The 55469-nt window shown below is 71.7% G+C and carries 53 protein-coding genes (2 of these 53 cut by a window edge); 30 read left to right on the top strand and 23 right to left on the bottom strand.

Annotated elements, in window-relative coordinates; genetic code table 11:
- Positions 1-412, bottom strand: partial view of a bifunctional aminoglycoside phosphotransferase/ATP-binding protein gene (locus tag DMP23_RS19180; protein WP_337821920.1) — the 5' portion only. The gene continues 1046 nt to the left of window position 1, outside the view; 412 of the gene's 1458 nt are visible here — the first part of the coding sequence; its start codon is at positions 410-412; the stop codon falls past the left edge of the window.
- Positions 413-595: 183 nt separating this feature from the next.
- Here DMP23_RS19180 and DMP23_RS19175 point away from each other — a divergent pair, with 183 nt between their 5' ends.
- The 13 genes from DMP23_RS19175 (at position 596) to DMP23_RS19115 (ending at position 12350) form a co-directional block, all read left to right on the top strand.
- Positions 596-1606 carry an Acg family FMN-binding oxidoreductase gene (locus DMP23_RS19175; RefSeq protein WP_337821919.1) on the top strand — a complete coding sequence of 337 codons (1011 nt, stop codon included), beginning with the start codon at positions 596-598 and terminating at the stop codon, positions 1604-1606.
- Positions 1606-2481 carry a universal stress protein gene (locus tag DMP23_RS19170; protein WP_337821918.1) on the top strand — a complete coding sequence of 292 codons (876 nt, stop codon included), beginning with the start codon at positions 1606-1608 and terminating at the stop codon, positions 2479-2481. Before DMP23_RS19175 ends, DMP23_RS19170 begins: the two co-directional genes overlap by 1 nt.
- A 220-nt stretch (positions 2482-2701) precedes the next feature.
- The gene (locus tag DMP23_RS19165) at positions 2702-3340 is read left to right on the top strand and encodes a CBS domain-containing protein (RefSeq protein ID WP_134661420.1); all 639 of its coding nucleotides are present in this window, start codon (positions 2702-2704) and stop codon (positions 3338-3340) included.
- Positions 3341-3370: 30 nt separating this feature from the next.
- The gene (gene ppk2 / locus DMP23_RS19160) at positions 3371-4153 is read left to right on the top strand and encodes a polyphosphate kinase 2 (RefSeq protein WP_337824413.1); all 783 of its coding nucleotides are present in this window, start codon (positions 3371-3373) and stop codon (positions 4151-4153) included.
- Between the two features lie 114 nt (positions 4154-4267).
- Positions 4268-5095, top strand: a complete 828-nt coding sequence (locus DMP23_RS19155) for a universal stress protein (RefSeq protein WP_337821917.1) — start codon at positions 4268-4270, stop codon at positions 5093-5095.
- Positions 5096-5128: 33 nt separating this feature from the next.
- Positions 5129-5707, top strand: a complete 579-nt coding sequence (locus DMP23_RS19150; protein WP_134661417.1) for a CBS domain-containing protein — start codon at positions 5129-5131, stop codon at positions 5705-5707.
- Between the two features lie 15 nt (positions 5708-5722).
- Entirely contained in the window at positions 5723-6004 is a 282-nt protein-coding gene (locus DMP23_RS19145; RefSeq protein WP_134661416.1) for a DUF1918 domain-containing protein, read from the top strand.
- Positions 5991-6881 (top strand): universal stress protein, encoded by an 891-nt coding sequence (locus DMP23_RS19140; RefSeq protein WP_134661415.1) that lies wholly within the window; start codon positions 5991-5993, stop codon positions 6879-6881. The genes DMP23_RS19145 and DMP23_RS19140 overlap by 14 nt, the downstream gene beginning before the upstream one ends.
- A complete protein-coding gene (locus DMP23_RS19135; protein WP_337821916.1) occupies positions 6878-7282 on the top strand; it encodes a hypothetical protein in 405 nt (134 codons plus the stop codon). The genes DMP23_RS19140 and DMP23_RS19135 overlap by 4 nt, the downstream gene beginning before the upstream one ends.
- Positions 7279-8391 carry a CHAD domain-containing protein gene (locus tag DMP23_RS19130; protein WP_337821915.1) on the top strand — a complete coding sequence of 371 codons (1113 nt, stop codon included), beginning with the start codon at positions 7279-7281 and terminating at the stop codon, positions 8389-8391. Before DMP23_RS19135 ends, DMP23_RS19130 begins: the two co-directional genes overlap by 4 nt.
- Positions 8392-8482: 91 nt before the next feature.
- Positions 8483-9097 carry a CBS domain-containing protein gene (locus tag DMP23_RS19125; RefSeq protein ID WP_134661413.1) on the top strand — a complete coding sequence of 205 codons (615 nt, stop codon included), beginning with the start codon at positions 8483-8485 and terminating at the stop codon, positions 9095-9097.
- Positions 9094-9993, top strand: coding sequence for a universal stress protein (locus DMP23_RS19120; protein WP_337821914.1), 900 nt, complete (start codon positions 9094-9096; stop codon positions 9991-9993). Before DMP23_RS19125 ends, DMP23_RS19120 begins: the two co-directional genes overlap by 4 nt.
- The gene (locus DMP23_RS19115; RefSeq protein WP_337821913.1) at positions 9990-12350 is read left to right on the top strand and encodes a phosphoketolase family protein; all 2361 of its coding nucleotides are present in this window, start codon (positions 9990-9992) and stop codon (positions 12348-12350) included. Before DMP23_RS19120 ends, DMP23_RS19115 begins: the two co-directional genes overlap by 4 nt.
- Positions 12351-12441: 91 nt before the next feature.
- Here the strand turns inward: DMP23_RS19115 and DMP23_RS19110 are convergent, their stop codons facing one another.
- Genes DMP23_RS19110 through DMP23_RS19095 form a run of 4 tightly spaced genes read right to left on the bottom strand, consistent with a single transcriptional unit; the run spans position 12442 to position 19200 of the window.
- Positions 12442-13401, bottom strand: coding sequence for a hypothetical protein (locus DMP23_RS19110; protein WP_337821912.1), 960 nt, complete (start codon positions 13399-13401; stop codon positions 12442-12444).
- Between the two features lie 10 nt (positions 13402-13411).
- Positions 13412-16771, bottom strand: coding sequence for a thiol reductant ABC exporter subunit CydD (gene cydD / locus DMP23_RS19105; protein ID WP_337821911.1), 3360 nt, complete (start codon positions 16769-16771; stop codon positions 13412-13414).
- Positions 16771-17787, bottom strand: a complete 1017-nt coding sequence (gene cydB / locus DMP23_RS19100; protein WP_337821910.1) for a cytochrome d ubiquinol oxidase subunit II — start codon at positions 17785-17787, stop codon at positions 16771-16773. The genes cydD and cydB overlap by 1 nt, the downstream gene beginning before the upstream one ends.
- 15 nt (positions 17788-17802) lie before the next feature.
- Positions 17803-19200, bottom strand: coding sequence for a cytochrome ubiquinol oxidase subunit I (locus DMP23_RS19095; RefSeq protein ID WP_337821909.1), 1398 nt, complete (start codon positions 19198-19200; stop codon positions 17803-17805).
- Positions 19201-19387: 187 nt separating this feature from the next.
- On the opposite strand from DMP23_RS19095, the gene DMP23_RS19090 reads away from it, so the two are divergent.
- Complete coding sequence (locus DMP23_RS19090; protein ID WP_337821908.1) at positions 19388-21103, top strand: GAF domain-containing protein; 1716 nt, start codon at positions 19388-19390, stop codon at positions 21101-21103.
- 92 nt (positions 21104-21195) lie between these two features.
- The gene (locus DMP23_RS19085; protein WP_134734399.1) at positions 21196-21837 is read left to right on the top strand and encodes a response regulator transcription factor; all 642 of its coding nucleotides are present in this window, start codon (positions 21196-21198) and stop codon (positions 21835-21837) included.
- A 21-nt stretch (positions 21838-21858) separates the two neighbouring features.
- On the opposite strand, the gene DMP23_RS19080 is transcribed toward DMP23_RS19085, so the two are convergent.
- Positions 21859-22839 carry an Acg family FMN-binding oxidoreductase gene (locus DMP23_RS19080; protein WP_337821907.1) on the bottom strand — a complete coding sequence of 327 codons (981 nt, stop codon included), beginning with the start codon at positions 22837-22839 and terminating at the stop codon, positions 21859-21861.
- A gap of 137 nt (positions 22840-22976) precedes the next feature.
- Here DMP23_RS19080 and DMP23_RS19075 point away from each other — a divergent pair, with 137 nt between their 5' ends.
- A complete protein-coding gene (locus DMP23_RS19075) occupies positions 22977-24698 on the top strand; it encodes a GAF domain-containing sensor histidine kinase (protein WP_337821906.1) in 1722 nt (573 codons plus the stop codon).
- A 12-nt stretch (positions 24699-24710) separates the two neighbouring features.
- On the opposite strand, the gene DMP23_RS19070 is transcribed toward DMP23_RS19075, so the two are convergent.
- On the bottom strand, positions 24711-25178 hold the full coding sequence (locus tag DMP23_RS19070; protein WP_238606326.1) for a universal stress protein: 468 nt from the start codon (positions 25176-25178) through the stop codon (positions 24711-24713).
- A gap of 106 nt (positions 25179-25284) precedes the next feature.
- On the opposite strand from DMP23_RS19070, the gene DMP23_RS19065 reads away from it, so the two are divergent.
- The 4 genes from DMP23_RS19065 to DMP23_RS19050 all read left to right on the top strand — a co-directional run bounded on the left by DMP23_RS19065 (position 25285) and on the right by DMP23_RS19050 (position 29903).
- Positions 25285-26364, top strand: coding sequence for an Acg family FMN-binding oxidoreductase (locus tag DMP23_RS19065; protein ID WP_337821905.1), 1080 nt, complete (start codon positions 25285-25287; stop codon positions 26362-26364).
- Entirely contained in the window at positions 26361-27260 is a 900-nt protein-coding gene (locus tag DMP23_RS19060; RefSeq protein WP_337821904.1) for an ABC transporter ATP-binding protein, read from the top strand. Before DMP23_RS19065 ends, DMP23_RS19060 begins: the two co-directional genes overlap by 4 nt.
- Complete coding sequence (locus tag DMP23_RS19055) at positions 27257-28819, top strand: ABC transporter permease (RefSeq protein WP_337821903.1); 1563 nt, start codon at positions 27257-27259, stop codon at positions 28817-28819. Before DMP23_RS19060 ends, DMP23_RS19055 begins: the two co-directional genes overlap by 4 nt.
- Before the next feature lie 97 nt (positions 28820-28916).
- Entirely contained in the window at positions 28917-29903 is a 987-nt protein-coding gene (locus tag DMP23_RS19050; RefSeq protein ID WP_337821902.1) for an Acg family FMN-binding oxidoreductase, read from the top strand.
- A gap of 27 nt (positions 29904-29930) precedes the next feature.
- Here DMP23_RS19050 and DMP23_RS19045 read toward each other — a convergent pair whose 3' ends face one another.
- Complete coding sequence (locus DMP23_RS19045) at positions 29931-30338, bottom strand: CBS domain-containing protein (RefSeq protein WP_337821901.1); 408 nt, start codon at positions 30336-30338, stop codon at positions 29931-29933.
- Between the two features lie 193 nt (positions 30339-30531).
- On the opposite strand from DMP23_RS19045, the gene DMP23_RS19040 reads away from it, so the two are divergent.
- Positions 30532-31131 (top strand): Rv1733c family protein, encoded by a 600-nt coding sequence (locus tag DMP23_RS19040; RefSeq protein WP_337821900.1) that lies wholly within the window; start codon positions 30532-30534, stop codon positions 31129-31131.
- A gap of 554 nt (positions 31132-31685) precedes the next feature.
- Here the strand turns inward: DMP23_RS19040 and DMP23_RS19035 are convergent.
- Positions 31686-31919 (bottom strand): SHOCT domain-containing protein, encoded by a 234-nt coding sequence (locus DMP23_RS19035; RefSeq protein ID WP_134661400.1) that lies wholly within the window; start codon positions 31917-31919, stop codon positions 31686-31688.
- Between the two features lie 14 nt (positions 31920-31933).
- Complete coding sequence (locus tag DMP23_RS19030) at positions 31934-32941, bottom strand: Acg family FMN-binding oxidoreductase (protein WP_134661399.1); 1008 nt, start codon at positions 32939-32941, stop codon at positions 31934-31936.
- 221 nt (positions 32942-33162) lie between these two features.
- Here DMP23_RS19030 and DMP23_RS19025 point away from each other — a divergent pair, with 221 nt between their 5' ends.
- Positions 33163-33909, top strand: a complete 747-nt coding sequence (locus DMP23_RS19025) for an APC family permease (RefSeq protein WP_337821899.1) — start codon at positions 33163-33165, stop codon at positions 33907-33909.
- 220 nt (positions 33910-34129) lie between these two features.
- Here the strand turns inward: DMP23_RS19025 and DMP23_RS19020 are convergent, their stop codons facing one another.
- Positions 34130-34864 (bottom strand): SAVMC3_10250 family protein, encoded by a 735-nt coding sequence (locus DMP23_RS19020; RefSeq protein WP_337821898.1) that lies wholly within the window; start codon positions 34862-34864, stop codon positions 34130-34132.
- A 400-nt stretch (positions 34865-35264) separates the two neighbouring features.
- Between DMP23_RS19020 and DMP23_RS19015 the strand changes: the two genes are divergently transcribed.
- Positions 35265-35633 (top strand): hypothetical protein, encoded by a 369-nt coding sequence (locus DMP23_RS19015; RefSeq protein WP_337821897.1) that lies wholly within the window; start codon positions 35265-35267, stop codon positions 35631-35633.
- 149 nt (positions 35634-35782) lie between these two features.
- Positions 35783-36118 carry a hypothetical protein gene (locus DMP23_RS19010; protein WP_337821896.1) on the top strand — a complete coding sequence of 112 codons (336 nt, stop codon included), beginning with the start codon at positions 35783-35785 and terminating at the stop codon, positions 36116-36118.
- 929 nt (positions 36119-37047) lie between these two features.
- Here the strand turns inward: DMP23_RS19010 and DMP23_RS19005 are convergent.
- The gene (locus tag DMP23_RS19005) at positions 37048-37662 is read right to left on the bottom strand and encodes an NIPSNAP family protein (protein WP_337821895.1); all 615 of its coding nucleotides are present in this window, start codon (positions 37660-37662) and stop codon (positions 37048-37050) included.
- 37 nt (positions 37663-37699) lie between these two features.
- Between DMP23_RS19005 and DMP23_RS19000 the strand changes: the two genes are divergently transcribed.
- Positions 37700-39055 (top strand): MmgE/PrpD family protein, encoded by a 1356-nt coding sequence (locus DMP23_RS19000; protein ID WP_337821894.1) that lies wholly within the window; start codon positions 37700-37702, stop codon positions 39053-39055.
- Here DMP23_RS19000 and tcuA read toward each other — a convergent pair.
- The 8 genes from tcuA to DMP23_RS18960 are packed head-to-tail and all read right to left on the bottom strand — an operon-like array spanning position 39043 to position 47384.
- A complete protein-coding gene (tcuA, locus tag DMP23_RS18995) occupies positions 39043-40491 on the bottom strand; it encodes an FAD-dependent tricarballylate dehydrogenase TcuA (protein WP_337821893.1) in 1449 nt (482 codons plus the stop codon). The genes DMP23_RS19000 and tcuA overlap by 13 nt on opposite strands.
- 50 nt (positions 40492-40541) lie before the next feature.
- A complete protein-coding gene (locus DMP23_RS18990; protein WP_337821892.1) occupies positions 40542-41471 on the bottom strand; it encodes a pyruvate carboxyltransferase in 930 nt (309 codons plus the stop codon).
- A complete protein-coding gene (locus DMP23_RS18985) occupies positions 41464-43080 on the bottom strand; it encodes an AMP-binding protein (RefSeq protein WP_337821891.1) in 1617 nt (538 codons plus the stop codon). The genes DMP23_RS18990 and DMP23_RS18985 overlap by 8 nt, the downstream gene beginning before the upstream one ends.
- Entirely contained in the window at positions 43077-44099 is a 1023-nt protein-coding gene (locus tag DMP23_RS18980) for an LLM class flavin-dependent oxidoreductase (RefSeq protein ID WP_337821890.1), read from the bottom strand. The genes DMP23_RS18985 and DMP23_RS18980 overlap by 4 nt, the downstream gene beginning before the upstream one ends.
- A 10-nt stretch (positions 44100-44109) precedes the next feature.
- Positions 44110-44583, bottom strand: coding sequence for a PaaI family thioesterase (locus tag DMP23_RS18975; RefSeq protein ID WP_337821889.1), 474 nt, complete (start codon positions 44581-44583; stop codon positions 44110-44112).
- On the bottom strand, positions 44576-45565 hold the full coding sequence (locus DMP23_RS18970) for an Ldh family oxidoreductase (RefSeq protein ID WP_337821888.1): 990 nt from the start codon (positions 45563-45565) through the stop codon (positions 44576-44578). Before DMP23_RS18970 ends, DMP23_RS18975 begins: the two co-directional genes overlap by 8 nt.
- A complete protein-coding gene (locus DMP23_RS18965; RefSeq protein WP_037814413.1) occupies positions 45562-46863 on the bottom strand; it encodes an MFS transporter in 1302 nt (433 codons plus the stop codon). The genes DMP23_RS18970 and DMP23_RS18965 overlap by 4 nt, the downstream gene beginning before the upstream one ends.
- 44 nt (positions 46864-46907) lie before the next feature.
- On the bottom strand, positions 46908-47384 hold the full coding sequence (locus DMP23_RS18960; protein WP_337821887.1) for a flavin reductase family protein: 477 nt from the start codon (positions 47382-47384) through the stop codon (positions 46908-46910).
- Between the two features lie 78 nt (positions 47385-47462).
- Here DMP23_RS18960 and DMP23_RS18955 point away from each other — a divergent pair, with 78 nt between their 5' ends.
- Entirely contained in the window at positions 47463-47984 is a 522-nt protein-coding gene (locus DMP23_RS18955) for a MarR family winged helix-turn-helix transcriptional regulator (RefSeq protein ID WP_337821886.1), read from the top strand.
- A gap of 38 nt (positions 47985-48022) precedes the next feature.
- Entirely contained in the window at positions 48023-49246 is a 1224-nt protein-coding gene (ribA, locus tag DMP23_RS18950) for a GTP cyclohydrolase II (protein ID WP_337821885.1), read from the top strand.
- Between the two features lie 610 nt (positions 49247-49856).
- Here the strand turns inward: ribA and DMP23_RS18945 are convergent.
- Together DMP23_RS18945 and DMP23_RS18940 are read right to left on the bottom strand one after the other, a co-directional pair.
- Positions 49857-50228, bottom strand: coding sequence for a DUF779 domain-containing protein (locus DMP23_RS18945; RefSeq protein WP_051173043.1), 372 nt, complete (start codon positions 50226-50228; stop codon positions 49857-49859).
- Between the two features lie 78 nt (positions 50229-50306).
- A complete protein-coding gene (locus DMP23_RS18940; RefSeq protein ID WP_337821884.1) occupies positions 50307-51560 on the bottom strand; it encodes a GAF domain-containing protein in 1254 nt (417 codons plus the stop codon).
- Positions 51561-51734: 174 nt separating this feature from the next.
- Here DMP23_RS18940 and DMP23_RS18935 point away from each other — a divergent pair, with 174 nt between their 5' ends.
- The 3 genes from DMP23_RS18935 to DMP23_RS18925 are packed head-to-tail and all read left to right on the top strand — an operon-like array spanning position 51735 to position 55028.
- On the top strand, positions 51735-52997 hold the full coding sequence (locus tag DMP23_RS18935) for an iron-containing alcohol dehydrogenase (protein WP_200864500.1): 1263 nt from the start codon (positions 51735-51737) through the stop codon (positions 52995-52997).
- On the top strand, positions 52994-54370 hold the full coding sequence (locus DMP23_RS18930) for a MadS family sensor histidine kinase (protein WP_337821883.1): 1377 nt from the start codon (positions 52994-52996) through the stop codon (positions 54368-54370). Before DMP23_RS18935 ends, DMP23_RS18930 begins: the two co-directional genes overlap by 4 nt.
- Positions 54360-55028, top strand: a complete 669-nt coding sequence (locus DMP23_RS18925; protein WP_037814409.1) for a MadR family response regulator transcription factor — start codon at positions 54360-54362, stop codon at positions 55026-55028. Before DMP23_RS18930 ends, DMP23_RS18925 begins: the two co-directional genes overlap by 11 nt.
- Before the next feature lie 52 nt (positions 55029-55080).
- Here the strand turns inward: DMP23_RS18925 and DMP23_RS18920 are convergent, their stop codons facing one another.
- Positions 55081-55469, bottom strand: the 3' portion of a protein-coding gene (locus tag DMP23_RS18920; RefSeq protein ID WP_238606672.1) for a GPR1/FUN34/YaaH family transporter. It continues 253 nt past the right edge of the window; 389 of the gene's 642 nt are visible here — the last part of the coding sequence; its start codon lies beyond the right edge, outside the window; the stop codon is at positions 55081-55083.

Genomic DNA, 55469 nt, shown 5'->3' with positions numbered 1-55469 from the left:
GGCGCACCGCGTCGCGCGTGCCGTCGGCGTCGATCTCGAGGCCGCGGTGCGCGCCCGCGTGGAAGGCCGCGAGCAGCCGGGCGAGCGAGCGGATGACCGGTCTGAGCGGTTCGCCGCGCCGCACCAGCTCGGAGAGTCTCTGGTCGTCCGGCATCCGGCGCATCGCCACGAGGTGGTCGCAGACCGCGCCGTCCGGGCCGGTCACGGCGGCGACTCCGAGATAGACGTCGGGCGCGAGCCTGCGGTTGAGCTCGACCTCGCGGCGGCACACCCGCTCGCGCACCCCCGGATCGGTGAAATCGAGGAAGCCGAGGTCGACGGGTTTCTTGAGTTTCCACGCCCGGTCTCCGGCGAAGAACACCGCGCCGCTGTGCGTCTCCCGCGCTCCGGCCCACGGTTGGGTTTCGGTCATGCCGCCCACCCTCGTGGCCGCGCGGGCGGGCCGGAAAGGGTGCTTGGTCCTCCCGGAGGTGCCGTTGGGCCCGGGCCGCCCAGCCGGGGACCTTGGTCCCTTGACCCGGTGGCTTGCGGCCGGAGCGCGGAGCGGGCCGGACGGGGTTGGCTCAGGTGGTCCGCTACGACAGGAGTGACCGCCATGGAGAAGACAGCCGCCGCGACCGGCTGCCGGTCCGGCGAGTGGACGCTCGCCGAAGCGGAGGTGCTGGGCCGCTCGGTGCTGCGCGCCCCCTCGGTGCACAACACGCAGCCCTGGCGGGTCGAACTCGTCGACGGCGCGGTTCTGCTGCGGGAGCGCACCGACGTCGCACTCCCGCAGCACGATCCCCTCCGCCGCGACCTGGCGATGTCCTGCGGGACCGCGCTGGCGAACCTCGAGCTGGCCGTGCGGGTGCTCGGCAGGCGGGCGGAAGTCGCCGTGCTGCCAGACCCGGAGCAGCCCGACCTCGTCGCGCGGGTCGAGTCGGCGGAGCCGTTGCCGCCGACGGATCAGGAACTGCAGCGGTACGGGGCGATCATGGTGCGGCGCAGCCACCGCGGGGCGTTCACCGGACTGCCGGTCAGCGCGCAGCAGACCGCGCGGGTCGCCGCGGCCGCCGTGACGACCGGGGTGGAAGCGACGCGACTGGGCGCGATGGAGCGGCTGGCGAAGCTCTTCGAACATGCGGCGCATGCGCTTCAGAACGACGGCGCCTACCAACGCGAACTCGCGCTCTGGACGATCCGGGACGAGACCGCGCACCGGCACGGGGCGGGAATCCGGTTCTCCGCGCTGCCGCCCGGCGAACTCCCGTGGGCCGGGCTGGTGCGGCGGGCGACGGTCGTGCCGGACCCGGTCGTGCTGCGGGAACGGCTCGAGGCCGAGACTCTGCTGCTGTTCACGACCGCCGACGACGCGCGCATCGACCACATCCGCGCCGGGTACGCGCTGGAGCGCTGCTGGCTCGAAGGGGTGACCCTCGGTCTCGCCGGCGCGGTGCTGACCCAACCGTTGCGTGTGCCGGAAGTGCGTTCGTCGCTGTGCGAGGACTACCAGCTCGCGGGTTTCCCGCAGGCGCTGCTGCGGCTGGGACGCACGACCCGGGTAGCGCCGTCGAGCCTGCGCCGCGGCGTGGCTGAAGTCCTCGGACCGAAGTGGCGGGAGCGGTGATGAACACCGACCCGGTTCTGGTCGGCGTCGACGGGAGCGAGTCCGCCGCGGCGGCTGTCCGGTGGGCGGCGCGCGAGGCGGTCTTGCGGCACGTTTCGCTGACCGTGCTCACGGCGTTCGGGTTCGCCGACGGCAGCTTCGCCGGCGGCCGGTATCCGCCGGTGGACTGGCTGGAGGCGAAGGAAGCCGTCGCGGAGGATCTGCTGCGCACCGTCCGGGAGGACCTCGCGGCGGTCGAACCGGGGGTCCGGATCGCGTTCGAGACGAGCCCGGCGGGGCCTGAGGCGGCGCTGCGGGAAGCCTCGGAGAAGGCGCAGCTGCTGGTGCTCGGCGCACCGACCGGAACCCTGTCCGGGCTTCTCGCGGGCTCGCCGGACATCGACCTTGCCGCGCACGCGCACTGCCCGGTCGTGGTGGTTCGCGGCTCGGTCCGCCCGGACGGCCCGGTCGTCGTCGGAGTCGACGGCAGCCCGCTCAGCGACGCGGCGGTTGCCTGTGCTTTCGCGGAGGCCGCGGTGCACGGCGTGCCGCTGGTCGCGGTGCACGCCTGGCTCGACGCCGACCGCACCCGGCTGTTCGGCGACCGCGATTTCCCGTTCGAGGCACGGGAAGCCGAGCATCGCCTGCTGGCGCAACGACTGGCCGGCTACGGCTCGCTCTACCCGGACGTGCGCGTCGAGCAGATCGTCGAGCAGGACCGCCCGCGCGACCGGTTGCTCGAATGGAGCGCCCGGGCCTCGCTCGTGGTGCTGGGCAGCCGCGGCCGGGGCGGGTTCACGGGCATGGTGCTCGGCTCGACGAGCCACGCGCTGCTGCACCACGCCGGATGCCCGGTGCTGGTTGTCCGGTCCTCGGCGGCGCGACGCGGGCGTTGAGATCCCTCGCCGAGAAGGCACCGCCCTGCTCCCGGCTGAGGCGCGCGTGATCGCCTCACGTATCTGAGTCCTGAGAAGCTCGCCCGGACCTGACGCACGGTGCCAAGAGGACATTGGTCCTTCCCTCCGGTGACCCCGGACCGGCGTGCCGAGGCTGCCTCGATGCCTATTTTCGAGGCAGCACAAGACAAGGGCGGGCCGGAAGAACGGCGGAGGAGGGATGAAGACGATCACGACACCGGTTTCCGAGGTGATGACGGCCCGCCCGGTCTGCGCGCGGGCCGAGACGCCGGTGAAAGAAATCGCCGCGATGCTGGCTCGGGAGGGGATCAGCGCGGTCGCGGTGGTCGACCACGCCGGGGCGCTCGTCGGCGTGGTGTCCGAAAAGGACTTGCTGCCGATGGTGCGGGGCGGCCGGTTCCGGTGGTGGCGCCGGAGGGACGCGCGGAAAGCCGGGGCGCGGAGCGCGCGCGAGGTGATGACGAGTCCGGTCGTCACGGTCGCCGCGGACGAGACCGTGTCCGAAGCGGCGGCCAAATTGGACAAGACCGGGCTGCGCCGGTTGTTCGTCGTCGAGGACGGCCGTCCGGCGGGGGTCGTCGCCCGGCGCGACGTGCTGCGCGCGCTGACTCGCCCGGACCCGGAGATCGAGCGCGACGTGGTGACCGGCGTCCTGTACGAGACGCTGCACCTCGGCCCGGACCGGGCGCGCGCCATGGTGCACGCCGGAGTGGTGACCGTCGCCGGCCGGGTGGAGCGGCGCAGCGAGATCGCTCCGGTCACCCGGCTGATCGAAGCCGTCCCCGGCGTGGTCGCGGTCTGCAATGGCCTCGACTACGTCTGGGACGACGTCGCCTGACGCGAGTGGCCGCGAAACGCGACGGCGCGGCTGCCCCGGGCGGTCTACGAGGCGGAGCTGGCGCGCCTGCAGATCGAACTGGTGAAACTGCAGGAATGGGTGCGCCACGAAGGAGCCCGCCTCGTCGTGGTGTTCGAGGGGCGCGACGCGGCGGGCAAGGGCAGCACGATCAAACGCTTCACCGAGCACCTCAACCCTCGTGTGGTGCGGATCGCCGCGCTGCCCCGGCCCACTGACCGGGAGTCCACCCAGTGGTACTTCCAGCGGTACGTCGCGCAGCTGCCCGCGGCCGGGGAAATCGTGCTGTTCGACCGAAGCTGGTACAACCGCGCGGGCGTCGAGCGCGTGCTCGGGTTCTGCACTCCTGAGCAGTACCAGCGATTCTTGCGGCAGTGCCCGATCCTCGAACGCCTGCTGGTCGAGGACGGGCTGCTGCTGCGCAAGTACTGGTTCTCGGTGAGCCGGGACGAACAGGAACGCCGCTTCCGCGCGCGGATCGAGGATCCGCTCCGCCGGTGGAAACTGTCCACTGTGGACCTCGAATCGGTGTCGAGGTGGGACGACTACTCGCGGGCCAAGGACGACATGTTCGTGCACACCGACACCCCCGACTGTCCGTGGTACGTCGTGGACGGCGACGAGAAACGGCGCGGCAGGCTCAACATGATCGCCCACCTCCTGGCCAGCGTGCCGTACCGGGAAATCCCGCCTCCGCCGGTGAAACTGCCGCCCCGTCCGCACGGTTCCGGCTACGCCCGGACCGACCGGCGCTTGCTGCACGAGGTGCCGGACCACGCGGCGACCCTCGGGTGACGACATTCCGCTTTCGTCCCCGTGGGAAGGGACTTCGGGCTCTGACCCGCCCCGGCGCCCCCGCGTGACAGTGGAAGGGGCCGCCGGGACCGGCGGCGGAACGGGAGGCAAGCGGTGACCGCGAACAAGCCCGGCGGCGTAGTGCTCGCCGGGATCGACGAATCGGAGTCGGCTCTGGCCCCGGTCCGCTGGGCGGCCGCGGAAGCGAGGCGGCGGGATTGCCGGCTGGAGCTGTTCCACGCCGGGATCGGCGAAACCGTCGACGTTTCCGGGAAGGTCGCGGAGCAGAAGGCGGACGAGCTGTTCGGCCGCGCTCACCGCTGGCTGACCTGGGCCGCGGAGGCGGCCGAGAACGCGGCGCCGGGAGTGCGGACCCAGGTGGTCGCCCGCGTCGGGTTCGCGGCCGACCTGCTGATCGAACGTTCCCGGTCGGTGTCGCTGGTCGTGCTCGGTTCGCACGGGCTCGGCGGGCTCCGCGGCGCGGCGATCGGCTCGGTTGCCTTGCGCGTCGCGGCGAGCGCGTCCTGTCCGGTGGTCGTCGTGCGCGGGCGAGCGGTTCCCGACGGCGCGGTCGTGGTCGGCGTGGACGGGGACGAGCGCGTTCTCGCATTCGCCTTCGACGCGGCAGCGAGCAGGAAGGCGGAGCTGGTCGCGGTGCGCGCTTGGCACGGGACGCCGTTCGACGAGCCCGGGCGCCCCGAGGCGGAGGAACGCGCGCTGCGCGAGCACATCGCCGCCTGGGCGGAGAAATACCCGTCGGTCGAGGTCCGCACGCTGGCGGTGCGGGAGCGTTCGGCCGCGCGGGCGCTGATGGCCGTCGAGCCCGCGCAGCTGGTCGTGATCGGCAGCCGCGGCCGCGGCCCGGTCGCGGGCGGGCTGCTCGGGTCGACCGGGAACCGGCTGCTGGCGCACTCGGCGTGCCCGGTCGCGGTGGTGCACTGAGCCGCCAGTCCCACGAGGAGCGAGGAGAAAGCCGTGCGAGCACGGGACATCATGACCCGGCCGGTGGTCCGGGTCGGACCGGGAACGCCGGTCCGCGAGGCGATCGCGCTGCTCACCGAGCATTGTGTCGCGGCGCTGCCAGTGGTCGACGAGGGCAACCGGGTCGTCGGCATCTTCACCGAGGCGGACGCGCTGGCCGGCGTGCTGACCGGCGAGCCGGTCGCCCCGGAGCTGCGAGTGGACGCCGTGATGACCAAATCGGTCGAGACCGTCGACCTCGACGCCGACGGGAGCGACATCGCCGCGCGGATGCTGCTCGACCGGTTGCGCAGTGTCCCGGTAGTCGACGACGACGGGCTGGTCGGGATCGTGAGCCGCCGCGACCTGCTGGCGTCGCTGGTCCGCCGCGACGACGCGATCGCGTCCCGGCTGCGCGCGCTGCTGAGCGACTACGCCGGGCACCGGGACCGGTGGGACGTGTCCGTCGCCGGCGGAGCAGTGACCGTCCGCGGTGAGTTCGCCGACGAAGCCGAGCGCCGCTTGGTAACGGCTCTCGCGCGGACCGTCGAAGGCGTGGTGGCAGCAGAGCTTTGCCCGCCGCGGAGAGCGTGAGACCGAGGAGGAGAAATGCACGCACAGCCCGGTGACTGGCTGGTGGTCAAAGGCGTCCGGCTCGATCTGCCGGAGCAGCGCGGCCGGATCGTCGCGACTGGAAAGCCGGACGGCAGCCCGCCGTTCACGGTGCGCTGGCTCGCCGACGACCGGGTCACGACGGTGTTCCCCGGATCGGACGCGGTCGTGCTCACCGAAACCGAGATAGCCGAACAGGACCGGAAGGAACGCAGCCGGTTCGAGCGGCTGCGCGCGCTGCGGCGGGCCAAGAGAGGAGCGCACGATGCGCGGACCTGACGAACGCGTGGTAGTGGCTGGGATCGACGGTTCCGAGTCGGCGCGCAACGCCGCCGTGTGGGCGGCCGGGGAAGCACACCACCGGGGCGCGCCGCTGCGGCTGGTGCAGGCCTACCTGATCCCGTCGCCGGGCATCACCGGTCCGTTCGTGGCCGGAGTGCGCACCGGGTTCCAGGGACAAGGCGAGACCTGGCTCGACGAGGCCGAGGCCGCGATCCGGCGGCAGTGGCCCGCGGTGCGGGTGCAGCGGGTCGTCGCCGAGGGAAACCCGGTCGCTGTGCTGCTGCGGGAAAGCCGCGGCGCGGAGCTCGCGGTGCTGGGTTCGCGCGGGCTCGGCGGATTCACCGGCCTGCTGGTCGGATCGACGGCCGTGGCGCTGGCGGCGCACGCGCTGTGCCCGGTCGTGGTCGTGCGCGGGCGCATGCCGGACGATGTCCCGCCCGCGGCCGGACCGGTCGTGGTCGGACTGGACGGAGCGGCCGACAGCGACGACGCGCTCGGGTTCGCCTGTGCCGAAGCGGCCGCGCGGAAGACGTCGCTCACCGTTGTGCACACCTGGAACGAACTGACCCTGGACGGGTCGCTGCGGGCCATGGAGATCGTGCCGGACGAGATCGAGGCGGGCGAACGCTGCCGGATCGAGGGCCAGCTGGCGCTGTGGCGGGAGAAGTTCCCGGACCTGCGGATCGACGTCGAGATCGTGCGCGGGCGGCCGGTCCGCACCCTGCTGGAGTACGGCGAAGACGCCCAGCTGGTCGTCGTCGGCAGCCGCGGCCGGGGCGGATTCACCGGGATGCTGCTCGGCTCCACCAGCCAGGCCCTGCTCGCCCACTCGACCTGCCCGGTGGCGGTCGTGCGGCCGAGGAGCCTGCCGTGAGCGCGTTGCACGGCCGGGCCGCGCAACGGTTGCTCGCGACCTACGAGACGGTATTCGCGGCGAGTGCGCTGGTCGGCGGAATCTGCCTGATGGCAGGCGCCCCGGGATTCCGGCTGCCGCTGTCGGCCCTCGTGCCGCTCGGGCTGTCCAGCTGGGCGCTGCCCGGGCTGGCGCTCGTGATCGCGATCGGCGGCACGCTCGCCTGGGCCGCGTTCGCGGCGTGGCGCGGGGATCCGGGGGCGCATTGGTTCGGGTACGCCGCGAGCGTCGTGCTCGCCGGCTGGCTGGCGATTCAGTTCGTCGTGCTGGGCTTCCGCGAGCCGGTGCAATGGGTGACGCTCTCCCTGGCCGTGGTGCTGGTCCTGCTGAGCAGGCTCGCGCAGCGGGCGGTGCGGTCGTGACCCGCGCGGCGCGGCCGGTGACGTACTACGACACGACCGGCCTGCGGTTGCGGCGGAACGGAATGGCGATCAGCCGCACGGGCAGCGCGTGGCAGCTCGATCTCGGCGACGGCCGGGGATGCCGGGTCGAGGCTCCCGGCGTGGACCAGGTGCCGCACGAGCTGTCGCGGCTGGTCCGCGCGTACAGCCGGGACCTGGAACTGGTCCCGGTGCCAAGGCAGGACGGCACCGGACCGGGCGTCGGCGAGGAGTCTGGCACGGCTCGGCAGGTGGTGCTCGCCTACCTGGAACGCGAGGTCGGAGCACTCGCGCGCGCCGACCTCGCAGTGCGGCTGGAAGAGCCCGAGGGCGTGCACGACTTGCGAGTGGCTGCCCGGCGGATCCGCGCCACACTAAGGACTTTCGCGCCGGTGCTCGGCGGGAGGCTCGCCGGGAGGTTCGGGTCGGCGTTGCGCTGGCTCGGCGCGAGCGCAGGACCGGCCAGAGACGTCGAGGTGCAACGGGCCCGGTTCTTCGCCGCGTTGGACAAGCTGCCGTCCGATGCGGTCGAGGACGAGGTGCGCGTAGCCGCGGAGCAGGTTTTCACCGCGCAGGCGGAGGAAGCCGCCGCCGAGTGCGCGGTCGTCCTCGACTCGCCGCGGTACCTGCAACTGCTGAACGCACTGGACGTGTTCGTGGTCGTGCTGCGCGAGCAAAGCACTGGTGCGCAAGGGAAACGCGCGCGACGACCGGCAGAGAAGGTGCTTCCGGAACTGGTCTGGAAGGTGGTCGCGGAAACCGATGCGCGCGTCGGCACGGGAGACGTGCACGCAGTACGCAAGAGCGTGAAACGGCTCCGGTACGCCGTCGAGGCGGCGGGCGCGGCGCTGCCGGTCGAGCAGGACCAGGTACTGAAACGCCTGCGGGGACTGCAGGAACTGCTCGGCGAGTACCAGGACGCAGTGGTCGCGCAGGACAGGCTGCGGCCGCTTGTCGAGGCAGGCGAGGGGACGCGGGCCCACGCCCTGGTGCTGGAAGCCGAGATCCGCTGCGCCCAGCAGTGCGCCGAGGCGCTTCCCGCGGCGTGGCGCGAGGTGTACCGGCAACTGGCGCCGTTGCGGCGCGGATGACGTTGGTCCTTCGCACCGGTGACTCCGGACCGGCGTGCCAGACCGGTTTCGTTGCCTATTTTCGAGGCAGCACAAGGAAAGGACGGACCTGATGCGCGCACGCGATCTGATGTCCGCACCGGTCGAGACGGTGCATCCGTGGACTCCCGCCAAGGAGGCGGCCGAAATCCTGTCCGAACACGGCTTCACCGCGCTGCCGGTGGTGGACGACGACGACCGGTTGACCGGCATCGTCACCGAGGCGGATCTGATCCGCGGCCGGATCCCGTCCGATGCGCGGTCGGAGCACCTGCACCCGTACCACCCGGGCGCGATCGACACGACGGTCGGCGCGGTGATGACGTCTCCGGCGACGGCGATGTCGTCCGGCACCGACGTCGCCGACCTGTGCCAGGCGCTGGTGGACGCGCGGATCCGGGCGATGCCGATCGTCGACGGCAGCAGGGTGATCGGCATCGTGACGCGCGGCGACGTCGTGCGCGTGCTCGCCCGGGAAGACCGCGCGATCGCCGCGGACGTGCGGCACCGGCTGGAGATTTACGGCGGCACGGGCCGCTGGGAGGTCGAGGTGCACGACGGGATCGTGCGGATCGCCGACCGCTACGACGACGAAACCGATCGCCACGTCGCGACGTTGCTGGCACTGGCGGTGCCCGGCGTGGTCGGAGCGGACATCGTGTCCGCGGAACAGGAAGTGGGACGATGACTGACCGGACTCGCACGGTGCTCGTAGGGATCGACGGCTCGGAGGGGGCGGCGGAAGCCGTCCGCTGGGCCGCTCGGCTCGCCTCGGGCCGCGATCTCGAACTGGAGCTGGTGCACTGCCTGCAGCTGGCGGGGCTCGTCTACGGCGGCGGTCTCGCCGGCAGCCAGGTGCTCTTCGAGGGCATCCAGCAGGACGGCGACCGCATCGCGGCCGAGGCGCGCGAGCTGGCACTGTCCGTGGACCGCTCGCTCGAGGTCCGCACCGAGGTGTTCACCGATTCCGCGCCGGCCCTGCTGATCGACCGCTCCAAGAAGGCCCGGATGCTCGTGCTCGGCCGCACCGGGACCGGCGGCTTCACCGGCATGCTCGTCGGAGCCACGACCTCGGCGGTGGCAGGCCACGCCGCCTGTCCGGTGGCGGTGATCCGCGGGCGCCACGGCGACGGCCCGGTGCCGCAGGACGGCCCGGTGGTGGTCGGCGTCGACGGCAGCCCGAACAGCGAGGCGGCGATCGCGGTCGCGTTCGAGGAGGCCAGTTTCCGGCAGGTCCCGCTGGTCGCGGTGCACGCCTGGGCCGACGTGGTCTACGACTCGACCGACAGCGCGGCGCGGCTCCTCCCGCAGTGGGAAACCTTGCAGCCCACTGAGGAACGACTGCTGGCGCAGCGGCTCGCGGGCTGGCAGGAGAAGTACCCGGACGTCGAGGTGCGGCGGAAGTTGGTCCGCGACCGGCCGCGGCACGTCCTGCTCGACGAGTCCGACCGGGCGCAGCTGCTGGTCGTCGGCAGCCGCGGGCGCGGCGGGTTCGCCGGGATGCTGCTGGGCTCGACCAGCCAGGCGCTGGTGCACCACTCCTCGTGCCCGGTGCTCGTGGTGCGGCCGGGGCGGAACCGGTGACCGCGGTCGACGCTCCCGCGGCAACGCTCAGCGGACAGGAACTCGCGCAGGTCGACGCCCAGTGGCGCGCCGCGAACTACCTCGCCGCGGGGCAGATCTACCTGATGGGCAACCCGCTGCTGCGGGAACCGCTGGAGCCCGGGCAGGTCAAGCCGCGGCTCCTCGGGCACTGGGGCACCTCGCCCGGCCTGAACTTCGTTTACGCCCACCTCAACCGCGCGATCCTGGCACACGACCTCGACGCGATGTTCGTGACCGGCCCGGGACACGGCGGCCCGGCGCTGCTGGCGAGCACCTGGCTGGAGGGCAGCTATTCGGAGGTGTGGCCGGAGGTCTCGCGCGACGCCGAGGGGATGGACCGGTTGTTCCGCCAGTTCTCGTTCCCCGGCGGGGTGCCGAGCCACGTGTCCCCGCACGTGCCCGGGTCGATCCACGAGGGCGGCGAACTGGGGTACTCGCTCGCGCACGCGTTCGGCGCCGCGTTCGACAACCCGGGCCTGCTCGTCGCGTGCGTCGTCGGCGACGGAGAGGCGGAGACCGGACCGCTGGCGACCAGCTGGCAGGCGAGCCGGTTCCTCGACCCGCGCCGCGACGGCGCGGTGCTGCCGATCCTGCACCTGAACGGCTACAAGATCGCGAATCCGACGGTGCTGTCCCGGATCCCGCCGTCCGAATTGGACTCGCTGCTGCGCGGCGCGGGCTGGGCCCCGGTGTACGTCGAGGGCGACGAGCCGGTGGCGATGCACCAGGCGATGGCCGCCGCGCTCGACGCGGTGGTCGCCGATCTGGCCCTGCTCCGCCGCGGCGGAGCGGGACCGTGGCCGATGATCGTGCTCCGGTCGCCGAAAGGCTGGACCGGACCGGCCACCGTGGACGGTCAGCAGGTCGAAGGGACCTGGCGGGCGCACCAGGTGCCGCTGACGCAGGTTCGGGAGAATCCGACGCACCTGCGGCAGCTGGAAAACTGGCTGCGGTCCTACCGGCCGGAAGAGCTGTTCGACGCCGCCGGCCGCCCGGCCGCTGCGGTCACCGCCCTGATCCCGGCCGGTGCGCGACGGATGGGCGCGAACCCGCACGCGAACGGCGGCGTGCTGCTGCGCCCGCTTTCGCTGCCGTCGGTCGCCGAACACGCCGTGCCGGTCTCGGCCGCGGGGGAGAGCACCTCGGAGCCGACCCGGGTGCTGGGCCGCTTCCTCCGGGAAGTGTTCCGCCGCAACGCCGAACGCGCGAACTTCCGGCTGTTCGGACCGGACGAAACCGCCTCGAACCGGCTCGAGGCGGTGTACGACGTGACCGCGAAAACCTGGGAACTGCCGCCCGGCCCGCCGTCCGACCACCTCGCGCCGGACGGGCGCGTCATGGAGGTGCTCTCGGAACACCTCTGCCAGGGCTGGCTCGAGGGTTACCTGCTCAGCGGCAGGCACGGGCTGTTCTCCTGCTACGAGGCCTTCGCGCACATCGTGGACTCGATGGTGAACCAGCACATCAAATGGCTGCGCATGCACCGCGAAATCCCGTGGCGGCGGCCGGTGGCGTCGCTGAACTACCTGCTGACCTCGCACGTCTGGCGACAGGACCACAACGGTTTCTCCCACCAGGACCCCGGTTTCGTGGACCACGTGGCGAACAAAGCCCCGGAGGTCGTGCGGGTGTACTTCCCGCCGGACACCAACACGCTCCTGGAAGTGGCCGCGCACTGCCTGCGCAGCCGGGACTACGTGAACGTGGTGGTCGCGGGCAAGAACGAGACGCCCGACTGGCTCGCCCCGGAAGAAGCCGCGCTGCATTGCGCACGGGGCCTCGGCATCTGGGAATGGGCCAGCACGCACGCGGACCGGGAACCGGACGTCGTCCTCGCGTGCGCGGGCGACGCCCCGACCCTGGAAATCCTCGCGGCGGCCGCGATCCTGCGCGAGGAACTGCCTTCGCTGGCGGTTCGCGTGGTGAACGTGGTGGACCTGATGCGGCTGCAACCGGAAGCCGAACACCCGCACGGCCTGAGCGACTGGGAGTTCGACGCGCTGATCACCCCGGACCGCCCGGTGATCTTCGCCTACCACGGATACCCGTGGCTGATCCACCGGCTGGCCTACCGCCGGACGAACCACGCCGGCCTCCACGTCCGCGGCTACACCGAACACGGCACCACGACGACGCCGTTCGACATGCTGGTGCGCAACCGGATGGACCGGTTCCAGCTCGTGATCGACGTCCTGGACCGCGTCCCGGGACTGCTCGCGACGACCGGCCCGCTGCGGCAGCGGATGACGCGCACGCAGGAACGGCACCGGCGGTGGATCGTCGAGCACGGGGAGGATCTGCCCGAGGTGCGGGAATGGCGGTGGCCTGGGCAGTAATCGTCCGGCTGAGCTGCGCGGCGGGCGTGCGGTTTTCCGTGCACCCGCCGCGTGGCATGGGCGTACGCCAGCTGCTTTGGTGTGGTTGCCGTCATTGCGGCTGGTCGGAGGTGGGTCTCCTGACGGTCGGAGGCGGCCATGGCAAGGCGGCGCCGGGCCTGCGGTAGAGCTCTGCGACAAGCGGCTTGCCCCATGCCTGAAGCACGACGCAATCCAGATGCACCGGGTGCGGGCGACCGCCCAGTCCGTGTTGCCATAGCGCGTCGAACAGCCAGAAATCGAGCGGGCACGCGAAGCCGTCGCTGTCGGGAGCTCCGGCGGAGATCAGCAGGATGCGGTTCTCCGGAACGTCCTTCTTGGCGATGATCTCTTTGACCAGCGTCTGCGCCTCGATCAGCCGGAACTCAGCCTGTGCGGCGCCGACGACCGTGACCGGATCGCCCGTTGAGACAGCGGAACGTTCCGCACGCACCTTGAGTCCGGCGAATTCCCCGTAATCCCCGCCGGACAGATCAATTGTCGTAGGCAGTCCTTCGGCGGCGAGCCGGTTCGAGTCGAGATTGTCGCCCATGAACCCACGGTCCTCGCGAAGCGCCGTGACGACCTGTTCGGCGACGTCGGTGCGGCGGGTGCCAGGAGGCAGCGCCCGGTCGAGGTCGAAGGCAGCGATCACGATTGTGCGGCCGGCGAGGTGCGCGAAGCCGGACGGCTCGTCATGCAACCGCTCATGGACCAGCCGGGCCAGTTTCCGTACTCCGCCGAGCCGGGTCCGGAGCTGCTGCACCGTCAGAACCGTGAGTTCGAGCGGGTACTCAGTTCCGTCGACGGCAAGGATCCGGTCTGGCGGGTCGGTGCCCGGGCGGACGCCGACCGGCCCAGACACGATCTGGTTGAACGCCAGCGCGGTGAGCCATGCCCACAGCTGGAGGTCTTCGAGCGTGTCTTTTTCGTATCCGGTGCCCGGCAGGACCCGGTGGTCTGCCTGGGAAGTCGGGATGTGATAGATCGGGTCGTCCGGATTCCCGTCGTGCCCGACAAACGAGACGTCCATTCCCGCGATCCTAAACGCGAGATCCCTCCCGTGCCTCCGACCCGGCTCGCGCCGGAATCCGGTACTCCGCCACCCCGCGAAACTCTCCAGGCCGGTGTGTCGCGATCAGCGCGGACCGGACCCGCGTCGCGGCGAGGACATCGGCCGCGAGAGCCGCCGCGGTCGGCGCGTCGAGATGTGCGGTCGGTTCGTCGAGAAGCAGGATCGGACGCGCGGACAGCAATGCCCGCGCGATGCCGATGCGCTGGCGTTCTCCGCCGGAGACCGGTGTTCCGTGCAGGCCGAGCGCGGTGTCGAGGCCGTCCGGCAGGCTGGCGAGCCAGGCGCCGAGTTGGGCCAGCTCCAGGGCGGCCCGGATCTCGTCGTCGGACGCGCCGGGCCGGGCCAGGCGCAGATTTTCGCGCAGCGTGCTGTCGAAAAGGTGATTTTCGGTGCCGCACCAGGCGATCTGGGCGCGGACGGCGTCGCTGGGGAAGCTGCGCGTGTCGGCTCCGTCGAGGAGGATTTCGCCGGACGACGGGTCGAGATAGCGCATCAGCGCGGCGATGACTGTGCTCTTTCCGGCCCCCGAGGGCCCGGTGAGCAGGAGCCGGGTGCGGTGGCCGACGGTGAAGTCGACGTCCCGCACCGCGTCGCGCGGGGAAGCGGGCCAGCGGACCGATAGGTTCGCCGTGGCGAGGTTGTCGGCGGTGCGGAGGTCCTGCGGACTGGCCGGTTCGCTGTGCGGGGCCGGCGTCTGATCGAGCGCGGCGAGCCGTTGTGCGGCGGTGTGGCTGCCGAGAAGGCGTTGCGCGGACTCGGGAAGCCCGGCGACGAGTTCGGCGGTCGCGAGCGGAGTCAGGGCGAGCACAGCCAGGGCGGGACCGGAGAGCGTTCCGGCTCGCACGGCCAGAATTCCGAGCACGAGACACGCGACGGCGGTGAAACCCACTCCCAGTACGGCGATTCCGCTGCCGAGACCGCGGCGGGAAGCGGACCGGCGCGCCTCGGCGGTCGCGCGGGCGTCGAGTTCGCGCAGGTCGGCGTGCCGGGCGTGGGCGGCGTCGAAGGCGAGAAGGTCGGCCGAGGCGTGCAGCAATTCCACCGTGCGGGCGCTGAGTTCGCTGCGCAGCCGCGCGGTGTCTCGTTCGGCGCGGCGGGTGGCGACGGCGGTGACCGCCGGCGCCACGATCGCGGCGATCGCGAGACCCGCCGCGGCGGCGATGCCAGCGGCCGGGAGGAGGAAGCCGAGGGTGGTGGCGGTCGCGGCGAGCACGGCGAACGTGGCGGTTCCGGGCACGAGGCCGCGCACCACGAGGTCCTGCTGACGGTCCACATCGGACACCAAACGGCGCAGCAGTTCGCCGCGGCGGAGGCGGGCGGTGACGGCGGGGCCGATCCGCACGAGCCGGGTCCACACGCGCACGCGGAGTTCGGTCAGCACGCGGAGGGCGACGTCGTGGGTGAGCAGTCGTTCGACGTAGCGGAGAACTCCCTTGGCCAGCCCGAAGGTCCGGACGGCGACGATCGCGACCATCAGGCTCAGCACCGGCGGGTGCAGGGCGGCGGTCGCGATGAGCCACGACGAGGTCGCGGTGAGCGCGACGCCGCAGCCGAGCGCCGCGGTCGCGATGACGCAGGCCAGCGCCAAGCGCAGCCGGTGCGAGCGCAGCGCGGCCAAGAGCGGCCGCCAGGTCCCCGGCGGACTGTCCGGTTCGGACTCGACGAGCACCGGAACCGGGGCCGGGGCGGCGGTGGACGCAGCGGCGGCAGGGGCGTCAGCCGGTCGCGCGGCGGGCACCGTCAGGACCCGGTCGCAGAGGGCGAGCGCGGCGGGATGGTGGGTGACGACGATCGCGGTCCGCCCGTTCAGCACCGCCGGGAGCCGGTCGAGGATCGCGGCCTCGGTTTCGGCGTCGACGCCTTCGGTGGGCTCGTCGAGCAGCAGCAGCGGACGGTCGAGCAGGATCGCTCGGGCCAGCGCGACGCGCCGGATCTGCCCGGTGGAGAGGCCGGAACCCAGTTCGCCGACCGCCCTGTCGAGCGGGACGTCGAGTGCGGCGGCGGTGGCGGCCGCGCGGACCTCGGCTTCGCTCGCGTGCGGGGAACCGAGCCGGATGTTCTGCGAGACCGACCCGGCGACCAGATGCGGCCGTTGCGGGACCCAGGAAATACCGCGGCGCCAGGTCGCCTTGCCGACGTCGGCGAGATCGGTTTCCCCCGCGACGACCCGGCCGCGGTCCGGCTCGCGCCAGCCCAGCACCAGGTCGAGCAGCGTCGATTTCCCCGCCCCGCTGGGGCCGACGATCCCGACGACCTCTCCGGGCGCGACGGTCAGCGAGAACCCGTCGAGGACCGGCCCGGACCGGCCGGTCACGGTGACGTCTTCGAGGCGCAGCACGCCGTGCGCGCGTGCGGGCGCGGCGTGCTGCTCCTCGGGGGTCTCGTCGGTGAGCGCGACGATGTCCTCCGCGGCGGCGAGCCCTTCGGCGCTGTCGTGGAAGCGGGCGCCGACCGCGCGGAGCGGGAGATACACCTCCGGGGCGAGGATCAGCACGACGAGCGCGGTGTGCAGGTCCAGGTTCCCGGCGAGCAGCCGCAACCCGATGGACACGGCGACGACCGCGACCGAGAGCGTGGCGAGGAGTTCCAGCGCGAGCGCTGAGAGGAACGCCACCCGCAGCGTCCGCATGGTCTGCGTCCGGTAGCGCTCGCAGATGTCCCGCAGCGTCGCGCGTTGCGCGCGGGCGCGGCCGAACGCGGTCAGGACTCCCAGCCCGGCGACGAGGTCGAGGAAATGGTCGCCCAGCACGGAAAGCGTCCGCCATTGCCGGCGGACGTCGCGCTGGGTGAACAGTCCGATGAGGATCATGAACGCCGGGATCAGCGGCACGGTGAGCGCGACGATCAGCGCCGCGGTCCAGTCGGCGAAGAGAATCCGGGCTCCGACGACGGCGGGCACGATCGCGGCGACGAGCAGCTGCGGGAGGTAGCGGGCGAAGTATCCGTCCAGCCGGTCGACGCCGTGCGTGGCCAGCGCGGCGATTTCTGCGGGGGAGCGCGTGGTCGAGCGCGGCCCGGTCCGCAGCGCCGCACCGACGACAGCGTCGCGCAGTTGCGACAACGCCTTCGCCGACGCCCGGTGCGCGGCAGTCTCAGACAGCCAGGCGACCCCGGCACGCACAAGGACCACTCCGGCCAGCAAAGCCACCGGAGCAGCGAGTGCGGAAAGTGTCGCTCCGTCGAGGAAAGCTCGCGAAACACTGTCGGCCAGCAATTCCGCCTGGGCCAGCACGAGCAGCGCTGTCAGTCCGCCGAGCGCGGCGCAGCCGGCGATGAACGGCCGCACCGCGCTCGCCAGCCGCAGCAGGCGAGGGTCGAGCGGCCGCATCAGTGGGCGCTCGGGAGTCCGGCGCCGGCCGGGATGGAGTGCCGCCCGACCCGCTTGCGGAACACCCAGTACGTCCAGGCTTGGTAGGCCAGCACGATCGGGGTGAACGCGAACGCGACCCAGGACATGATCTGCAGCGTGTAGGGCGTCGAAGAGGCGTTCGCGGTCGTGAGGCTGAACGCCGGGTCGGTCGTCGAGGGCAGCACCGCCGGGTAGAGCGACCAGAACAGCGTGGCGGTGACCCCGACGATGGCCAGCGCGGTGCACAGGAACGAGAATCCGTCCCGGCCGCGGATGCCCAGCAGGATCCCGGCGGCGAGCGATACGGCCGCCGCGGTGGCGAAGACCCAGGTCCACAGGTCGTGGTCGAGCGCGGTCCAGGCGAGGAACCCGCCGCCGCAGATCAGCGCGGCGGCGCCGAGCGGGGCGACGAGCGACTGTGCCCGGTCGCGCACCGGCCCGGTGGTCTTGAGCGCGAGGAAAACGGTGCCGTGCAAGGTGAACACGGTGAGCGTCGCGAGCCCGCCGAGGAGCGCGTACGGATTGAGCAGCGTGAAGAAGGTCCCGGTGAAGTGGTGCTGGGCGTCGAGCGGAACTCCGTGCACGATGTTGCCGAACGCGACTCCCCACAGCAGGGCGGGCACGGCGGAGCCGATCGTGATGACCCAGTCCCAGGTGTTGCGCCAGCGGGCACTGTCGATCTTGCCGCGGAATTCGAAGGCGACGCCGCGGCAGATGAGGGCCACCAGGACCACCAGCAGGGCCAGGTAGAAGCCGGAGAACAGGCTCGCGTACCAGAGCGGGAAGGCGGCGAAGGTCGCGCCGCCCGCGACGAGCAGCCAGACTTCGTTGCCGTCCCAGACCGGGCCGATGGTGTTGATCAGCACCCGGCGGTCGGTGTCGTCGCGGCCGAGCACGCGCAGGAGGATTCCGACGCCGAAGTCGAATCCTTCGAGGACGAAGTAGCCGGTCCACAGGACCGCGATGAGCAGGAACCAGACGTCGGTCAGCGCCATCTCGATGCTCCGGGTTCAGTAGGCGAAGGCCGCGGGGCGCGGCTCGTCGGATTCGGGGGCGTCCGCGGCCTCGGGCGGCGGCGGCCCGGCTTTGGCGTAGCGGACCATCAGCACGCCGTCGACGACTGCGAGCACTGCGTAAAGGACGGTGAAGACGATCAGCGAGGTGAGCACGTTGCCGGCCGAGACTGTGGGAGAGACCGAATCTGCGGTGGTGAGCACGCCGAACACCGACCACGGCTGGCGGCCCATTTCGGTGAAGATCCACCCGACGCTGTTGGCCAGGAAGGGAAACGACAGCGCGACGGTCGCGGCGGGAAGGAACCAGCGGGCGCGGGGGCTCCGGCCGCGGCGGAACAGCCACAGCCCGGCGGCCGACAGCAGCAGGCACAGGAACCCGAAGCCGATCATCAGCCGGAAGGTCCAGTAGGTCACCGGGATGTCGGGCCGGTAGTCGCCGGGGCCGTACTTCTGCTGTTCGGCGGCCTGGAGATTGTTGATGCCCTCGACCTGCCCGTCGAACCGCCCGGTCGCCATGAAGGACAGCACGCCCGGGACGCGGATGCTGAACTTCTCCTGCGAACCGTCGAGCGAGCCGATGGTGAACAGCGAGAACGACGCGGGGGAGACGGTGTCGTAGAGCGCTTCGGCGGCGGCCATTTTCATCGGCTGCTGCTGAGTCATCAGCCGGGCCTGCAGGTCGCCGGTGACGATCACGCCGAGGCTCGCGACGAGCACGGTGACGAGGGCGAGCTTCATCGACGGCCGGAAGACGTCGGCGTCGCGCTTCTTCCGGAGCTGCCACGTGCTGATGCCGACGACGAACATGCCGCCGGTGAGGAAGCAGGCGGTGATCGTGTGCGCGAAGGCGCCCAGCGCGGTCGAGTTGGTCAGCACCGCGCCGAAGTCCTTCAGCTCCGCGCGCCCGGTCGCCGGGTTCACCTCGGAGCCGACCGGATGCTGCATCCACGAGTTCGCGGCGAGGATGAAGTAGGCCGACAGCACGGTCCCGATCGAGGCGAGCCAGATCGTGGCCAGGTGCAGCTTTTTCGGCAGCCGGTCCCAGCCGAAAATCCACAGGCCGAGGAATGTCGATTCCAGGAAGAACGCCAACAGCCCCTCGATCGCCAGCGGGGCACCGAAAATGTCGCCCACGAAGCTGCTGTAGTCCGACCAGTTCATGCCGAACTGGAACTCCTGCACGATGCCGGTCGCCACTCCCATGGCGAAGTTGATCAGAAACAGCTTGCCCCAGAACTTGGTCATCCGGCGCCAGCGGTCGTCGCCGGTGCGGACCCACGCGGTCTGCATGCCCGCGACGAGGAAGGACAAGCCGATGGTGAGCGGGACGAAGAGGAAGTGGTAGACGGTCGTGATCCCGAACTGCCACCGCGCCAGGTCCAGGGCGTTCATGCGGATCTCCTGCTCGCTGAGGGAAAGGTCGTCGTGAGCATCCGGTGCGCGGGGGCGGCGGAGAGAGGGTCCTTGGTCATCTTCCGGGCGGTCGCAGGGCACTTCGGCGGCGCTTGACGGTGTTTCCACGACGCGGGAAACTCCCTGTGGTGCAAGGGCGCGCACATCCGACCGGCAGGGAGCAGCGGTGAGCGAGCGGAACGCACCGGAGCGGGCCGGGCTGACCTTCCCCGACCAGCCGAGGATGGAGCTGGACCAGCTGCTGGCCCAGCTGGTCGAGCGAGCCCAGGAAGTCATGGGCGCCCAAGGCCGGCTCCGGGGCCTGCTGCGCGCGACACAGACCATCACGACCGGGCTCGCGCTGCCCTCGCTGCTGCGGCGCATCGTGGAGGCGGCCAGGGAACTCGTCGGGGCGCGGTACGCGGCGCTGGGCGTGATCGGCCCGGACGGACGGCTGACCGAGTTCGTGCACACCGGGATGGACCCGGACGCGGTCGAGCGGATCGGCGGGCTGCCCGAAGGCAAGGGCCTGCTCGGCGCGGTGATCGAGGACCCGCGGCCGATCCGGTTGACCCGGCTGCAGGACGATCCCCGCTCGTCCGGGTTCCCCGCCGGGCATCCGCCGATGACCAGCTTCCTGGGCGTGCCGATCCAGGCGCGGGGCTCGGTCTTCGGCAATTTGTATTTCGCCGACGGGGAACGCGGTCCGTTCAGCGCCGAGGACGAGCAGCTGGCTCTCGCGCTCGCCGCGGCGGCTGGCAGCGCGATCGAGAACGCGCGGCTGTACGAGACCGCGCGTAACCAGCAGGAATGGCTGCGCGCGTCCGCCGCCCTGACCAGGGAGCTGCTGGCGGCGGAGACAGCGGATCCGCTGGAGCGCGTGGTCGACTACCTGCGGGAACTCGCGTCCGCCGACCTCGTCGCCGTGTTCCGCCCGGCCGAAGAGGGAGGACGCGCGCGGATCGGGTACGCGGCCGGTTCCGGCGCGGGCGAACTGGCCGGAGGGGAACTGACCGCGGAGTCCGCTGTGGTCGGTGCGGTGCTCGCGAGCGGCGAACCGAAGCTGGGCACGTGGCCGGACGAGGCAGCGCAGGGGCTGACGCCCTCCACAGCGGACCTGAACCTCGACGCGGTGCTGCTGGTCCCGTTCGTCGGTGGCGACCAGCCGCCCGCGGTGCTCGCTGCCGCACGGTTGACCAGCCGCGCGGCGTTCGGCGAGGACGAGCTGGAGATGGCGGCGTGGTTCGCCGACCAGGCGGCGGTGGCGGTCGAACTGGCGCAGGCCCGCGCGGAACGCGAGGCCGCCGCGCTGCACGACGAGCGCGACCGGATCGCGGCCGGGCTGCAGCGCGAAATCCTGCAGCGGCTGTACTCCACCGGATTGTCGTTGCAGACCACAGCCGGGCTCGCGCGCTCGCCGGTCGTGGCCACCCGGCTGCGAGAGACGGTCGCCGAGCTCGACGACATCATCGCGCAGGCGCACAGCACGGTCTTCCAGCCGGGCGACGGCCCGCCGCGATCGCCGGAGCCGGTTCGCGACCAGGTCCTGCGGGTGCTGGCCGAAGCCGGGGAGGCGCTGGGGTTCCCGGTGTCCACGCAGCTGGCCGGGAAGCTCGACGAGGTCCGGTCCGACGCGGTCGTGCCGTTCCTCGACGAAGCGCTGCGGCTGGTCGCCCGGCACGCGTCGGCCCAGTCGGTGGAGGTCGGGATCCAGGCGGAACCGGCACGGACGACGGTGACCGTCCGGTACGAGGGCAGCGGCGATCTCGCCGGTCCGGCCGCGGCGGAGCTGGCCGCGCTCGCGGAGCAGGCGAACCGCCGGGGCGGGACGCTCACCGCGGCCGGCGGGTCCCGGCTGGTCTGGTCGGTTCCGAGACCGGAAGGGTCTTCGGCCGGGGATTGAGGACTTTCGGCACCGCCGCTGAAGGACTCCCGGTCGTAGGCTCGTTTCCGGCCGCGCGGCACACCGCCGCGCCCGAGGCAGGAGAAGAACGGATGTTGCGCGTTTTCCTGGTGGACGATCACGAGGTGGTCCGGCGCGGGGTCGCCGACCTGCTGGACGAGGACGACCGGATCACTGTGGTCGGCCAGGCGGGCAACGTTTCGCAGGCCCTGGCCCGGATCCCGGCGCTGCGGCCGGAGGTCGCGGTGCTGGACGTGCGGCTGCCCGACGGCAACGGCATCGAGCTGGCCCGCGAGCTGCGGTCCCGCCTGCCCGAGCTGAAATGCCTCATGCTCACGTCCTATACCGACGAACAGGCGATGCTGGACGCCGTCATGGCTGGCGCGAGCGGCTTCGTGATCAAGGACATCAAGGGTCTCGACCTCGTGTCGGCGGTGCTGGACGTCGGGGCGGGGAAGTCGTTGCTGGACGCGCACGCCGCAGCCGCGTTGATGGCGAAGCTGCGCGACAGCGCGGAGAAAAAGCGGGGCCCGCTGGCGCAGCTGTCCGAACAGGAGCGCACGCTGCTGGAGCTGATCGGCGAAGGCTTGACGAACCGTCAGATCTCCGAGCGGATGTTCCTGGCCGAGAAGACGGTGAAGAACTATGTCTCGCGGTTGCTGACGAAGCTCGGCATGGAGCGGCGCACGCAGGCCGCGGTGCTGGCCACGGAGCTGCGGAGCGAGCGCAGGTGAACCGTGGCCCGGCGACGCGGGTCAGGCGCTGAGCGGGGGCGGGTCGAACAGGACGTCTTCCAGCGCTCGGCGCGGCGTCCAGGCGACTGGGGTGCCGTAGCCGAGGCGGAGCACGATCTGCGGCCAGAGTCCGCCGCCGAGCAGGTCGCGGAGGCGGGCGCGGATCGCGGGCACTTCGACCGGCTGGGAGATGAACGAGGCGTCGATCCCGTCGGCAGTGGCAGTCAGCAGCACCCGCTGCATGGCCTGTCCGGCGCGGAGCCGGTCGATCGGCTCGTCGGCGAAGGTGCCGATCACGACGACGGTCGGCGTCGCTCCCGGAGCGCGGGTGCCGTCGCCGAAATCACGCAGGACCCAGGCGTCGTCCGCGGCGGTTTCGCCGCCGGCGGCGAAGGGGACGCCGTCCCGGTTCTCCCGGCCGCGTCCGGTCCAGCGCTGCCATTCGGCGAGGAACGCCGGGTCGTTCAGCTGGATGCGGTGGCTTTCGCGGACCAATTCCTTGAGCCCGGCGAGCTGGCCCTCGTCGAGCTGCGGCATCCACGCGTGCTCGATCTCGGCCGCGTGCCGCAGGGCGCCCAGCGTCCCGCCCGGAACGGGTTTGGGGGTGAACGGCGTGCGGTTGGTGTGCCTGCGAGGGATGGCTTTGGCAAGAGCGGCCAGCCTCGGGTCGACGGTGGCGGCCGCACGCGGACGCACGACTGCCAGCAGGTCGGGATCGCTGCGCCGGGGCAGCAGCGTCGTGGCCGGGTGGAAGCCGGCTGCGTGGATCGCGGTGCGCAGGTTGAACAGCGCGGCTCCGCACGAGAGCAGCAGCTCCCGCCGGTCGGGATCGGCGACGGGCAGGGCGCGGTCGAGGTCGGCGTGCACCTCGATGCCCGCCGGGCCGCTGCTGAACAGCCAGGGCTGGGTGTTGTGCGTGGACGGCGCCAAAGTCGCGGAACGCAGCACCGAGGTCACTTGATCGGCGCTGAGCTGGCCCGCGGGGGCCACATTGAGGGTCATCGTTCTCCCACACCGCGAAACGCGGCACACTGTGTCGTACCTGGTTGTTCCCCTCCAGCATGCGTTCGCTGGGCGGGGAGCGCACAGGGGAGAAAGTCATCTCTCTGAGGGCGCACCGAGCAGCGAAAGCGAGTCTGATGCCGGAAGCAGGAGAGGGCGGCCTGAGGCTGTCCCGAACCTTGTCGCAGCTGCGGCTGCGGGAGACGTTGCGCGATCTGCAGGAGCGGATCGAGCTGTTGATCGGCACCCGGGACAAAATGGACGGCTTGCTCGAGGCGGTGCTGGCGGTTGCGTCGGGACTGGAGCTGGACGCGACGCTGCGTCGGATCGTGCAGGCCGCGGTGGAGCTCGGCGAGGCTCGTTACGGCGCGCTGGGCGTGCTGGGCGACGACGGCGCGCTGGCCGAGTTCGTGTACCTGGGCATCGACGCGGAGACGCGGGAGCGGATCGGGCATCTTCCGGAGGGGCACGGTCTGCTGGGGTTGGTGATCGACGATGCGAAGCCGTTGCGGCTGACGGAGATTTCGGCGCATCCGGCGTCGGTGGGGTTCCCGGCGAATCATCCGCCGATGCACTCGTTCCTCGGGGTTCCGGTGCGGGTCCGCGAGGAAGTCTTCGGGAATCTCTATCTCACCGAGAAGAAAGACGGGGCGGAGTTCACCGACGACGACGAGGTGATCGTGCAGGCGCTGGCCGCGGCGGCGGGGATCGCGATCGAGAACGCGCACCTGTACGAGCAGACGCGGTTGCGGCAGCGGTGGCTCGGCGCGACCAGCGAGGTGACCACGGAACTGCTGGGCGGGACGGATCCGGTGGACGCGCTGGAGCTGATCGCGGGCCGTGCGCTGGAGCTGACCGGTTCGGACGTCACGATGCTCGCGTTGCCGGGCACGGGCCGGCTCGATGTCGACGAGGAGCGGGACACCGATCCCGCGGAACTGACCGTGACCGTGTGCGCGGGCGGTGACGCCACCGATCTCATGGGATTGCGGATGTCGGTCGAGGGGACGGTGCCGGGGGCGGTGTTCCGGGACCGTACTCCGCGCCGGATGGCGGAGCTGGCGCTGCTGCCCGACCGCGGCCGCGGTCCCGCGCTGGTGGTGCCGTTGCGGGCGGGCGACCACACGTCGGGGGTGTTGATCGCGTTGCGGGAGCCGGGTTCGGCGCTGTTCGAGACGGCGCAGCTGCCGGTGCTCGCGTCGTTCGCGGACCAGGCCGCGCTGGCGTTGCAACTGGCGGCGCAGCAGCGGGCGGCGCGGGAGCGCGACGTGCTGTCGGATCGGGACCGGATCGCCCGGGATCTGCACGACCATGTGATTCAGCGGTTGTTCGCGGTGGGGCTGGCGATGCAGAGCACGCAGCGGCGGACGAAAGCGCCGGAGCTGCAGCGGCGGTTGCAGGAGAGCATCGACCAGATGCACGAGATCGTGCGCGAGATCCGGACGGCGATTTTCGACCTGCACGGCGGCGCGGCAGGGGAGACGCGGCTGCGGAACCGGTTGCACGACGCGATCGCGGAACTGACCGACGACGCGCCGCTGCACCCGGCGGTCAGTATGGCAGGCCCGCTCGACGCGGTGCCCGCCCAGCTGGCCGAGCACGTGGAAGCGGTGGTGCGGGAAGCGGTCAGCAACGCGGTCCGGCACGCAGGCGCGGACACATTGACTGTTTCGGTGTCGGCGCGGGACGACGCGGTGCGAGTGACGGTCACCGATGACGGGAAGGGACTCCCGGAGGACGTTTCGCCGAGCGGGCTGGGAAACCTGCGGGAGCGAGCGGAGTCGATGGGCGGTGCCTTCACTCTCGAATCGCATCCCGGCGGCGGGGTGCGGCTGGACTGGTCGGCTCCGCTGCGCTGAGCCCGCGCGTTCTCATCCCGTCGCAGCGGGAATCAACCGCCGCGCCGCTTGCGGCGTGATCACCACGACCGGGCACCGCGAATACCGGACGCAGTCGCGGGAAACGCTGCCCAGCAGCAGTTCCCGCGCCAGGCCGGTCCCGTGTGCACCGACCACCAGCAGGTCCGCTTCCGCGGACGCGGTCACCAGTTCCGTCGCCGGGTCGCCGTGCGGCGTGGCGACCGAGACCTCCGGGGCGTTCGGGAATTCCCGCCGGATGGCCGCGATGCGCTGGTACGGCAGGGGTTGGCCGGCCGGCTGACGGCCGTGCGGCTGGAAAGCCAGCGACGTACCGGGAAGCAAGGCTTCCGAGGGGCGCACCACGATGGCGTGCACGCGGTCGCCGGGGTGCGCGGCGACCTGAAGGGTCCAGCGCAGCGCGGCGTCGCCGTGCGGCGAACCGTCGACGCCGACGACGATGAGACGGCCGGGAGTGTTCATGGTCCTGCCCCTTTCTCTGGGCTGAAGCCGATCGTGCGGCAGGGAACGCGCGCCGGGACAGGGCCGGAGGTCATCGCTGCGCGGGAGGACGTCTGCGGTCCGCGCGATGACTTTCGGCCCCAGCACCGGGCAACGGAGCGCGGTCAGCATGAACGGGCCGGGACAACGGATCCCGGCTCCGGGAGTGACCATGAAGACCTCGGCGACCGCAGACCTCGCCCCCTCCGAAACGGCCGCGCTCGTCCAGGCGGTCAGCCGGGCCCCGTCGGTGCACAACAGCCAGCCCTGGCAGTTGCGTGTCCGCGGCGCCGACGTCGACCTCGTCGAGCGCGCCGACGTCGTGTTGCCGTGGCACGATCCCGAGGGCCGCGACCGGCTGCTCTCGTGCGGAGCCGCGCTCGCGAACCTGCAATTGGCCGCGCAGGCACTCAGTCGCGAAATCACCACCTCGTTCCCCGCAGACGCAGACATGGTCGCGACAGTCCACACCAGACCCGGCGACCCCCCGGCTCTCGCGAACCTGGCGCGCTACCACGCGATCGGCCGCCGCCGGAGCTATCGCCGCGAGTTCGCGCCGGAACCCGTGCGCGCGGCAGATCTGGCAGAAATCCTCGACGCGGCCGACGACCCGGCAGTGCACGCCGTTACACCGCCGCATGGCGAGGCGCTCGCGGAGATGCTCGGCTTCGCCACCCGCGTGTTCCGCGCCGACACGGCCTATCAACGAGAACTGGACGCCTGGACCGCGCACACCTTCGGCCCCCGCGCGCTGGGTGCCGTCGACGGAGTTCCGGAGGCGGCCCTCGGCGACGCGCCGTTGCCCGCGGCGGGTCTCGTCCGCCGGACGACTCCGGTGCCCGACGATGTCCGGCTGGCCGAACGGCTCGCGGCGGAGACGCTCGTGGTGATCTGCACCGGCGACGACACGCGGCGGGCACACCTCGCCGCGGGCGTCGCGCTCCAGCGGATGTGGCTGGAGGCGACCGTGCACGGCTTGGCCGGGTCGGTCCTCACCCAGCCGCTGCACCTGACCGGCTTCCGGGAACACCTGGCCGATCGACTCGGCCTTCCCGGACTGCCGCAGGCGATCTTCCGCTGCGGAAACCCGGTTTCGGCGGCTCCGCCGTCGCCCCGGCTGCCGCTGGGAGACCTGCTTTGCCATGACGTTCCCGGAGGAATGGAATGAACACCGTCATCGAAATATCCGGACTGTACAAGGCTTTCGGCCGCACGCAAGCGCTGTCCGGACTGGACCTCAGCGTCGAAACGGGGGAGGTGCACGGTTTTCTCGGCCCGAACGGGGCGGGGAAGACGACCGCCTTGCGGCTGCTGCTCGGACTGGTGCGGGCCGACGCGGGCCGGATGCGGCTGTTCGGCGGCGACCCGTGGCGGGACGCGGTGGCCCTGCACCGGCGGCTGGCCTACGTCCCCGGAGAAGTCGCGCTGTGGCCGAACCTCACCGGCGGCGAGACGATCGACTTCCTCGGCCGGTTGCGCGGCGGCACGGATCCCGTGCGCCGGACGCGCTATCTGGAGCTGTTCGAGCTGGACCCGGCAGTCCGGGTGCGCGCGTACTCGAAGGGCAACCGGCAGAAGATCGCTGTGATCGCGGCTCTCGCCGCCGACGCCGAACTGCTGGTGCTGGACGAGCCGACGACTGGTCTGGACCCGCTGATGGCCGAGCAGTTCCGGCAATGCGTGCGCGAGGAGCGCTCGCGCGGCCGGACCGTCCTGCTGTCCAGCCATGTCCTCGCCGAGGCCGAGGCGCTGTGCGACCGGGTGAGCATCCTGCGCGCCGGAAAGGTCGTCGACACCGGGAGCCTCGGCCAGTTGCGCCACCTGACCCGGACCTCGCTGACCGTGCGGATGTCCGGGCCCGCGGACGGGCTCGCCCGGCTCGTCGGGGTGCACGATCTCGCCGCCGACGACGGCTTGGTGCGGCTGAGCGTGGACAACGCCGCGTTGAGCGAAGTGCTGGCGGAACTGGGCAGGCGCGAGGTACGCAGCATCGAGAGCCGCCCGCCGACGCTGGAAGAGCTGTTCCTGCGGCACTACCGCGAACCGGAAACGGTGTCCGCGTGAACTCCGTGGCGGGAGCCGGCGCGTTGATCCGGCTCGCCCTTCGCCGGGACCGGGTGCGGCTCCCGGTGTGGATTCTGGTGTCTGCTGCGATGACGGCCGCCGCGGCGGCAGCGACCGCAGATGTGTATCCCACTGACGAGGCGCGTCGCGCGGCGGTGGCGAGCATCAACGCCGTGCCCGCGCTGGTCGCTCTGTACGGCCCGGTCGCCGAGCCGACCGCGGGCGCGGCCGCCGTCTTCAAGCTGACCGCCTTCGGCGCCGCGCTCGTCGCACTCCTGACGGCGCTCACGGTCGTCCGGCACACCCGGGCCGAGGAGGAATCCGGCCACTGGGAGCTGGTGCGCGGTGCGGCGACCGGCCGGCACGCGGGACTCGCGGCGGCCGGCGCACTGCTGGCAGCGACGGCGCTCGGGCTTGGCGCGGGCGCGGCGGCGGGACTCGTCGCGGCGGGGCTTCCGCTTGGCGGCTCGCTGGCCTTCGGGCTCGGCTGGGCGGGGACGGGGCTCGTTTTCGGGGCGCTGGCCGCGCTCGCGGCGCAGGTCGCACGGAGCGGCCGGGCCGCGTCGGAAATCGCTGTGCTCGCGCTCTTTGTGGCGTACCTGCTGCGTGCGGTGGGGGACGCGACCGGTCCGCGGTGGCTGTCGTGGCTTTCCCCGGTGGGGTGGGTCAGCCTGCTGCGGCCGTTCGCGGGCGACCGGTGGTGGGTGCTGGCGCTTCCGCTCGGAGCGGCCCTGCTGCTGGGGTCGGCGGCGTTCGCCGTTTCCCGGCACCGGGATCTCGGCGCCGGCCTGCTCGCCGTGCGTCCCGGTGCGACGCGGGCCGGACGCCTGTTGTCCGGTCCGGCGGGGCTGGCCTGGCGGCTCGACCGCGGGGCCGTGGGGTACTGGACGCTCGCGTTCGCCGTGCTGGGACTGGTCGTCGGCAATCTTTCCGGTTCACTGGGCACTTTCTTCGCCACCGCACAGGCCAGACAGCTGATCGCTGCGCTCGGCGGGGAGCAGGCGCTGACCGATGCGTTCCTGGCCGCCGAGTTCGGGGTGTCCGGCGTGCTTGTTTCGGCGCTCGCGATCGTCCTCGTCGGACGGTTGCGGGCCGAGGAGTCGAGCGGCCGGGCGGCCGCGGTGCTGGCCGGCCCGGTCGCCCGGGCGCGACTGGCCGGCGGTGCGGTGTCGGTCGCCGTCGCGGCCACGGCGGCGCCTTTGCTCGCCGCCGCCGTCACCGCGGGCCTCACCGGCGGCGGGTCGCGCCTGATCGGAGCGGCCGTCGTCCAACTGCCCGGAGTCTGGGTCCTCACCGGGGTCGCGCTCGCGGTCTTCGGAGTCTTCCCCCGGGCGGGCTGGCTGTCCTGGGCGGCGCTGGCGGTGTTCCTGGTCCTGGGCGAGTGCGGTCCGTTGTTCCACGCGCCCGGCTGGGTGCTGGGGATGTCGCCGTTCGCGCACCTTCCGCACGTCCCGGGCGGAATCGTCGACATCGGGCCGCTGCTGTGGCTCACCGCGGTCGCGGCGCTGCTCGGCGGGGCCGGATTCGCTGCCTTCGGCCGCCGCGACCTGACCGCGTGAGGGCCGTTGGTCCCTCGGATTCGGGACCGGCTCCGCTACCTCGCCGCGCCGCCGGAAGCGACGCTGGTTTCACTGCCCCGCGAACCCGGAGACCGCGATGTACACGTTCCTGCCCCTTGCTGTCGACCAAGCGCTCGCGGCTGCCGTGCGCGCGCCGTCCCCGCAGAACACGCAGCCGTGGCGGTTCGTCGTCGACGGGCCCCGGATCGAGGTAAGGCTGGACCGGGACCGCGTCCTTCCGATCGCCGACCCGGCCGGCCGCGAGGCGCGGCTCGCCTGCGGCGCGGCGCTGTGCAACCTGACGCTCGCCTTGCGGGTCAACGGCGTGCGCAGCCGGGTGCGGATCGTCCCGGACGCGGCCGACCGCGACCTGCTGGCGATCGTGCAGATCGAGGGGAACGTCCGTCCGTCCACTGTGGACCGCAAGCTCGCCGAAGCGGTCTTCCGGCGGCACACCAACCGGCGTCCGCTGTCCGACCGGGCGGTGCCGGTGGCGGCACGGGCGCTGCTGCGCTCGGCCGCGCTGGGCGAGGGCGGCCAGCTCGAGTTCCTGGACGCTTCGGGCCGGTACGCGCAGGTGTCCGCCCTCGTCCGGCGCGCGGAGACCGAACAGGCCACGGACGCGGAGTTCCGGGCAGAGGCAGAGAAATGGACCGGCCGCGAAGCGGATTCCCCGGACGGCGTGCCCACCGCCGCGTTCGGCCCGCCCGCCGACGTTCCCGGCGTGGTGTCGCTGCGCTCGTCGCACGAGAACCGGTCGATCCCGCCGCGGCAGTTCGAGCAGGACCCGGTGCTGGCCGCGGTGATCACCCGCGACCAGGGCGCGGCGGCCGAGGTCCGCGCCGGGATGGTCATGGAACGCGTCCTGCTGACCGCGACCGCGGAGGGGCTCGCGACGTCGTTCCTGTCGCAGCCGTTCGAAGCGCGGTCCACGCGGGCGCAGCTGCTGGCGGCCTTCCGCGGTCTCGGACAGGTGCACACGCTGCTGCGCATCGGGTACGGGCTCCCCACCCGGATGACAGCGCGCCGCCCAGCCGCGGAGGTGACGACGGTGCGGAGCGTGCCGGAGGTCCCGGCGTCGTGACTGATGCGCTGGGATAATCCGATCCGTTCAGGACGCCCCAGCGCCGGGAAGCACCCGAAGCACGTCCTGGAACGTCACCATGCCGACGAGCACCCCGTCGTCCAGCACGGGCAGCGAACGGATCCCGGTCTCGCTCATGCGGCGGGCCAGCTCGCCGCAATCCAGGTCGGCCGCCGCGCACAGAGCCGGGGCCCGCATGACCGCACCGGCCGTGCGGTGTCCGCTGAGCATCGCGCCGGCATCCGGGTCCGCCTCGCCGGGGATCCCCGCGCGGATCACGTCCTCCTCGGTCAGCAGGCCCATCAGCCGGCCGCGGCTGTCGACGACCGGCAGGGCGGTGAACCCGTGCCGGGCCATCAGCCGGGCAGCCTCGGGCAACGGGACCGAGGCGGTCACCGCGATTACCGGCGTGGTCATGATGTCGCGCGCGTGCATGGGAGTCTCCGTTCGTCGCGCTCCTGCGTCGACGATCACCCCGAAACCTCGGCGCGCCAAGGGCATTTGGTCCCGGTCACAGTGCCCTTCCGCGCGGGACCGGCGGCCCGCGCGTCCGGGCGGAATTCCTCTTCGGACGGGACGTTTTCCCGGCGATTCTGGGGGCTGGCAATCCTTACGGAAGGGGCGCGAGATGAACGCGTCAACGGACCGCGTAGTGCGGTGGTGGCACCTGCTCGTCCCCGGGCGCGGTTCGGTGGCCCGGCCCTCGGACCGGTTCCAGTCCGGTCTCCTCCTCGTGGCGGTTCTCGTCGCGCTGGCCGCGGTCCCGTTCGCGGCGGCCGCGGGTTCCGAGCTGTACGCGACCCAGAAACCCGTCTCGGCCGAGCAAGTCGCGCAGCGCAGCAAGGCGACCGCCGTGCTGCTGGCCGACGGCCCGGCGACGACGGTGAGCGGACGCAGCGGCGTCGTCGCGAACTCCGCGCCGACGGACGCGGTCTGGCAGGCTCCCGACGGTTCGCGCCGGGTCGGCAAAGTGGCCGCCGACGAGGGGGCGCGGCGCGGCGACCAGGTCACGATCTGGGTGGATCGAGCCGGAAACCCGGTTCCGCCGCCGCTGACCGCCGCGGCAGTGCTGGTCGACGCGGTATGCGCGACGCTGGGGCTGTGGGTGTCGGTGTGCTTGCTGCTGGCTCTGGTGTACGGCGGCACGGTGTTCGCGCTGAACCGGCACCGGCTCGCCGAATGGCAGCGCGAATGGGACGCCGAGCAGGAAAAGCGCACCCATCCGTGAGGACGGCCGGTCAGCAGGCCGAGACTGCGAGAGCGCGGGCGACGCACGGGTGCGGCTCCTCCGTCAACGGAAAAGCCGCACCCGTGCGTCGCTTCCGGGCCGGGCGGTCGCGCATCGCGGCGAGGAGAGCGCGGTTCGCACGTGGAAGCGACCGGGATGCAGACGAGCGTCAGTGCGATCGGACGGGCACCGCGCTTCGCGAGATCGTTGACGGTGCCGTGCACGGCGAGTGAACCCGAGCTCGCCGAGTCCGCTGGTGGCGACGGCGGCCAGACGATCAGTGGACATCCGCCCGCCAGAACCGTGGCCGAGCACGCGTTCGGTCTGCGAGGCAGGGGGACGGGGCAAGTGAGCCGCTCCGGACCGGCGGTCGCGAAGCGGCTGAAGCGTGGGAAGTCCGGATGTCCGGCGAGAAGGATTTCGCTGCCGCACGGAACGTACCGCCGGTGTCGAGCCCGAGTTCGTCGAGCGCGGCGAAAGGTTCAGTCACGCCGTGCTCGACGGCGGTCGCAGCGACGTGCGCGCACCGCTGTGGCTCGGCCTCGCGTCTCCGCTCAGTGCCGGAGAGCTTCGCGGCGGCGGTCGTACTCGTCCTGGTCGATCTCGCCGCGGGCGAACCGCTGCCGCAGAATCGCGGTGGCAGGGTCGGCGTCCGGCACGGAGCCGGACGGGCGGCGGACGAGAAGCGCGGTGACCACGGCGATCGCGGCGAGCAGCGCGACGGCCACGATGCTCATCACGACCGGCCCGACCCATTCGGCGGCGGTTCCGTAGTGCCAGTACATCATCGGGTGCTCCTCGGCTAGGGCCGGTCGCGGCGGACGGCGGCTTCGAGCGGCTGGAGTACGTCGCCGATTTCGCGCCGCGGAGTCGCGGGCAGCGGGTCCGCGTTGGCCGGAGCCCAGCCGACGCGCAGGACCATCTGCGGGAAGGCGCCGGACGTGACCTTCTGCTCGACCGTGCGGCGCACGTCGGGCAGTTCGAGCGGCTCGGTCAGCGGGCAGGTGGCGAGGCCGAACCGGGTCGCGGTGAGCAGCGCGGCGCTTGTCGCTTCCCCAGCGCGCAGCCGGGACATCCGGTCGTCGGACGCGGTGCTCAGCACGAGCAGCACTGTCTCGTCGTCCTCGCCGGCCGCTCCGGCGGCTTCGGGCAGTTCCGGGTCCGCGAACTGGCGGCCGGGCAGCGCACCGGGAGTCAGGTCGGGCATGGGGGTGTTGCGGGACGGGACGCCGTCCGGGGACACGTGCCGTCCGCTCCAGGCGGCGAGTTCGATCCGGTAGGCGGGATCGCGGCGGTGCCGCAGCGACGCCTCCTCGACCGCGGTGGCCAGGTAGTAGCGCTCGGCGTCTTCGGCGACGCGCAGTACGACGCCTTCATCCGCGACCGCTTCGGCCATGCTCTCCAGATGTCCGCGGGGCACGTGCCACGAACTGTGCCGTCGGCGGTCGGTGCGGCGGCGGGGAATCGCGGCGGCGAGCGCGACCTCGTCGAGAGTCGGCTCGTGGCGGTGAAGTTCAATGGACGCCAGGTGGTCCGGTTCCGCGGGGTTGGGCAGCCGGTGCACTTCGGCGCTCCAGCCGAGCGCGGCGAAGGCGACGCGGGCGTGGTGCAGCGCGGCCCCGCAGCTGATCATCAGGTCCCGCCCGTCCGGGTCGGTCTGGGCGAGCTGCCGCGACGGATCGGCGTACAGGTGCAGGGACCGGTGCCCGACCGCGAATCGCCACGGCTGGGAGTTGTGCACCGACGGCGCGCGGACGGCCATCCCGACCGCTGTGGTGACGGTGTAGTCGTCGGGGAGTCCGCGTTCCATGGCGACCTGCCTTGTCGTCTCGTCCAGTGATGCGTCGACGGTGACAGTCGCGGCGGGACCCGAGACAGAGCCGGAATTCCCCGGGCGCAGGGACTTTCGCCGGTCGTCGTCCGCCGCGGTGACCTTCGCGGGCGCGCCCGGGCCGAAAGACCTCTGCCGTCGCCGGTCGCTCGCGATGTTGCATGACAACCCGATGGGGGCGTCGCGGCGACAGGAGCGAAATGTCCAGAGCACACGAAACAGACCCGGCCGAGTCACGGAGCCGGACACTCGGCCTGACCTCGGCGACCGGATTGGTGGCGGGCAGCGTGATCGGCACCGGCGTGTTCACCATGCCTGCCGTGCTGGCCGGCGCGGGAACGAGTTCGCTGCTGGTGCTCGGCGTGGTCGCCGTCGGCGCCGCGGTGCTGGCTGTCCTCTTCGGACAGTTGACGAAACGCACGCAGAATTCCGACGGCGGCCTGTACGCCTACGCCCGCGGCGAGTTCGGCGATTTCGCCGGCTATCTGGTCGGCTGGTGCTACTGGGTTTCCGCGTGGGCAGGCAACGCCGCGATCGTCGCGTCGTGGGTGCTCTACGTCGAAGCCCTCTTCGGCATCGAACGTCCCTCGACCTGGGTCGACCTCGGCATCGCGCTGGCCGGGCTGTGGATCCCGGCCGCGGTCAACCTCGCGGGCGTGCGGCAGATGGCGTGGTTCCAGAACACCACCGTGGTGCTGCCTGCTGCTCGGCGCGCGGCGGCATCCGGCTGCTTCCGCATGCGAGAGCCCCGACGACGTCCCAGGCAGGGAGGCAGGGTGGCTCGCTGGTGGCGGAGCAGAACCCGCACCCCGGCCACCAGAGCCCCGGCACGCGCCAGTATGACGCCGATGGCGAACTGCTCGACGACACCGGCCGCCCGTGCGAGGATGAACTGGGCGAGCCGCAGAGCCACCAGATGTTCGCTGATGCAGCACGGGGTTTGGTAGCCCGCGTCGGCGCGCGTGAATACGTCCTGGTCCACTCGGGTCGGATCACGCTTGGTCCCATCCGCCACGAGGCGGGCGTCGATGAAGGCGGCTACGTTACGTGCCAGGGCCCACATGCCGCATCGCTGGCAGGCCGTGACGGAGACGCCACGGTCTGGATCGTGCCCAGCTTCCCGCGTGCGGTGCCCCGGGAGGGGTAGCGCGGCCTGTGGCGCCGAGTTCAGTGCGAGGCGCCCGGTTCCGGTGAGTCGATATGTTCAACGTAGAGCGGTGACGCAGCCAAGACCGTGCCATCGACGGTCGGCATGAGGGCAGTCACGCGGGCGTACCCTGCCAACCATGCCGAGGTGTAATTGGGCTGGAGGGACTTAGTCAGGTCCTGAACGTTGTCCCAGATGCGATCGGCGTACCTTTGGACAACTTGATCCGGGAGTCTCGTGTCGGCATCGTCGTCAGGGCTGCCGAGCAGCGAACCGCGCAGCACGTCAGCGAACTCTGCCCACAGCGAGGAGCGGAGACGCAGTTCCGCTTCGTCAGCTGTGCCTGGCCTGGCGCCGAGAAGATGCTGGGCCGAGCCGTGCAGCAGGAGCCTCAGCCTGCCTCCTGTCGGGTACTCCGGACTGGCTACGTCGGCATCGACGAACACGAGAGATGTGACGTCGCGCCACGTCAGAACGCGATATGTCAGGGGTGCCTCGAAGTGCACCCACATGCCCGGGCGGACGTCCCGGCTTGCGAACCACGACGGTGCTCGGGACGACTGCTCTAGCACGTTCACGGCCTGCTGGAGCGCCGGTGCCGCAGCCTTCGCCGCCTTCTTTTCGCCCTTGACGCCGATCCCCGCCGGACCCTTGACCTCGAGTGCTCCTTCGAAATCCTTGAACTTCGTGCCCCTCGGCAAGTCCGGCAAGATTTGCTGAAGCTTGGCCGTAGAGACGTAGATCAGTTCGCGCATGCGGACATCTTGCCTGATGCGGGGCGTGCCGGGCGCCCGGAACCGCGATCAACGAGTTGCCGGACACGTAGACGTGGGAAATCTCCCGCGTCACGGTTGGGCTTCTGGCCAGTCAGTCAAGCTGCAGGTCCGTGGCAAATTGCAAGTTGGGGTTATCGATCAACTCGCCCCTCGGACACAGATACGTGGGAGATCTCCCAAATCCCAGGGTAACAGGCCCGCTACGGCGGGTCTTTCTCGCGTCCGGCTCCATCTCCCTGTGGATACGCTGGTCGCGGACGTGCCCTCCCGTGGCAGTGCGAGCTGGGGAGTGGGGCATGACCCGCATTCCCTCGCTGGCCGCACCGGGCCGGATGGCCGCCCCCGGGTGAGTGTCGAGCGTCCCTTCCTCGTACCGTCGATGAGCCTCCCTGTTCTGCGCGATCTCGCCGCCGCTGGCGGGCCGCGGTTGTCCATCGCGGTCATCGACGCGGGCGGCCGGCTGCAAGACCTCGGGGCGGTCGCGGCATTGGGGTGGAGGCCGGGCGATCGACTGCTGATCACGCTGGTCAAGACCTCAGCGGTGATCCGCCGACGTTCTGACGGAGCCTTCGTGATGCCTCGCAAGCCTTATGTGGGCCTCCCTACCGCGGTGCGGCGCGCTTGCCGAACCGTTCTCGGCAGTCGGCTGCTGTTGGTCGCTGGCCCGTCTCAGGACGTGCTGGTCGTCCATCCCGAAGCCGCCGTGCAATCCATGCTGCGTGCTCCATGCCTCCCTTGCCGACGCTGAGGAGGCTGCCTCGCGACCGCGACCAACGACGACCTCGCCACCGCACGCCTGCTGCTCAACTGTCTCGGCGTCGACCCCGCCGAATTACTCGGTCAGGAGCCTGCCGACACTCGTGGCCCGGACCTGCGGCCGACGCCCACCATCGGCGAATGGATCCCCGTCGTGACCAAGCTCGTCTCGCCCAGCACTGCCCGCTCTTACGGGTCCTGCTGGAACAAAGCCGGGGCGACCGGCGCACGGATACGATCGCCGCTACCGAACTCAAAGCAGAAGCCGAACAAGCCCGAGCTGCCGCGGTCGTGCGTCGCAACTCCCGTGGTGGCCGCAACGCTGCCGAGAACTTCGTTGCCGCTATGCGTTGTCTCTACAAACACCTCGTCAACGACGGTCATGTCGACGAGCGCGACAACCCCGCCGCCCGCGTCACCAAACCGCGCCGCAATGCCAGCACCTGGCGGGCGCTTCCCGGCGACCGGATCAGCTAGCTCAACGACGTCGTCGCCAGCACCGGCGACGACCCCGAGTTGGACGCCCTCTGATCCGCGGGCTCCACGAAAAAACTGCGCGCCGGCGCGGTCGCCTTGCGCCCCCGCGGCCTCGTGCGCACCCAAGCGCGATCAAGCCGGGCAGTGCCCGCGCGAGAGCCGGTGCCACCGGCGTGGGCCGCCGGGCGGAGGTGCGGAACCGGCTGCACATTCTCGCAGCGGCCACCGAGTCGTTGGCAATCGCCCAGCAGCCTCGATGCCGGCGGCGAGCAACGGGAATGCCGTGTCCTTGACCGCCGTCAGCACCTCGGCGAGGAACGCCGAACGCGTGGTGTGGATGACCTGGTCCTTGGCGCCAAACGCTTGTCGGCGGGGTCGAGCAGGTCCTCCTCGACGCGGCCGTGCGGGGAGAGGCCCGGCTCGTCCAGGAATCCGGCTCGGGTTCAGGCGATTCTCCATCGCCCTGCGGACCTGAAGGTCATCGGTCGCGTTCTCGCCCAGAACGTGTCCTCCTGGACTACCGCGGGAGGCGTCCCGCTCTCTGCGGAGTTCGGGCTGAAGAGGCTCGCGTGGCAGTGCTGATCCGCGGGCGCGGCGACTTGCACCGCACCGCGCCGCACTGCCGGTTCGAACGCATCCGGGGGGCCATTCAGCGTTCCAGCGGACAGTCACCACGTCGTCGCCGACGCTGGTCTCCACGCCGCACGTCGAGCTGGGGCCGCGTGCGCTCAGCGCCTCTTCCCGGTCATGCCCAGCAATGCCTCCTCCTTCTTTCTCGGGAACTCGCGGACCTTCCGAGAGATAGGCGACCACGAGAAGGGCGAGCAATTCCGTTCGATCAGGCGGACGGCGTGTTCCTGGTGCTGGTCGACGTCGAGGCTCAGCGGGCCGCCCGAAGCACTCGAGAAGACGAACGGCGCGCCGACCGTTCAGTGCAGCGGTGAGAAAGCTGTCGGGATGGCGATGCTCGAGGTCGCCCGGGCGATGTTCTCCGGACCGTTCTTCGGCGGCCAGATTTCCCGCTCGTAGGACTCGCGGCGGATGGCGAGGCGTCCGTCGAGGCTGGGGAAGGGCCAGATGTGCGTGATGCGCGGGGTTCCGTCCAGTCCGTACATCGCGGTGGTGAGCGGAAAAAGCTTGGTGCGTTCGGGGAGCGCGGCCTCCCAGCCGGCCATGGTCGGCGGCAGGCCGCCGACTTTGAGTTCGTAGGTGCGGAATTCGTAGACATCGCCGAAGCGCCCGGTCTGCACGGGCGGGAGGAACGGGAACGGCGCGTAGCTGCTGACGGTGAACGAATCCAGGTGCTCGCCGACCCCGAACGGATTGGCGCTGGCGAGGATTCGTCGGCGTTCCTCGGCGAGTGCGCCCGCGTCCTCGAATTCCCGGAGCAGCAGCACGCGGCCGACGATCTCTCCGTGTTCGGTCTCCCAGCAGCCGAGCAGCCTGCCGCGCGCCGCCGCGTTCGTGGCGTAATCCTCCAGGGCGGGCAGTGCTCGGGGCACCGTGTAGAGCTTCAGCGCGAGATGGGTCAGTTCGTAGAACATCGCGGAACCTCCATAAGCATGCGTATCAAGCGTAAGCATGCTTATACTGCCAACCATAGGCGACGATCTTGCGGGAGAACTGGCGGATTTCTGCGTGGGAACCACCACAGCACTGGTGCCGGCGGACGTCCTCGACAAAGCCAAGCTGTGTCTGACGGACTTCCTGTCCGCGGCTCTGGTGCCTTCGGACGAGAGCCGCATTGCCTTGCGCGCACTGGGAAATCCGCGAGCTGGCGCCGCGCTCGTCCTCGGTGCCGCGGCCGGCGCGCCCGCCCCGACGGCGGCGTACCTCACCAGCGTGCCCGCGGCGGCGACCGGCCGGACGGACACGCACGTCGAGAGTTCGTCGCATCCCGGCATGGTGGTGTTCCCCGCGCTGCTGGCCTTGGCCGGGCAGCACGAGGTGTCCGGCGGGCGTGTGCTGTCCGCGGCGGTGGTCGGTTACGAGGTGATGTGCCGCCTCGGCTCGGCGATGATCACGTCCGAAGTGGCCGCGACGTTCCGGCCCACCGGTGTGCTCGGCCCCGTCGCGGCTGCCGCCGCGTGCGCCCACCTGCTCGCGCTCGACGAGGCCGCGACGCGGGCGGCGCTCGGCATGGCGGCCAACGCGGCGTGCGGCCTCAACCACTGGGCGCGGGCCGCCACGCAGGAGCATGTGCTGCATTCAGCGACGGCCGCGCGGACCGGCGTCGAGTCGGCTTTGCTGGCGGCCGCCGGGTTGACCGCGTCCGGCGGGGCGGTCGACGGCGAGGCGGGACTGCTCGCCGCTTTCGGCGCCCGGGACCGGGCGCACCGGCTCGCCGGGGGACCTGGCTTCGCGATCCGCGACATCGTGCACAAGCCCGCGCCGGCCTGCATCTACGTGCAGGGGCCCTGCCAGCTCGCCGAGGAGATCGGGCGGCGGCACCGTCCCGATCCGGCTCGCGTCGAATCCGTCCGCATCGGGCTCGCCGAGCAGGCGGTCCGGTATCCCGGCTGCGACAACAGCGGGCCGATCTCCGATGTCGTGGCCGCGCAGCTGAGCGTGCAGTTCAGCGTGGCGTCGGTGCTGGCGTCCGGCGGAATTCTCGACCGGAACTGGCGAAACCCGGCCGATCCCCAGGCGAACCGGCTCGCTGCCCGCTCCCGGCTGGTCGCGGACCCCGGGCTGACGGCGCGATTTCCGGCCCGCAACGGGTCCTGGGTGCGGGTCCTGCTCGACGACGGACAAGTGCTCGTCGCCGAACAGGACACCTTTCCTTCGATGACCGCCGCCGAGATCGTCCGGCGGTTTCATGCGGCCGCGGACCGGGTTTACGGCCGGGCTGGCAGCGAGGCGATCCTCGCGCGCGTCGATCGGCTCGACCGGACGCCGTCCGCGTCCGGCCTGCTGCGGGCTCTTCAGCCGCGCTGAAGAGCCTCGGTCACCGCGGTGCGGCCTGCCGAACGGCCGAACACCGCCGCCCGCATCAGTGCGGCACCGCCGGGGTAGTCGCCGTAGAACAGGCCGCCGGTGGCCTCGCCCGCCGCGTACAGCCCGGGCACGGGCGCGCCGTCGGAAGCCAAAGCGCGTCCGTCGGGGTCGATTCGCACGCCGCCGAACGTGAACGTCAGCCCGGCCACCGCGTGGTAGGCGACGAACGGCGGCCGGTCCAGCGGAACGGCCCAGTGCGATTTGGCCGGCGCGATGCCGTCCGTGCTCCCGTCTTCCCGGCAGGCGCGGTTGAATTCCGCTACCGTCCGGACCAGCGCCCCGGCCGGCACGCCGATGCGCTCGGCGAGCGCGGGCAGAGTCGGCGCGGTCACCGGGACCGCGGCCCCGGCGAACTCGTCCGCTACGCGCGCCGCGGTGTGCTGGTCGAAGATCTCGTACGCTTCGCGGCCGGGCTGGCCCATGATCGCCTTGCCCATCTTCGAATAGTTCTTCACCCACGGGCCGGGTCCCTCGTCGACGAACCGCTCGCCGTCCCGGTTGACGAGCACCCCGAGCCAGAACCCGTGCAGCGGGAACGGCGGCGACGCCTCGCTGCGGTCCGGCGCGGGCATGGTCGGGTCCACGGCGGCGGAGTGACAGCTCGACCACACCCCGGCCGGACCGGCCCCGGCCCGCAACGCCGCCGCGATCCCGTCGCCGGTCGCCTGGCGGGTGCCGCGCAGTTTCACGTTCTCCCAGTGCGGGCCCAGATGCCGGAGCCGCGACTCGCGACTGGCCTGGAATCCGCCGCTGGCGATCACCACCGCGTCCGCCGGAAGCACGCCGTCGGCGGTCCGCGCGCCGGTGACCCGCTCGCCTTCGCGGACAACGTCGACGAGCGGGGTGGACCAGCGCAGTTCGACACCGATCTGCTCGGCGTACCGCAACAGCGGCTTGATCACCTCGAACCCGCGCGACATCCCTTCGCCGGTGCTGGTCAGGATCTGCCCGGGCGGGATGTGCAGCACGCCGTCCCGCACGCGCGCGCCGACTGTCCGGTTGAAGGTGAAGCGCACTCCTTTCGCGGACAGCCACCGCACGGTGTCCAGCGAGCGTTCCGCGAGCGCTGTCACCAGTTTCGGGTCGGCCTGGCCGTCGCTCATCGCCGTCAGCTCGGCTGCGTAGGCCTCGCGAGTGTAGGGCGGCGCGACGATTTCCTCGGCGTGCATGCCGGGTTCGAAGTCCCGGGTGATCGAGGTGAGGTCGTCCGGGCCGGCGTAGCAGAACAGGAACAGCCCGCCGGAAAACGCGGCGTTCCCGCCGACGTCGGCACGGCTGCCCTTTTCCAGCAAGACGACGTCCGCTCCGGCTTCGCGGGCGGAGATCGCGGCGGCGAGCCCCGTCAGGCCCGCCCCGGCGACGACAATGTTCGGCACTGGTCCTCCTTGACCGGTTGCGATGATCGGTTCCGGGAGAAGATCCCGGTTCACCAGCGGAAGGCGAGCGGCTGCCCGGGGCGGTCCGGCACCGGTCCGGTGCGCCGGACGAAACCCTTGCCGGGCACGCCGAGTTCGTCCGCGAGCCAGTTCGCGGCGGCGATCAGGCGCGGCAGGTCGATTCCGGTGTCCACATCGGACAATTCGAGCAGCTGGACGGCGTCTTCGGTGCAGATCCCGCCGCCCTGGGCGCCGGGCATGGCCGGGTGCCCGCCGCTGCCGGCGAGCGCGGTGTCGAGGTTCCGGACGCCGAGGTCGAGCAGGGGCAGCAGGGCGGCCAGGCCCATGCCGCGGGCGTCGTGGATCTGCACGGTGAGGTTTTCCGCCGGGATGTGCGCGAGCGCGGCGGTGACGAGGCCGCGGATCTGCGGCGGGGCCGCGTAACCGGACGAGTCGGCGAGGATCCACCGGTCCACGCCGAGGTCGAGGAGCCGACGGGCCAGCGGTTCCAGTTCGCCGGCGCCGCGGGCGGGCCCGGTCGGGCCGCCCCAGGCGAAGATCACGTACGTGCCGAGCTGGACGCGGTGATCGGCGGCGTAAGCGGCCATGCGTTCGAGTTCGGCCAGAGAGTCCTTTGTGGAGCGTCCGATGTTGGCGCGGGCGAAATCTTCGTCTGCCGAGAGAAGGAACGACGCGCTGTCCGCGCCCGCGTCGATCGCGCGGGCCAGGCCTCGGACGTTGCCGACGCAACAGCCGAGGTGCAGACCTGGGGTGCGGCGCACGGCCGCGAAAACTTCCTCGGCGTCGGCGAGTCCCTTGATCAGGTCGGGCCGCACGAACGAGGACAGCTCGAACGCGCGAACCCCGGCGTCGACGAGCCGTCGCACAAGCTCGACCTTGACCTCGGTCGGCGCGATGTGGTCCTGGAACGTCAGGCGTGGCGCGATTTCGCGAATGCGCACCGCCTTCGGTTCAGACATGGCGGGTCGGGGCGAGTCCGGCGGCCTGCGCGTCCCACGCTTCGCCCCGGCCTTGGCCGCGCAGGTCGGTCTTGCGGACCTTGCCGGTCGGGGTGACGGGCAGCTGGTCGAGCACGCGGTAGTAGCGGGGGACCATGAAGTGCGGCAGGGCCCGGTCGCAGTGCGCGAACAGCTCCGCGAAGTCCGGCTTCCGCCCGGATTCCAGCTGCAGCACGGCGAGGACCTCGTCCTCGCCCAGCTCCGACGGCGTGGCGACCGCCGCCGCCGCGACGACGCCGGGGTAGGCGAGCAGGACCGATTCGACCTCGTGCGAGGAGATGTTCTCGCCGCGCCGGCGCAGGGCGTCCTTCTTGCGGTCGATGAAGTAGAAGTACCCGTCCTCGTCGGTGTAGCCGAGGTCGCCGGTGTGCCACCAGAGGTCTTTCATCGTCGCGAGGGTGGCCTCGGGTTCGCCGCGGTAGCCGGAGAACATGATGTTCGCTTCGCGCGGCCGGTACACGATCTCCCCGGCTTGCCCGGGCGCCGCGCGGTTCCCGGACTCGTCGTGGACCTCGAGGATCGACGACTCCGTGGGCACGCCGATCGAGCCGATCTTGCGCGCGGCCAACGGGTTGTAGAGGACATTCTTGATTTCGGTGAGCCCGTAGCCTTCCACGACGTGGATTCCGAACCGTTCCTCGAACGGCTCCAGCACCTGGCGCGGAGCGGGCGCGGCGAACACTCGGCCGACCCGGTGGTCGCGGTCGCGTTCGGACGGGGGCTGGGCCAGCAGCACCGGCAGGATCGAGCCCAGCGCGTTGAACTGGGTTACCCCGCCGGCGCGGATGTCGTCCCAGAACCGGCTCGCGGAGAACCGCCGGCCGAGCACCACGGTGGCGCCGGCGAACAGCCCGTGCAGGGTGATGTTGACCTGGGCCGCGCCGTGGAACAGCGGCAGGCAGGTGTACAGCCGCTCGTCGGCGGTGGTGCCCATCTGCTGCGCGCATTCCTTGGCGGCGACGACCTGCATGCGGTTCGGGTACACGACACCCTTGCTGCGTCCGGTGGTGCCGGAGGTGAGCATGACCGCGACCGGGTCGGCCGGGCTGACCGCGGGAAGCTCGCGGGCGGGGTCGCCGGAGGCGAGTAATTCAGGCCAGCCCAGCACCCGCACTCCCGGCGGCGTGCCGCCGGGAGCGGCATCGTCGAGCACGACGACGGTGGTCAGCGCCTCCGGCAGTTCCGGGAGGTCGGCGACGAGGCCGAGCAGCGCGGGCTCGGTGACCAGGATCCGGACGCCGGTACTGCGCAGCGCGTGGTCGAGGAACTGTCCTTTGTAGGCGGTGTTGACCGGGACCTCGACGAGCCCGGCACGGGCGGCTCCGAACCAGGCGAGCAGGTATTCGGCGCGGTTGGGCAGGAGAATGCCGACCGAGTCGCCCGGCGCGGCGCCGGTGGCGAGCAGACCGCGCGCGACCTCGGACACCGCGAGGTCCAGCTCGCCGTAGGTCAGCTCGGCTCCGTCGACCACGAGCGCGGGTTTGCCCGGGTGCTGCCGTGCCCGAGTGGCGATCAGCCCGCTGACGGTCTCCGCCGCGAGGTCTTCGGATCGCGGGGCCGAACGCGTCATGCCAGCTCCTTCTTCGCCCGGGCGAGGAATCCCTCCAGGGCCGGGTCCCAGGCCGCTTCGGCGCCGGTGGTCACGAGGAACGCATCGACCCCGAGGTCACGATAGGTGCCCAACGTGTTCAGGACCCGCTCCTCGGTGCCGACCAGCGCCTGCGAGTTGGCGAAACCGCCCAGCAGCTTGGTCAGCCCGGTCCAGAAGCAGTCGTCGTGCAGTTCCTCGTCGGTCAGCGCGAGCGCCCGCTGCCTGCCGACCGAGGTGTCGGTGGACGACGAGCGCAGGAACTTCCCGGAGGCTTCGGCGATCTGCCGTTCCGCCGCGCGAGCTCGGGCCCACGCGTCGTCGTCGGTGTCGCCGACGAACAGGCGCAGGCTCAAGGAGAACCGCATCTTCCGGCCGTACCGTTCGGCGGCGTCGCGGACGCGGTCGATGCGTTCCTTCGTGCCCGCGAACGGCTCGCCCCACAGCATGTACAGGTCGGCGTGGCGGGCGCCGAAGTCGACCGCGTCGTCGCTTTCCCCGCCCATGAAGATCGGCACCTGTCCCCGCACCGGCTTGGTCAGGATCTTCACCGCCTCGGCCGTGTAGTACTCGCCGTGGTGATCGAACTGCTCGGGCGAGGTCCAGGTGCGCCGGACGACGTCGAGGTACTCGACCGCGCGCCGGTAGCGCTCGGCCTTGGGGAGATCGTCGGATTCGCGGCGCAGGTCCTTGTCGGACCCGCCGACGACCACGTTGATCGCGAGCCTCCCGCGGGCGAGCACGTCGAGCGTGGCGAAGTAGCGCGCGGCGGCCGCCGGCGGCAGGACGCCCGGGCGGTGCGCGACGATCGGCGAGAACTTCTCGGTGAGCGCGAGGGCGAACGGCGCGGTCGCGTGGTTGTGCGGCCAGGTCGAGGAATACCCGACGAGGACGCGGTCGATCACCTCGGAACGGTCCAGCTCCCGGACTCGCGCGAGCAGGGCGTCCGGGGTGGTTTCGCCCGCTTCGAGGGGCTGCAGCCCGGTGAAGAATTCGACCATCGGATCCTCCTTAATCGTGTGCCAGCCAGGCCTGATGCCTGGCGAAGTGATCAGGCCGCCGGGTGCGGAGTTCCGCGGTGGCGGCGGCCAATGCGACGGTTCCGCCGGCGAGGGTCATCCGCGCGGAGACGTCCCAGCGACGGCCCGCGTGACTGTCGATCCGCGCTGTCACCGTCAGTGGCCGTTCGACCGGAACCGGGCGGTGGTAGGAGATCTGGAGCGATTTCGTGACCAGCCGGGCTTCGCGGCGCAGGGCGACTGCGTTCAGCACGTCGTCGAACACCGCCGCGGTCCAGCCGCCGTGCGCGACCTCGGGACCACCGCACCAGTGCCGAGGGCAGACGACGTCGAACGTCGTCGCGGCTTCCCCGGCGTGCGCGACCTCGATGCCGAGGCGGCACCGGTCCTCGGGGGCGCAGCCGCCGCACAGCAGCCGTCCCGACGGCGACGGGCCGATCCGGAAGTCGTCCGCGCGGTCACTCATGCGCGACCTTCCGCAGGGCCGCGACCACCGCGTCCGGTACGTCGATCGTGCCGCGCCGCAACGCCTCTTCACAGCAGGCGGCGGACCGGTCGAACGGCACGCGGACGGCGGGGCCGCCTTCCACGGGCCGGGTCGCCCGGATCGACGCGGCGTACTCGCTGACGCGGCGGCGGTAGTCGTCCGCGTCGGTGAGCACGGCCGGATCGACCAGCAGCACGAAGAACCCGCAGTCGGAGATGCCCGGCGGGGCCGCGGCCGCGCCGCTCATCATGCCGAGCAGCTGCACCACCATGGCCAGCCCGGAACCCTTGTGCCCGCCCCACACGCCGAACGCGCCGCCCAGCGCCGCTGCCGGGTCGAGGGTGGGCGCCCCGGAAGCGTCGAATGCCTGGCCCTCTTCGAGTTGCTCGCCGAGCCGCGCTTTCAGTACTACGTCGCCGTACATCACTGCCGAGGTGCCGATGTCCCAGATGACCGGCGTCGGCGAAGCGGGGAATCCGAAGGCGATCGGGTTGGTGCCGAACCTGCCCTCGGTGCCGCCCTGCGGAGCGACGACGGCGGGCCCGCTGCCCGCGATCATCCCGGCGAGCCCGGCTGCGGCAGCCTTCTCCAGGTAATAGGAAAACATGCCGGTGTACCAGGTGTTGCGGGCGCCGACGACGGCCATTCCGTGCGCGCGGGCCTTCTCCGCCGCCAGGTCCAGGGCCCGCATGCCGACGAGGTAACCCACCTGGTCGCCGCCGTCGAGGGTGGCCGAAACCGGGGTCTCCGCGAGGACCCGGATCGGGCGCGGAGCCTCGGCTACGGCGCGGATGCGCTCCACAATGGACAGTGCGCGGGCGAGGCCGCCGAACGTCAGCCCGCGCAGTTCGCAGTCGAGTAGGTGTTCGGCGATGACGGCGGCCTCGTCCGGGGTGTGCCCGGCCTGGGTCATGGCGGCCAGGACGAGGTCGTGGGCATCGGGCAGGGGCAAGGTGGTCATGAGCCGGACTCCGCGGTCAGGGGAAGGGCGGACGGGGAAGCCGCGGGGGTGCGGGCCGCGCGGCGGGTGAGCGCGAACGCGGCGAGCGCGCTGGCGGCGGCCGCGGCCAGCAGCAGGTAGGCGGGGGAGCGGCGGTCGCCGGTCAGCTCGACCAGCGCCTGGCAGATGAACACCGCCGAACCGCCGAGGATGCCGACAGTCACGTTGTAGGAGATGCCGACGAGGCTGCCGCGCCGCCGCACGGGAACGAGCTGGACGTAGGTGATCGGCGCGACGCCCGAGTAGAACGCCGGGCCGGCCGACAGCGCCACCGTGCACACGATGATCAGCCACAGGGGAGGGGCGCTGGCCAGCGCGGCGAACAGCGGGTAGCTCACGACGAGCACCGCGAGCGAGGACGCCAGCAGCACTTTCGGCCGGCCTCGCCGGTCCGCGGCACGGCCGCCCGCGAGCACGAGGAAGATCCCGGCGAGCAGCGAGAACGCGATCACCGCGGTTGCCGCGACGGGGGACAGCCGCAGCTGGATGAGGTAGCTCTGCACGTAGGTGTAGACCATGTAGATGCCGACGATGTGCAGCACCGACACGCCGACGAGCAGGAGCACCGAGGACCATTGCCGGTCCGCCGATTGGTCCGATGCGGACGGCCTGGCGCGGGCGTCGAGGAACTCGGGCGTTTCGCCGAACCGGCTGCGCAGATAGAGGCCGATCCCGCCGATGGGAAATGCCAGCAGGAACGGCACCCGCCAGCCCCACCCGAGCATTTGCGCCGGAGTCAGCGCGGCGCTCAGCGACAGCACGACGACCGCGCCCAGCAGGAACCCGGCCAGACTGCCGACCTGCACGCGGCTCGACAGCGCACCGCGCCGGTGCGGCGGGGCGAACTCGGCGACGTAGATGATCGCGGTGGTGAACTCGCCGCCGCCGGCCAGCCCTTGCGCGAATCGCAACAGCACCAGCAGGATCGGCGCGGCGACGCCGATCGTCCCGGTCGCCGGCAGCAGGCCGATCAGTGTGCTGCCGCCGGCCATCAGCAGCAGCGATGCCACGAGCGCGGGACGGCGGCCGTGCCGGTCCGCGATCGGGCCGAACACCAAGGCCCCCGCGGGACGCGCCAGGAATGCCGAGCCGAACACCGCGAACGACGACAGCAGGCCCGCGCCGGTGCTCGCGGCCGGGAAGAACACCTTCGCCAGCACGGCGGAGAGGAACCCGTAGACGGCGTAGTCGTAGGTCTCCACGGTGTTGCCGATCGAGGCCGCGAGCGTCGTGCGTCTTGCTTCTGCCGGTGTGGTCATGACGTGCCTCTCCGTTGAGGTCGGGGCTGGCGCGGGGGCGCGGCTCAGGCCGCGAGGTGGTGGTACTGGCTGCGGAAGAACAGCAGCGGCTCCGCCGTGGTGTCGGCGGCCAGGTCGTCGACGCGGCCGAGGACGAGGTGGTGGTCGCCGGCGTCGTGCACGGCCTCGATCGTGCAGGCGATCCAGGCGACGGCCCCGTCGAGCACGGGATCGCCGTGCGGCCCGGGACGCCAGTCGACGCCGGCGAACTTGTCCCCGCCGGAGACCGCGAGCGCACGGCAGACGTCCTCCTGCCCGGCGGCGAGGACGTTGGCGCAGAACGTGCCGCGCCGGGCGAGCGCCGGGAACGTCGAGGACGTCTTGCCGGGCAGGAACGCCACCAGCGGCGGATCGAGCGAGACCGACGTGAACGACGAAACCGCCAGGCCCGCCGGCCGCCCGTCCGCGTCCCGCCCGGTGATCGCCACGACGCCGCTGGGGAAATTCCCCAAGGCGGAGGGGAATCGGGATGATGTAAGCATGCTTATACCATATAAGCGTGCGGATACGAATGCAAGCATGCTGACGCGCATCCGCGCCCGGCGCTCTACGCTGCGGGGGTGACCGATCCCTTGCCTTACGTAGATCCGTTCGACGACGGCCGCTCGCCCGCGCGCGCGGAGACCGGCATGGACGAGGCGTCCTCCTTGATCGACGCCGTGTTCCGGTTCGAGCGCGCGGTCTCGCGGATCGGCAACGCACGGCTGCGGCGGTGGAACATGACGCTGTCGAGCTACACCGCGCTGCGGATCCTGGCCAACCGGCCGCATCTGACGCTGGCTCAGCTGTCCCGGCGGTGCTATGTCCGCCCGCAGACGATGACGCGCATCGTGACCCAGATGGAGAAGCGCGGATTCGTCGCCCGCGGCGCGCACCCGGAAAGCGAGCGTGCCCTGTCGCTCGAAGTCACCAAGGCCGGGCTTGCCGCGCTTGAGGAGATGGACTCCGAGGTGCTCCGGATCAGCGACACCCTGGGGTCGCTCCTCGGCCGGGACGAGATCGTCGCCGCCGACCGTCAGCTGCGTCAGGCCGCCCTCGTCGTCGAAGGCGAGCTGCGCGAGATGGAGCGCGGCGAAAAGTAAGCATGCTCATTTAACGTAAGCATGCTTATACTTGGGCCATGGACCGAATGACCATGGCGCTGGACGCGCTGCGCGAGGGCAGGCCGGTGCTCGTCACCGACGCCGCCGACCGCGAGAACGAGGGCGACGTGGTGCTGGCCGCGCACACCGCGTCGGCGCACTGGGTCGCGTGGACCGTGCGGCACACCTCCGGACTGCTGTGCGCCCCGATGCCCCCGGACCGCGCGGCAGACCTCCGGCTGCCGCCGATGGTGGAGCGCAACGAGGACGCGCGCGGCACCGCCTACACCGTGACCGTGGACGCGAAGACCGGCGTGACCACCGGAATCAGTGCCGCCGATCGCGCCCGCACCCTGCGACTGCTGGCCGACCCGGCGGCCGCCGCCGCGGATTTCGCCCGCCCCGGCCACGTCCTCCCGCTGCGCGCGCGACCCGGCGGCGTCCTGGAGCGACCAGGACACACCGAAGCGGCGGTCGATCTGTGCCGGCTCGCAGGCGTGCCACCGGTCGCGGCCATCGCGGAACTGGTGGCCGACGACGGGTCAATGCTCCGCGGCCCCGGAGTCGCGGACCTCGCGCGCCGGTCCGGCCTGCCCGCGCTGAGCATCGAGGACCTGATCTCCCATCGGCTGCGGAATCCGTTTCCGGCCGGTGAACAGCCGCGCGTGGCGCGAACCGCCGAAACCGAGCTCCCGACCCGGTACGGCCGCTTCCGCGCGGTGGGCTATCTGGACCTGCGCACCGGTGCCGACCATGTCGCGCTCATCTGTGGCGAACCGGGCGACGAGGCGACCGTACGCGTGCACTCCGAATGCCTGACCGGCGAATCCCTGGCCTCCGCCCGCTGCGACTGCGGCCCGCAATTGGATGCCGCCCTCGCCCGGATCAGCCGTGACGGCGGGGTGCTGGTGTATCTTCGCGGGCACGAGGGGCGGGGCATCGGACTGGCGAAAAAGCTGGCGGCGTATGAGCTTCAGGACCGCGGACTGGACACAGTGGACGCCAACCTCCGTCTGGGCGAACCGGCCGACGCGCGGGAATACGGGGCTGCCGCGGCCATCCTGCGGGATCTGGGGATCGCGCGGACCCGGGTCCTGACCAACAATCCCGGGAAGATCCGGGATTTGGAAGCGGGCGGGGTCACCGTCCTGCGGAGGCTTCCGTTGACGGTGGGTGCCACGTCGGCGAATCTTCGTTACCTGGCAGCGAAACAGCAACGCATGGGGCATCTCTTCACCGAACGCGAGAGCTCCCGGGGTTAGTCCGCCAGCGGATTTCGGGGTTCTCCATGGCAGAACCCCGCGCCCAGTCCGCTCGGCTGGACGAGCTTGGTGGCCCGTGTGGACACCCGAACGCGTGCGGTCTGAGGCAGTTCCGCGGGCAGGGCTCTCCGCCGAGCGGTGCTCGGGGTGCCGAACCTCCGGTGTCGACGACCGCCTACGGCGCGCCCGGGCCGATGCGGTCTCCGCGCCGAGTCGGGGATGCCGAGGGCACGCTGGCTGGGTGTGGACCTCGCCGCCGGGCCGCGACGTTCCCGTTCACCGTCGTGCCGCGCTCGCCGGGACCCGTGATGTTCGCTGCGGGGTTCGTCGGCCGCGACGTCTCCCGGGGATGGCCGGTGCCGCTGCGGTCAGGTGCGGTTGAGCAGGGGGCATGAAGCCGTAGTTCCTGTGCAGCTGCTGGTGGCAGTGCAGCGAGAGACCGGGCTGGCTGGCGACGAAGCCGAGGTCGAGATTTCTGGTAGTCGCCGAGCACGACGGCGGTGAGCGCGTGCGCGAACGGGATTCTGGCAGGCACCAGCGCGCATTCAAGGATGGACGATCCCGAACCGCAGGACCGCCGCATGGACACGTCCGCCTGCGGGAACGACGTCTACCCGTGACCCGGCAACACCCTCGACCGGACCTGGAACCGGACTCCTTCCGGGGCTTCGAGGGAGAATTCGTTCCCCCGGCCGGGCACGACGTCGACGGTCAGGTCGTTGTGCCGCCAGTGTTCGTACTGGTCCGCGCTCATCCAGTACGGCGTGCCGCCCGCCAGTTCGCCGATCAGGACGTCCGAGCGGCCCAGCCGGAATTCGCTGTGCGGGTGGCACATCGGCTCGCTTCCGTCGCCGCGGCCGCCGGTCTGCTGGACCATCAGCGGGCCGTGGCGGAGGCGCAGGCGGAGGATCAGGTCCTCGGCTGCGCGGGTGATCCGCACCCGGACGAAAGGCCCGCTCGCCGTCCCGGATTGTCCTTCCACCGTGTCCCCTTCCTCGCCGGTCGCCGTGACGGGGCTCACGATGCGCGCGGAAGGTTGGCACGGGGTTGGCGTCCGGCGTCACTCCTGCCGGGCGACGGCGAGCCGGCCGGCGGCGATGGCTCGGCGGGCGTCGTCGCGGGGGAGCGAGCCGAGGGCGTGTTCGTGGATTTCCGCGTCGTACCAAGCACGTTCGCCGTAGGTCAGCGCGGGTTCCGGTGCCTCGCTGGCCAGCACCGCTTCGCGCATGGTCACTTCGAGGTGGTCTCGCCAGCGCACGATGCCGGGTGCTTCCGACTGCGGCAGCAACGGACCGCGGTACAACCGCACGGCCGTGGCCAAATCGCGGCGCTCCAACGCTTTCAGCACGTCCACCGCGTCGCATTCGATCGGCACCGTCGAGGCGTAGCGGCGGGCGGTGAGGACGCCGCCGAGCGCGTTGCGCAGGTGTGACGCCTCCGCGCGCACCGTTGTCGTGCTCACCATCCGGTCGCCGTACAGAGCTTCGCGCAGCGCGTCGAGGGAGTACCCCTCCGGCTGCAGCGCCAGCAGCGTCAGGATTTCCAGTTGCCGTGGGCGCAGGTTCAACCGCACCCCGTCGCGGACCGCGGCGGCTACTCCCAGTGCTGACACCCGCAGTCCGGCGGGCGACACCGCGGGCAGCCCGGATTCGATGGCCGAGACCAGCGACCGCACCGTCGACATCGCCAGCGGATGCGAACGGTCCCAGGTGCTCGACAGGTCGAGGACGCCGAGAACCTGGCCCCGCGCGTCCCGGATGGGGGCGCAGTAGCAGACCCAGCCGTGCAGCGCGGCCACCAAATGCTCGGCCGAAAACACCGCGCTCGGCCGTCCGGTGCGCAGTGCGAGCGACAGCGCGTTGGTGCCCATCGCCGTTTCGTCCCACCGTCCGCCGGGAGCGAAGTTGACCTGCTCGGCCCGCCTGCGCATCACCCGGCCGCCGCAGGTCCACAGGATCGTGCCGGTCTCGTCGGTGACCGCGGCGATGAAGCCCGCGTCGTCGGCGACGGTCCGCAGTTCGTCCTCGACGCGCCGCACCGGCTCGCGCAGCGGCGACCCGGCCCAGCGCGGCCGGACCACGCCGCCGTCGGCGACCGGTGCGCTGCCCGTCGCGGGGTCGACGGTGGGCAGCGACCTGATCCACGATTCGGTGACCTCGTGGCGGAGCATCAGGTCGCCGGAATCGGCACGGGGCGCCTGCCGCAGCCGGGGCACCACCTCCGCCCACCGCTGTTCGAGATCGATCCTGCGCCGCCGAAGCGCATCGAGTTCGTGCATGGACATCCCGACGTCGTCGTCTTGCGTGCCGGCCATCCATCCTCGCAAGCGCCCCCGCCGTGCGCACCTGTCCGATCGGACAGGTGCGCACGGCCGCGAAGGAGGGGGTGCCGCCTCCGGCTGGGGCTTACCCTGGAGAGCCCTCCGCCGGGCGGCGGAGGGGTTACCCTCGTGCAGGCATCACGCTCCTCAGCAGGTCGGGAGGTCCCGATGCTCCGACTCGCGGAAGGCGCTGCGATCACCATGGACCACGGGGCGGGCGAGGGCGGGCCGGGGGAGCTGTCCGGCCCGCAGGCCGTCGGCGCGCACCCCGCGCGCGAACCGGCGGGGCTGGCGAAGTTCCACGCCCCGGAGATCGTCTTCGGACCCGGTTCCCTGGCCGAGCTGGGCCACTGCACGCTGCGGGTCGGCGCGCGCCGCCCGTTCCTGGTCACCGACCCCGGGCTGATCGAGGCGGGCTGGGTCGACGAGGCCGTCGGGCACCTGCGGCTGGCCGGGCTGGCCCCGGTCGTCTGGCACGGCGTCACGCCCAACCCGAAGGACCACGAGATCCAGAGCGCCTTCGAGCAGTACTGCGAAAGCGGCAGCGACGTCATCGTCGGCCTCGGCGGCGGGTCGTGCATCGACGCGGCGAAGGGCGTCGCGATCCTGTCCGGCAACGGCGGGCGCATCCTCGGCTACGAGGGCGTGGACAAGGTCGTGCACCCGATCCCGCCCACCGTCATGGTGCCATCCACCTCCGGCACCGGCGCGGACGTGTCGCAGTTCGCCGTCGTCACCGACACCAGCCAGCACGTCAAGATCACCATCATCAGCCGGACGCTGGTGCCGGAGATCTCGGTGATCGACCCGCGGCTGCTGACCACGATGCCGGACTTGCTCAACGCGGCCACCGGCCTCGACGCGCTGACCCACGGCATCGAGGCGTTCGTCTCCAAGGCGCACAACCCGCTCACCGACAACCACGCGCTGCAGGCCGTCGGCCTGATCACCCGCAACCTGCTGCGCACCCAGCTCAAACCGCGCGAAGCCGAGGCGCGCACGGCGATGGCGCAGGGTGCGCTGGAGGCCGGGATGGCCTTCACCAACGCGATCCTCGGCGCCACGCACGCGATGAGCCACCAGGTGGGCGGTCTGCTCGACGCGCCGCACGGCGTGGTCAACGGAGTGCTGCTGCCGCACGTGATCCGGTTCAACGCCGCGCGCGAACCGGAGCGGTTCGTCCCGCTCGCCGCGGCCGCCGGCATCGACACCGCGGGCCTGCCGGGGCTCGAAGCCGCGCACCTGCTCGCCGACCGCGCCCGCCGGCTCGCCGACGAGGTCGGCGTGCCGCGCGGACTGGCCGGGCTCGGAGTCACCGAGGACAAGATCCCGACGCTGGCCCGCACCACGATGAAGGACGCCTGCCTGGCGACCAACCCGCGCCAGGCCCGGGTGGAGGACATCGAGGCGCTGTTCCGGGCGGCGCTGTGAACGATCCCGAACGAACCACGGCCGACCTGGGCGTCCTGACCGGGGTGCGGTCCGGCAAGCGGTCGTTCTATCCGGAGTACATCCGCTCGACCGAACGGGTTTCGCGGGCGGTCGAAGCGCTCGACGGCATCTCCCGCGCGCTCGTGCGCACCGCGGAGGGGCCGCGGGCGCTGGTCGAAGCGGTGCTGCGGGCGGCGTCGGAGCACCTGCAGGCGGACTGGCTGCTGCTCGCGGTCGCGGACGGCGCGTTGCGCGCGGCGCGGCCGAGATTCGTGCTGAACGTCGGCGGGACGATCGTCGACGACCGGGCGGACGTTCCCGACGAGGTCCTCGAACATCTCGACGTGCTGCGCACCCGGCCGTGGGAGCTCGACGGGTGGCCGCACCGGGACGGCCTGGTCCGCGCGACGATGACGCTGGACGACGAGCCGGTCGGCGGGATCGTCGCCCGGCCCGCGCCGGGCCTGGAGATCGCCGCCACCGACGTCGCCATCCTGCGCGTGCTGGGCAACCAGGCCGCGGTCGCGCTGCACAACTCGTTCCTGTTCCACGCCGCCGCCCAGCTGCGCGGCCGCACCGAACGGTTGTCCGAGGCCGCCGAACGCCAGGCCCGCGACCTCGCCGCGCGCAGCGCCGAGCTGGCCCAGACGCAGGAACGCCTGGTCGAGGTCATGCAGCGGCAGGTGCTCGACGACGAACGGCACCGGATCGCCCGCGAACTGCACGACAGCGTGGCGCAGTCCGTGCTCGGCGCGGGCATGACGATCGAGGTCTGCCGGGCCGAACTGGCCGCGCTGGGCGGCCGGGCCGCGGAGATCGCCGCGCAGCTCGCGCCCGCCAAGGAGCTGACGAGGCAGGCGGTCGAGCGGCTGCGCGCGTCGATTTACGCGCTGCACCACACTTCCGGCGAAACGCCCGGCCCGTTGCCGGTGCTGCTGGAACGACTGTCCACTGTGCACGGACTGACCGAATTGTCGGTCCAGGTGCGGGTCGCGGGCAGTCCGGTGGCGCTGCCGCCGCGGGCGGAACAGTCGCTCGTGCGGATGGCCGGCGAGGCGTTGTTCAACGCGGCCGCGCACGGCAAGGCCGAGCGCGCGCTGGTGCGCCTGCAGTACCGGCCGGACGGCTCGGCCGTGGTGCTCAGCGTGTCCGACGACGGCGACGGCGATCCCGCGCAGATCCGCCGGGCGCTGCGGCTGACGAAGGCGGCGGACCTTTCCGGGCGGCACCGCGGCCTGGCGAACATGCTGGCCAGAGCAGAGGAACTGGGCGGGGAGCTGACGATCCGCCGCTCCCGGATGGGCGGGATCCGCCTGCAGGTCCGGGTGCCGCTGCCGGTGCCCGCGGAATGGGAGGCGCCCGATGACGGCTGAGCAGACTGTGCCCGCGGAGGCCGCCGGCCCCGTGCGGATCGTGCTCGTGGACGACCACGCGATCGTCCGGCAGGGCCTGCGCTCGCTGCTGGAGCGCGAAACCGACCTGCAGGTCGTCGGCGAGGCCGGGGCCGCGGACGAGGCGCTGGCGGTGATCGAGTCCGCCCGGCCGTCGATCGTGCTGCTGGACCTCAAGCTGTCCACCGGCGCGGACACCGAAGGGCTGGACCTGTGCGCCCGGCTCACCCGGCGCTATCCGGACCTGGGAGTGCTCGTGCTGACGACGTTCCTCGACGACGCGCTGGTGGTCGACGTGGTCCACCACGGCGCGCGCGGTTACGTGGTCAAGGACGTGGACACCACCGAGCTGCTGCGTTCGATCCGCGCGGTGGCGCGCAACGAGAGCGCGTTCGATTCGCGGTCCGCGGCGGCGATGGCGCGTTCGATGCGGGTGGCCCGGGAACGCCCGTCGTTCACCGACCGGGAGCTGAACGTGCTGCGGCTGCTGGCGAACGGCCTGAGCAACCGCGTCATCGGCGGCAAGCTGTACATCTCCGAGACCACGGTGAAGTTCCACGTCCGCAACATCATGCGCAAACTCGACGCCAGCAGCCGGGCCGAAGCGGTCTACGAGGCCAGCAAAGCGGGCGTGATCTGAGACGGCCGGCCCGCCGCGGACGACACCACGCGACGGACCGGCCGGACCGGGTTCAGCCGACCAGCGGGCGGCCGAGCGGGAGCCCCCTTCCGCCGGTGGCCAGCGACGCGACGTGGAAGAACAGGTAGACGCCGACCGCGACGAACGCGAACACGCCGACGCCGCCTGCGGTCTGCAGCGTCGCGGAGCCCTGGGCTGTCGCCGTCAGCACCAGCGCGAGCGCCACGTCGACGAGCACGAACAGCAGCGTGAACGCGAGCGGCAACCGGAGCGTGGCGAGGGTGAGCAGCACGATGGTGACCAGCCACGAGATCAGGAACAGCTCCTGTGTCGCGGTGACGTTCGCGGCCGGGACCGCGAACCAGCTGTGCAGCAGGCCGAACACCAGCACCGCGTAGCTCAGCCAGAAGCCGGAGAAGACGCCGAAGATGCCGGCGACCG

This window comes from Amycolatopsis sp. A1MSW2902, assembly GCF_017312175.1.
GTDB classification, from domain to species: Bacteria; Actinomycetota; Actinomycetes; order Mycobacteriales; family Pseudonocardiaceae; genus Amycolatopsis; species Amycolatopsis nivea.
The sequence above is the reverse complement of the archived record's forward strand: the minus strand, read 5'-3'. Positions and strand labels throughout refer to the sequence as shown.

Excerpts from the sequence above, each read along its gene's own strand:
- DMP23_RS19040 (WP_337821900.1), top strand. The coding sequence starts at position 30,532 with ATGAACGCGTCAACGGACCGCGTAGTGCGGTGGTGGCACCTGCTCGTC.
- DMP23_RS19095 (WP_337821909.1), bottom strand. The coding sequence starts at position 19,200 with ATGAACGCCCTGGACCTGGCGCGGTGGCAGTTCGGGATCACGACCGTC.
- DMP23_RS19045 (WP_337821901.1), bottom strand. The coding sequence starts at position 30,338 with ATGCACGCGCGCGACATCATGACCACGCCGGTAATCGCGGTGACCGCC.
- DMP23_RS19170 (WP_337821918.1), top strand. The coding sequence starts at position 1,606 with ATGAACACCGACCCGGTTCTGGTCGGCGTCGACGGGAGCGAGTCCGCC.
- DMP23_RS18940 (WP_337821884.1), bottom strand. The coding sequence starts at position 51,560 with ATGGCCGGCACGCAAGACGACGACGTCGGGATGTCCATGCACGAACTC.
- DMP23_RS18960 (WP_337821887.1), bottom strand. The coding sequence starts at position 47,384 with ATGCTTACATCATCCCGATTCCCCTCCGCCTTGGGGAATTTCCCCAGC.
- cydD (WP_337821911.1), bottom strand. The coding sequence starts at position 16,771 with ATGCGGCCGCTCGACCCTCGCCTGCTGCGGCTGGCGAGCGCGGTGCGG.
- DMP23_RS18925 (WP_037814409.1), top strand. The coding sequence starts at position 54,360 with ATGACGGCTGAGCAGACTGTGCCCGCGGAGGCCGCCGGCCCCGTGCGG.
- DMP23_RS19175 (WP_337821919.1), top strand. The coding sequence starts at position 596 with ATGGAGAAGACAGCCGCCGCGACCGGCTGCCGGTCCGGCGAGTGGACG.
- DMP23_RS19080 (WP_337821907.1), bottom strand. The coding sequence starts at position 22,839 with ATGACCCTCAATGTGGCCCCCGCGGGCCAGCTCAGCGCCGATCAAGTG.
- DMP23_RS19015 (WP_337821897.1), top strand. The coding sequence starts at position 35,265 with ATGAGCCTCCCTGTTCTGCGCGATCTCGCCGCCGCTGGCGGGCCGCGG.
- DMP23_RS18935 (WP_200864500.1), top strand. The coding sequence starts at position 51,735 with ATGCTCCGACTCGCGGAAGGCGCTGCGATCACCATGGACCACGGGGCG.
- DMP23_RS19110 (WP_337821912.1), bottom strand. The coding sequence starts at position 13,401 with ATGGACGTCTCGTTTGTCGGGCACGACGGGAATCCGGACGACCCGATC.
- DMP23_RS19030 (WP_134661399.1), bottom strand. The coding sequence starts at position 32,941 with ATGGAACGCGGACTCCCCGACGACTACACCGTCACCACAGCGGTCGGG.
- cydB (WP_337821910.1), bottom strand. The coding sequence starts at position 17,787 with ATGGCGCTGACCGACGTCTGGTTCCTGCTCATCGCGGTCCTGTGGACC.
- DMP23_RS19125 (WP_134661413.1), top strand. The coding sequence starts at position 8,483 with ATGCGCGCACGCGATCTGATGTCCGCACCGGTCGAGACGGTGCATCCG.
- DMP23_RS19070 (WP_238606326.1), bottom strand. The coding sequence starts at position 25,178 with ATGAACACTCCCGGCCGTCTCATCGTCGTCGGCGTCGACGGTTCGCCG.
- DMP23_RS19145 (WP_134661416.1), top strand. The coding sequence starts at position 5,723 with ATGCACGCACAGCCCGGTGACTGGCTGGTGGTCAAAGGCGTCCGGCTC.
- DMP23_RS18990 (WP_337821892.1), bottom strand. The coding sequence starts at position 41,471 with ATGTCTGAACCGAAGGCGGTGCGCATTCGCGAAATCGCGCCACGCCTG.
- ribA (WP_337821885.1), top strand. The coding sequence starts at position 48,023 with ATGGACCGAATGACCATGGCGCTGGACGCGCTGCGCGAGGGCAGGCCG.
- DMP23_RS19165 (WP_134661420.1), top strand. The coding sequence starts at position 2,702 with ATGAAGACGATCACGACACCGGTTTCCGAGGTGATGACGGCCCGCCCG.
- DMP23_RS19075 (WP_337821906.1), top strand. The coding sequence starts at position 22,977 with ATGCCGGAAGCAGGAGAGGGCGGCCTGAGGCTGTCCCGAACCTTGTCG.
- DMP23_RS19120 (WP_337821914.1), top strand. The coding sequence starts at position 9,094 with ATGACTGACCGGACTCGCACGGTGCTCGTAGGGATCGACGGCTCGGAG.
- DMP23_RS19140 (WP_134661415.1), top strand. The coding sequence starts at position 5,991 with ATGCGCGGACCTGACGAACGCGTGGTAGTGGCTGGGATCGACGGTTCC.
- DMP23_RS19060 (WP_337821904.1), top strand. The coding sequence starts at position 26,361 with ATGAACACCGTCATCGAAATATCCGGACTGTACAAGGCTTTCGGCCGC.
- DMP23_RS19010 (WP_337821896.1), top strand. The coding sequence starts at position 35,783 with ATGGATCCCCGTCGTGACCAAGCTCGTCTCGCCCAGCACTGCCCGCTC.
- DMP23_RS18980 (WP_337821890.1), bottom strand. The coding sequence starts at position 44,099 with ATGGTCGAATTCTTCACCGGGCTGCAGCCCCTCGAAGCGGGCGAAACC.
- DMP23_RS19000 (WP_337821894.1), top strand. The coding sequence starts at position 37,700 with ATGCTTATACTGCCAACCATAGGCGACGATCTTGCGGGAGAACTGGCG.
- DMP23_RS19085 (WP_134734399.1), top strand. The coding sequence starts at position 21,196 with ATGTTGCGCGTTTTCCTGGTGGACGATCACGAGGTGGTCCGGCGCGGG.
- DMP23_RS18975 (WP_337821889.1), bottom strand. The coding sequence starts at position 44,583 with ATGAGTGACCGCGCGGACGACTTCCGGATCGGCCCGTCGCCGTCGGGA.
- DMP23_RS19020 (WP_337821898.1), bottom strand. The coding sequence starts at position 34,864 with ATGCGCGAACTGATCTACGTCTCTACGGCCAAGCTTCAGCAAATCTTG.
- DMP23_RS18985 (WP_337821891.1), bottom strand. The coding sequence starts at position 43,080 with ATGACGCGTTCGGCCCCGCGATCCGAAGACCTCGCGGCGGAGACCGTC.
- DMP23_RS19005 (WP_337821895.1), bottom strand. The coding sequence starts at position 37,662 with ATGTTCTACGAACTGACCCATCTCGCGCTGAAGCTCTACACGGTGCCC.
- DMP23_RS18970 (WP_337821888.1), bottom strand. The coding sequence starts at position 45,565 with ATGACCACCTTGCCCCTGCCCGATGCCCACGACCTCGTCCTGGCCGCC.
- DMP23_RS19025 (WP_337821899.1), top strand. The coding sequence starts at position 33,163 with ATGTCCAGAGCACACGAAACAGACCCGGCCGAGTCACGGAGCCGGACA.
- DMP23_RS19035 (WP_134661400.1), bottom strand. The coding sequence starts at position 31,919 with ATGATGTACTGGCACTACGGAACCGCCGCCGAATGGGTCGGGCCGGTC.
- DMP23_RS18965 (WP_037814413.1), bottom strand. The coding sequence starts at position 46,863 with ATGACCACACCGGCAGAAGCAAGACGCACGACGCTCGCGGCCTCGATC.
- DMP23_RS19050 (WP_337821902.1), top strand. The coding sequence starts at position 28,917 with ATGTACACGTTCCTGCCCCTTGCTGTCGACCAAGCGCTCGCGGCTGCC.
- DMP23_RS19065 (WP_337821905.1), top strand. The coding sequence starts at position 25,285 with ATGACTTTCGGCCCCAGCACCGGGCAACGGAGCGCGGTCAGCATGAAC.